This is a genomic window from Microcoleus sp. Aus8_D2 (assembly GCF_036702665.1).
Taxonomy (GTDB): Bacteria; Cyanobacteriota; Cyanobacteriia; order Cyanobacteriales; family Microcoleaceae; genus Microcoleus.
The window spans coordinates 1-57671 of the sequence record NZ_JAUBUN010000029.1 but is presented as its reverse complement, the minus strand read 5'-3'; the positions used below and the strand labels follow the sequence as shown (position 1 = coordinate 57671).

General features: G+C 45.9%; 46 protein-coding genes and 1 pseudogene (1 of these 47 running past the window's edge). 33 read left to right on the top strand and 14 right to left on the bottom strand.

Going from position 1 to position 57671, the window contains the following annotated elements; all coding sequences use genetic code 11:
- Positions 1–117, top strand: the 3' end of a protein-coding gene (locus QUB64_RS21495; RefSeq protein WP_333266692.1) for an amylo-alpha-1,6-glucosidase. Its footprint begins 2055 nt before the window's first position; only the last 117 of its 2172 coding nucleotides appear in the window; the start codon falls outside the window, past its left edge; its stop codon occupies positions 115–117.
- Positions 118–152: 35 nt separating this feature from the next.
- Entirely contained in the window at positions 153–1193 is a 1041-nt protein-coding gene (locus tag QUB64_RS21490) for a glucokinase (RefSeq protein ID WP_333266690.1), read from the top strand.
- Positions 1194–1313: 120 nt separating this feature from the next.
- Here QUB64_RS21490 and QUB64_RS21485 read toward each other — a convergent pair whose 3' ends face one another.
- The 3 genes and pseudogenes from QUB64_RS21485 to QUB64_RS21475 all read right to left on the bottom strand — a co-directional run bounded on the left by QUB64_RS21485 (position 1314) and on the right by QUB64_RS21475 (position 4973).
- Positions 1314–1763, bottom strand: coding sequence for an EVE domain-containing protein (locus QUB64_RS21485; RefSeq protein WP_333266688.1), 450 nt, complete (start codon positions 1761–1763; stop codon positions 1314–1316).
- Between the two features lie 5 nt (positions 1764–1768).
- Positions 1769–2251, bottom strand: a pseudogene (locus tag QUB64_RS21480) (SRPBCC family protein).
- Positions 2252–2612: 361 nt separating this feature from the next.
- Positions 2613–4973 (bottom strand): FHA domain-containing protein, encoded by a 2361-nt coding sequence (locus tag QUB64_RS21475; RefSeq protein ID WP_333266686.1) that lies wholly within the window; start codon positions 4971–4973, stop codon positions 2613–2615.
- 116 nt (positions 4974–5089) lie between these two features.
- Between QUB64_RS21475 and QUB64_RS21470 the strand changes: the two genes are divergently transcribed.
- Positions 5090–5221 (top strand): hypothetical protein, encoded by a 132-nt coding sequence (locus QUB64_RS21470; RefSeq protein ID WP_333266683.1) that lies wholly within the window; start codon positions 5090–5092, stop codon positions 5219–5221.
- A gap of 236 nt (positions 5222–5457) precedes the next feature.
- On the opposite strand, the gene QUB64_RS21465 is transcribed toward QUB64_RS21470, so the two are convergent.
- The 3 genes from QUB64_RS21465 to QUB64_RS21455 all read right to left on the bottom strand — a co-directional run bounded on the left by QUB64_RS21465 (position 5458) and on the right by QUB64_RS21455 (position 9370).
- Positions 5458–7293: an ABC-ATPase domain-containing protein gene (locus tag QUB64_RS21465; RefSeq protein ID WP_333266681.1), complete on the bottom strand. Its 1836-nt coding sequence runs from the start codon at positions 7291–7293 to the stop codon at positions 5458–5460.
- Between the two features lie 97 nt (positions 7294–7390).
- Complete coding sequence (locus QUB64_RS21460; RefSeq protein ID WP_333266679.1) at positions 7391–8428, bottom strand: M20/M25/M40 family metallo-hydrolase; 1038 nt, start codon at positions 8426–8428, stop codon at positions 7391–7393.
- 363 nt (positions 8429–8791) lie between these two features.
- A complete protein-coding gene (locus QUB64_RS21455; protein ID WP_333266677.1) occupies positions 8792–9370 on the bottom strand; it encodes a hypothetical protein in 579 nt (192 codons plus the stop codon).
- A 343-nt stretch (positions 9371–9713) separates the two neighbouring features.
- Here QUB64_RS21455 and QUB64_RS21450 point away from each other — a divergent pair, with 343 nt between their 5' ends.
- Complete coding sequence (locus tag QUB64_RS21450; RefSeq protein WP_333266675.1) at positions 9714–13061, top strand: EAL domain-containing protein; 3348 nt, start codon at positions 9714–9716, stop codon at positions 13059–13061.
- A gap of 409 nt (positions 13062–13470) precedes the next feature.
- A complete protein-coding gene (glgP, locus tag QUB64_RS21445; RefSeq protein WP_333266924.1) occupies positions 13471–16029 on the top strand; it encodes an alpha-glucan family phosphorylase in 2559 nt (852 codons plus the stop codon).
- A 109-nt stretch (positions 16030–16138) separates the two neighbouring features.
- Here the strand turns inward: glgP and QUB64_RS21440 are convergent, their stop codons facing one another.
- Complete coding sequence (locus QUB64_RS21440; protein WP_333266673.1) at positions 16139–16903, bottom strand: DUF429 domain-containing protein; 765 nt, start codon at positions 16901–16903, stop codon at positions 16139–16141.
- A gap of 262 nt (positions 16904–17165) precedes the next feature.
- Between QUB64_RS21440 and QUB64_RS21435 the strand changes: the two genes are divergently transcribed.
- A complete protein-coding gene (locus QUB64_RS21435) occupies positions 17166–17753 on the top strand; it encodes a Uma2 family endonuclease (RefSeq protein WP_333266671.1) in 588 nt (195 codons plus the stop codon).
- A 487-nt stretch (positions 17754–18240) separates the two neighbouring features.
- Here QUB64_RS21435 and QUB64_RS21430 read toward each other — a convergent pair whose 3' ends face one another.
- Positions 18241–18426: a ribbon-helix-helix domain-containing protein gene (locus tag QUB64_RS21430; protein ID WP_333266669.1), complete on the bottom strand. Its 186-nt coding sequence runs from the start codon at positions 18424–18426 to the stop codon at positions 18241–18243.
- Between the two features lie 195 nt (positions 18427–18621).
- Here QUB64_RS21430 and QUB64_RS21425 point away from each other — a divergent pair, with 195 nt between their 5' ends.
- From QUB64_RS21425 to QUB64_RS21415, 3 genes are all read left to right on the top strand, one after another.
- Positions 18622–19044 (top strand): hypothetical protein, encoded by a 423-nt coding sequence (locus QUB64_RS21425; protein WP_333266667.1) that lies wholly within the window; start codon positions 18622–18624, stop codon positions 19042–19044.
- A 270-nt stretch (positions 19045–19314) separates the two neighbouring features.
- Positions 19315–19686 carry a tetratricopeptide repeat protein gene (locus QUB64_RS21420; RefSeq protein WP_333266665.1) on the top strand — a complete coding sequence of 124 codons (372 nt, stop codon included), beginning with the start codon at positions 19315–19317 and terminating at the stop codon, positions 19684–19686.
- Positions 19683–19892, top strand: coding sequence for a tetratricopeptide repeat protein (locus tag QUB64_RS21415; RefSeq protein ID WP_333266663.1), 210 nt, complete (start codon positions 19683–19685; stop codon positions 19890–19892). The genes QUB64_RS21420 and QUB64_RS21415 overlap by 4 nt, the downstream gene beginning before the upstream one ends.
- A 97-nt stretch (positions 19893–19989) precedes the next feature.
- On the opposite strand, the gene QUB64_RS21410 is transcribed toward QUB64_RS21415, so the two are convergent.
- On the bottom strand, positions 19990–20577 hold the full coding sequence (locus QUB64_RS21410) for a hypothetical protein (protein WP_333266661.1): 588 nt from the start codon (positions 20575–20577) through the stop codon (positions 19990–19992).
- Positions 20578–20990: 413 nt separating this feature from the next.
- Between QUB64_RS21410 and QUB64_RS21405 the strand changes: the two genes are divergently transcribed.
- The 6 genes from QUB64_RS21405 (at position 20991) to QUB64_RS21380 (ending at position 25912) form a co-directional block, all read left to right on the top strand.
- Positions 20991–22553, top strand: coding sequence for a phytoene desaturase family protein (locus QUB64_RS21405; RefSeq protein ID WP_333266922.1), 1563 nt, complete (start codon positions 20991–20993; stop codon positions 22551–22553).
- A gap of 430 nt (positions 22554–22983) precedes the next feature.
- Entirely contained in the window at positions 22984–23301 is a 318-nt protein-coding gene (locus QUB64_RS21400) for a hypothetical protein (protein WP_333266659.1), read from the top strand.
- A gap of 466 nt (positions 23302–23767) precedes the next feature.
- On the top strand, positions 23768–24055 hold the full coding sequence (locus QUB64_RS21395) for a hexameric tyrosine-coordinated heme protein (RefSeq protein WP_333266657.1): 288 nt from the start codon (positions 23768–23770) through the stop codon (positions 24053–24055).
- Positions 24056–24202: 147 nt separating this feature from the next.
- Entirely contained in the window at positions 24203–24421 is a 219-nt protein-coding gene (locus QUB64_RS21390; RefSeq protein WP_333266655.1) for an alternative oxidase, read from the top strand.
- Positions 24373–24825, top strand: coding sequence for an alternative oxidase (locus QUB64_RS21385; RefSeq protein ID WP_333266653.1), 453 nt, complete (start codon positions 24373–24375; stop codon positions 24823–24825). Before QUB64_RS21390 ends, QUB64_RS21385 begins: the two co-directional genes overlap by 49 nt.
- Before the next feature lie 709 nt (positions 24826–25534).
- Positions 25535–25912, top strand: a complete 378-nt coding sequence (locus tag QUB64_RS21380; RefSeq protein ID WP_333266651.1) for a hypothetical protein — start codon at positions 25535–25537, stop codon at positions 25910–25912.
- A 418-nt stretch (positions 25913–26330) separates the two neighbouring features.
- Here the strand turns inward: QUB64_RS21380 and QUB64_RS21375 are convergent, their stop codons facing one another.
- On the bottom strand, positions 26331–26726 hold the full coding sequence (locus QUB64_RS21375) for a hypothetical protein (protein WP_333266649.1): 396 nt from the start codon (positions 26724–26726) through the stop codon (positions 26331–26333).
- A 1034-nt stretch (positions 26727–27760) separates the two neighbouring features.
- On the opposite strand from QUB64_RS21375, the gene QUB64_RS21370 reads away from it, so the two are divergent.
- The 6 genes from QUB64_RS21370 (at position 27761) to QUB64_RS21345 (ending at position 40424) form a co-directional block, all read left to right on the top strand.
- Positions 27761–29590: an Rqc2 family fibronectin-binding protein gene (locus QUB64_RS21370; RefSeq protein WP_333266647.1), complete on the top strand. Its 1830-nt coding sequence runs from the start codon at positions 27761–27763 to the stop codon at positions 29588–29590.
- A 1015-nt stretch (positions 29591–30605) separates the two neighbouring features.
- Positions 30606–32519 (top strand): response regulator, encoded by a 1914-nt coding sequence (locus tag QUB64_RS21365; RefSeq protein WP_333266645.1) that lies wholly within the window; start codon positions 30606–30608, stop codon positions 32517–32519.
- Positions 32520–32624: 105 nt separating this feature from the next.
- The gene (locus tag QUB64_RS21360) at positions 32625–38735 is read left to right on the top strand and encodes a PAS domain S-box protein (RefSeq protein WP_333266643.1); all 6111 of its coding nucleotides are present in this window, start codon (positions 32625–32627) and stop codon (positions 38733–38735) included.
- Positions 38736–39011: 276 nt separating this feature from the next.
- Positions 39012–39398 (top strand): response regulator, encoded by a 387-nt coding sequence (locus QUB64_RS21355; RefSeq protein WP_333266641.1) that lies wholly within the window; start codon positions 39012–39014, stop codon positions 39396–39398.
- A 109-nt stretch (positions 39399–39507) separates the two neighbouring features.
- The gene (locus QUB64_RS21350; RefSeq protein WP_333266639.1) at positions 39508–39951 is read left to right on the top strand and encodes an Hsp20/alpha crystallin family protein; all 444 of its coding nucleotides are present in this window, start codon (positions 39508–39510) and stop codon (positions 39949–39951) included.
- 59 nt (positions 39952–40010) lie between these two features.
- The gene (locus tag QUB64_RS21345; RefSeq protein ID WP_333266637.1) at positions 40011–40424 is read left to right on the top strand and encodes a response regulator; all 414 of its coding nucleotides are present in this window, start codon (positions 40011–40013) and stop codon (positions 40422–40424) included.
- A gap of 649 nt (positions 40425–41073) precedes the next feature.
- Here the strand turns inward: QUB64_RS21345 and QUB64_RS21340 are convergent.
- Positions 41074–43143, bottom strand: a complete 2070-nt coding sequence (locus tag QUB64_RS21340; protein ID WP_442921689.1) for an iron uptake porin — start codon at positions 43141–43143, stop codon at positions 41074–41076.
- Positions 43144–43441: 298 nt separating this feature from the next.
- Between QUB64_RS21340 and QUB64_RS21335 the strand changes: the two genes are divergently transcribed.
- The 9 genes from QUB64_RS21335 to QUB64_RS21295 all read left to right on the top strand — a co-directional run bounded on the left by QUB64_RS21335 (position 43442) and on the right by QUB64_RS21295 (position 51581).
- Positions 43442–44605: a glycosyltransferase gene (locus tag QUB64_RS21335; RefSeq protein ID WP_333266919.1), complete on the top strand. Its 1164-nt coding sequence runs from the start codon at positions 43442–43444 to the stop codon at positions 44603–44605.
- Positions 44606–45134: 529 nt separating this feature from the next.
- A complete protein-coding gene (locus tag QUB64_RS21330) occupies positions 45135–45866 on the top strand; it encodes a sugar transferase (RefSeq protein ID WP_333266634.1) in 732 nt (243 codons plus the stop codon).
- A 227-nt stretch (positions 45867–46093) separates the two neighbouring features.
- The gene (gene gmd / locus QUB64_RS21325; RefSeq protein WP_333266632.1) at positions 46094–47125 is read left to right on the top strand and encodes a GDP-mannose 4,6-dehydratase; all 1032 of its coding nucleotides are present in this window, start codon (positions 46094–46096) and stop codon (positions 47123–47125) included.
- A 541-nt stretch (positions 47126–47666) separates the two neighbouring features.
- Entirely contained in the window at positions 47667–48611 is a 945-nt protein-coding gene (locus tag QUB64_RS21320) for a GDP-L-fucose synthase family protein (protein ID WP_333266629.1), read from the top strand.
- A 351-nt stretch (positions 48612–48962) separates the two neighbouring features.
- The gene (locus tag QUB64_RS21315) at positions 48963–49457 is read left to right on the top strand and encodes a DUF4365 domain-containing protein (protein WP_333266628.1); all 495 of its coding nucleotides are present in this window, start codon (positions 48963–48965) and stop codon (positions 49455–49457) included.
- Entirely contained in the window at positions 49454–49996 is a 543-nt protein-coding gene (locus QUB64_RS21310; RefSeq protein ID WP_333266626.1) for a hypothetical protein, read from the top strand. The genes QUB64_RS21315 and QUB64_RS21310 overlap by 4 nt, the downstream gene beginning before the upstream one ends.
- A 73-nt stretch (positions 49997–50069) precedes the next feature.
- The gene (locus tag QUB64_RS21305) at positions 50070–50894 is read left to right on the top strand and encodes a peptidoglycan-binding protein (RefSeq protein ID WP_333266624.1); all 825 of its coding nucleotides are present in this window, start codon (positions 50070–50072) and stop codon (positions 50892–50894) included.
- 107 nt (positions 50895–51001) lie between these two features.
- Complete coding sequence (locus QUB64_RS21300; protein ID WP_333266622.1) at positions 51002–51364, top strand: DUF6972 family protein; 363 nt, start codon at positions 51002–51004, stop codon at positions 51362–51364.
- A complete protein-coding gene (locus tag QUB64_RS21295; protein WP_333266620.1) occupies positions 51324–51581 on the top strand; it encodes a hypothetical protein in 258 nt (85 codons plus the stop codon). Before QUB64_RS21300 ends, QUB64_RS21295 begins: the two co-directional genes overlap by 41 nt.
- Before the next feature lie 210 nt (positions 51582–51791).
- On the opposite strand, the gene QUB64_RS21290 is transcribed toward QUB64_RS21295, so the two are convergent.
- Both QUB64_RS21290 and QUB64_RS21285 read right to left on the bottom strand, forming a co-directional pair.
- Positions 51792–52109, bottom strand: a complete 318-nt coding sequence (locus QUB64_RS21290; protein ID WP_333266618.1) for a hypothetical protein — start codon at positions 52107–52109, stop codon at positions 51792–51794.
- Between the two features lie 134 nt (positions 52110–52243).
- Entirely contained in the window at positions 52244–52852 is a 609-nt protein-coding gene (locus QUB64_RS21285) for a hypothetical protein (protein WP_333266616.1), read from the bottom strand.
- Positions 52853–53283: 431 nt separating this feature from the next.
- Here QUB64_RS21285 and QUB64_RS21280 point away from each other — a divergent pair, with 431 nt between their 5' ends.
- The 3 genes from QUB64_RS21280 to QUB64_RS21270 all read left to right on the top strand — a co-directional run bounded on the left by QUB64_RS21280 (position 53284) and on the right by QUB64_RS21270 (position 56751).
- Positions 53284–54741, top strand: a complete 1458-nt coding sequence (locus QUB64_RS21280; protein ID WP_333266614.1) for an NB-ARC domain-containing protein — start codon at positions 53284–53286, stop codon at positions 54739–54741.
- Positions 54742–55138: 397 nt separating this feature from the next.
- On the top strand, positions 55139–55738 hold the full coding sequence (locus QUB64_RS21275; protein WP_333266612.1) for a 5-formyltetrahydrofolate cyclo-ligase: 600 nt from the start codon (positions 55139–55141) through the stop codon (positions 55736–55738).
- A gap of 239 nt (positions 55739–55977) precedes the next feature.
- Positions 55978–56751: a fumarylacetoacetate hydrolase family protein gene (locus QUB64_RS21270; RefSeq protein ID WP_333266610.1), complete on the top strand. Its 774-nt coding sequence runs from the start codon at positions 55978–55980 to the stop codon at positions 56749–56751.
- A gap of 209 nt (positions 56752–56960) precedes the next feature.
- On the opposite strand, the gene QUB64_RS21265 is transcribed toward QUB64_RS21270, so the two are convergent.
- Positions 56961–57434: a Tic20 family protein gene (locus tag QUB64_RS21265; RefSeq protein ID WP_333266609.1), complete on the bottom strand. Its 474-nt coding sequence runs from the start codon at positions 57432–57434 to the stop codon at positions 56961–56963.
- Positions 57435–57671: the final 237 nt, after the last annotated feature.

Genomic DNA, 57671 nt, shown 5'->3' with positions numbered 1-57671 from the left:
TTGGGCGAAATTTTTGAGGGCGACGCCCCCCACTGGCCCCGGGGCTGCACGGCTCAAGCTTGGACTGTGGCTGAGGTGCTCCGGGCTTGGTTGGCAATTAATAATGTGGGTGTTTAAATGGGGAATGCTATCTTTAGTTCAAGAAGAGGTTTATGGCATTATTATTAGCGGGCGATATTGGGGGAACTAAGACAATTTTGCGCTTGGTAGAAAGGACTGCTGATGGTGCAATGAATGCTCTTTACGAGTTTCGCTATCCGAGCGGGGAGTTTCCCGATTTAGTGCCGATTGTGCGGCAGTTTTTGACGGAAGCTGCTACAAAACTGGAGTTGGCGCCGCAGCCTGAAAAAGCTTGTTTTGCGATCGCCGGGCCGGTAGTCAACAACCGCGCCAAACTGACTAATTTGCCTTGGTTGCTCGAAGCGAAGCGTCTGGAACAAGAATTAGGAATATCCCGCGTCAGTTTAATTAATGATTTTGTCGCGGTAGGCTACGGTGTGTGGGGTTTGGAGGCCAATGATTTGCACACTTTGCAAGTCGGAAAACCCAACCAGCACGATCCAATTGCTGTGATTGGTGCAGGTACTGGTTTGGGACATTGTTTTGCAATTCCTGAAGCAAATGGGATCAGGGTTTTTTCTTCCGAAGGCGGACACGGTGACTTTGCTCCTCGCTCGGAGTTGGAGTTTGATTTGCTCAAATATTTGTTAGCAAAACATGACATTCAAAGAATATCGATCGAGCGTGTAGTTTCCGGCCAGGGGATTGTCTCAATTTACCAGTTTTTGCGCGATCGCAAGTTTGCTCCTGAATCGCCCCAGGTGGGGGAAGCGATCGCTCAATGGGAGTCGGAAATCGGTAAAAGCGAGAAGACAGTCGATCCGGGTGCGATAATTGCAGCGGCTGCACTCCAAAAGTGCGATCGGCTTTCCGAACAAACAATGCAAATGTTTGTAGAAGCTTACGGCGCTGTAGCCGGAAATATGGCTGTGTCACTTCTACCTTACGGCGGTTTTTACATAGCCGGCGGCATCGCTGCAAAGATTTTGCCACTGATTCTAGAAGGCAATTTTATGCGAGCTTTTACGCACAAAGGTCGGATGGATTCACTGTTAGAAATGATGCCCGTTCATCTGGTTTTGAATGACAATGTCGGGTTAATTGGAGCGGCGGTTTGTGCGGCAGGCCTTTAGGGTATTGTAGGGGCGGTGCCCCCGTGCCCGCCCCAGTTAATAATTGTAGGGTGCGCCAGCTTTAATCTGCTCGATTTTTGCTAAAATGGCGATCGGCTGACGCACCCTACTAATCTATAATTACCTCACCTTCAAAATCTTCTGCGCCGCACTTTCAGATATCGGCATCACCGACAACCGATTACCTTTCCTCACCACCAAAAGCTCATCAGCACTAAACTTTGACTTCAGTTCATCCAAAGATATTAAATTAGCAAACTCCTCAACAAACTCAACTCTCACAGTTGGCCAGCGAGGCGCATCAAGCTGCGATTTAGCATCATAATACTCGCTATTCACATCAAACTGACTCGGATCGGCAATATTAATTTCAACGACACGCATCAAGCCAGCAATTCCCGGTATTTTAGTATTAGAATGGTAAAAAAATACTAAATCTCCCATACTCATTTCTCGCATAAAATTGCGAGCTTGATAATTGCGAACGCCATCCCAAATCGAAAATCTATCCTGTTTCAAATCCGCAATACTATAAACATCCGGTTCCGATTTCATCAGCCAATAATTCATATAATCTAGTTGCTTTGGCTCTCCAAATATTCTTGAATACGATCTAAACATTGCTGCATTGCTGTTTGCATAAAAACCTGAACCAACAATAATCCAACAGGATAGAATAGCGGAGAAGTCAGCGTAAAATAAAACTCCCAATCAATCCGAGTTCCCTTTGCTGTAGCAGTGAACCTCCAATCTCCGCCACCCGACTCAATCAGTAGAGAAATCGGAAACTTAAACCCTCTAACCAATCGATAAGTTTGTCTTTATGGCTTTTTGGAAGTAATTATTTCTTCATCAATCACCGACCCATCGGAATGTTCGATCCGCCGCACACCGCCTTCACGCATCTCTCCACCATCAGCCATTTCAGCTTTAATAATTGCTGGAATTGGACCAAATCCGCGAAAGGATTTTGGCACATTCGATAGTGATGCCACAAAATCAAACACTACTTCCGGTGATGCAGCAATTTCTACTGACGCGTTGGTTTTAACTAACATTTAATCCTCATTTTTTTGCATGAATTAAGTGCAGATCCCTAATTATATAATACTTACGCAAAGCCTATAGCGGTTCTCAAAAAAGTGAGGTATGCCCACGGAGGCCACGGAGGCCACGGAGGCCATGAGTACCTCATCTTTTTGAGAAAGGCTATATGTGTCCTATTGTTGATTTTAGGCAATTATTGTCGGCGAGGATAGATCCTTGTAAGGTGCGTCGCTGTGAGATTTTTCACTTTTCCAAGTAGATGATTGATAGCGACGCACCCTACGGTATTGACTCTTTAACTGTCAACTGTCAACTGTCAACTGTCAACTGTCAACTGTCAACTGTCAACTGTCAACTGTCAACTGTCAACTGCTATAAAATATCCTTCCGCTTTTGCAACCACAGAGTCAACATCAAATACACGAAAATATGCACGCACAAAATCCCCCAATTTAAACTCAGATTGTGCCACGTTGGATCGTAAACAGGAGTAGGCTCAAACGGCTGAGGAAGTGTGCTTCCGTCCGGCAATCTAGTAGGCGCGGGAACCATCGCGTTTACATTAACTAAAGAGCCGTAAGCGCCCACAGACCAGCGACTTAACATCAACCAAGAAAACTTGCTCGCCACACCTTCCATCCTAAACAAAACTCCCGAGAAAATAATCTGAGGTAGCAATATTAGAGGTAAAGCACTGTTAGCTTGAGAGCCATTTTTGACAATTGCCGAAACCAGCAATCCGAGACTTATGCAGCTCATCAAGGTCAGAAATGTAGTAATAGCTGCTCCCATTGGCCAGGAAATTAAACTCGGTTCCGGGGATTTGAAAGCAATCAGAATAACTCCTACCATCAACAGCGTTTGCAATACGGCTAAGCCGGAAAGTATGAAAACCTTTGAGCCCAAATAAGCAAACAATCCTAAATTAACTAAACGTTCGCGCAAATAAATAGCCGATTCCTTAACAATTTCTTGCAGGGAAGTTGCCAGTCCTACCCAAATAGCCGCGCAGGTAAATACAAACAAAACTCGCATCGCTAAAGGTGCTAAAGTTGGCTCTGGCGCGCCAATAAACGGGTCTTTATCCCTGACGGCAAGCCGCAGCAAACTAATCCCGATCGGAGCCGTTAACAGAGCTAAACTTAAGTTAACTAAATCGCGTAAAATTAGTTGAAAATAGCGCTGAGATAGCAAAACAAGTTGCTTGAAAAAAGATACAGATTTTGGCTTCGGAGGCGCAGCATATTTTTGCCCGTTGGCGTTACCGGTGCTGAAGTGATTGACAATATACTGCTGATAGTATGGAGATTGTCTAAATTTTTCTGCCCAGCTTTGAACGTTAGTTTCTCCTGTTTCTAGTTCGTTGTAAATGTCGGCAAAATCTCCGGTTTTGACATCGAAAAAATCGAGGGCTTCCGCAGGCTGGCCGAAGTAACAAAGCCGTCCGCCGCGACCCATAAACACAATACGATCGCACATCGTGATATTTGCCGTCGCGTGAGTCACCAGAATCACCGTCCGGCCTTGACTTGCCAACTTTCGCAGCAGTTGCATCATCTTCTTGTCCAAACCCGGATCTAGCCCCGAAGTTGGTTCGTCTAAAAAGAAAAGTTTCGGATCTGCTAACAGTTCAACTCCGATGCTAACTCGTTTCCGCTGTCCGCCGCTAAGTTCTTTGACAAAAGCAGTGCGGCGGTGAGTCATTTCAATATCTTCTAAAGTTTTGGTGACTACTTGTTGAACATCTGTATCGGGAGGTAAGCGCAATTTCGCAGCATAACTCAATACTTCTTCTACTCTCAAATCTGCGTGAATAATATCATCTTGAGGTACGTAACCAATTTGATTGCGATAGATATTAAAGTTATCCCGCAGATTATCGCCGTTGAGAAACACAGCGCCTTCAGTAGTTTTCTCAATGCCTAAAAGTGTCCGCATTAAAGTAGATTTTCCCGCACCGCTACCGCCAACTAAGGCTACAAACTGCCCAGGTTCGATCGCTAAAGTAATCCGATCCAAACGCTTGGGAATCACCAGACTGTCAGCATCCAAGCGAATTTGATTGCCTCGGTCTTGCACCTCTAACGTATGATTGCGGTAAGTTAGAGTAAACGGGCCGATCCGAATTGCATCTCCCTCGGACAACTGTACAGAATTTGTCACTCGCTGACCGTTGACAAAAACGCCATTAACACTGTGATCTCGTAAAATATAATTACCGCGACTGTCAGCGTCAATTGTCGCGTGTCGCCTCGAAACCAGCGGCGCATCTAATTGCAGCGAAGCATTTGGATCGCGGCCCAACAAAACCGATCGATTGCTGAGGGGAATTGACTGTTTGCTGGGGGGAAAGATTTGACTCGCCAGCGGATTAAAATAAGTCACCAAAACTTGATTTTTGGGATCGAGACCGATTTTAATTTCTGTGCCGTTTTTGAGACAATAACCGTCATTGGGAGTGATGCGAGTGCGATCGACAAATAAGCCATTAGTGCTGGGCCGCTGTCCGTCACCGTCGTAAATCCAGTAACTATCGCCCTTTTGGCGCAACACAGCGTGACAGCCGGAAACGGAGCGCCACGCTTCAGGAAGGACTAAATCAGCACGAGTGCGATCGCGCCCCAGTACGTGCTGCGCCTGTTTTAACTCTAACTGTATGCTTTGATCTTGACACGTTAATACTAAATAAGGGCGATCGCTGACAGCAGTCGGTTGTCCTATATTACCTATCATATTTAAATCACATTTTTTGCACTCACTTTTGTCAGCATATCAAAAGTAAGGCAACAATCCACTTATTTATTTAATAACTTATGCAAAATGTATAACCTTTCTCAAAAAGATGAGGTATGTCTCGTAATTGGGAATGGGGAATGGGGAATGGGGAATGGGGAATGGGGAATGGGGAATTAGCCAAACAGGGAATTGGCCAAACAGGGAATTGGTGGTTCCTCTCTTCTGATCGAGGTTTCTCCAGGTAAAAATAATCGCCCGCAGTGTGTCTTCTCCTTGATGCTTGTAGGACAATTTGCCATACTTCATCTTTCCCTTGAACCGCTATATATACTATCTTTTTCCGCGCACGTTACGCCTATATTACTTCTTCCCAATGCCCTATGCCCAATGCCCAATGCCCAATGCCCAATGCCCTATTCCCAATGCCCAATGCCCCATGCCCCATGCCCCATGCCCCATGCCCTATGCCCTATTCATTCTGTCAACTGACAACCGACAAACTGCGCAGCCGATTAATAGCCGCCGCCAATTCAAAGCGGCGAAACATAGCAAAATCCCCCTCAGGAAAAGAGGATAAAATATCCATCCCCTGCGCGTCAATATCTGCCATCACCAAATCGATAATTTCCGACAAAGTGCGCTTCCCGTCCATGTACTGCCCCTTTGCATAAACCATTGCCGAGGCGATCGCCCGCAACTGTCCCCTGTCCACAATTTGCTCAACAGCACCCAAATCAATATCCTCAGTTCCGAAAGCCAATTCATCAACATCCCGCACCTTCACCCGCACATCTCGCCGTCCCCGACTCGGATCTAAACTAGCAGGAACCGGGACTCTTTGAGTAATCTCACCAAAACTTTCTCCCCCTTCAGCAGCGCGACTGGTTGAGTAATTATTTGCTATTTGTTTAGCTTTTTTAGTCACATCATATGCTTCAAAATTATCCATTGAAATCACAGTATCCGCCACATCAAAATAATCCCCACTTCCCCCCATCACTAAAATAGTCGATACGCCATAATCTGCGTACAACTGTTTCACTTTATCGATAAACGGCGTAATCGGTTCCTTCTCCTTAGCGATCAGTTCCTGCATTCTGCGATCGCGAATCATAAAATTAGTCGCCGCCGTATCCTCATCCACCAACAAGAGGGGGAGGGGCGGACTTCCCTCGTTCCTAGGCTCTGCCTGGGAACGCATACCCAGAGGCTCTGCCTCTCTGACAACCAATGTATCTAACGGATATTTTATACCACCTAAACCTACTTCCAAAGCCTCAATAATATTAGCAGCTTGCGACGTGCTGCCGCTCGCATTTTCAGTAGAAAATTGCTTAGTATCTCTACCTTGCGGCAAATGATTGATAAAAGGCGAAATATCCACACCCACAACACTTCTGCCATCTTCCGCCCGAATTTTCACCGCCGCCGGACTTGTCACCACAAATTCCCTACCATCACCCGGAATTTGGTTGTAAACTCCCAACTCGATCGCCCTGAGTAAAGTTGATTTGCCGTGATAGCCACCCCCCACAATCAAAGTAATCCCAGCGGGAATTCCCATACCGGAAATCAAACCGCGATTCGGACAATTAAACTCAACCTTTAACGACGGCGGCGACACAAAAGCCACAGCATCATTTAACAGAGAACGGTTGTCAACACCGCTGCGGCGGGGTAAAATAGAACCGTCAGCAACAAACGCAACTAATCCGTTTTCAGCTAACTGCTGCCGCAGCCAATCAGCATCTTCTACAGTTTCCACATGACGGCGACATTCCGCAGCATTTAAGTTAGAATATTTCAGAGATTGGCTGACAATTCGCGGGATATCTTCGCACAGCATTTCAGCAGCTTGTCTCCCTAAAATACTGCGCCCGCCCGCCGGAAGTCCGACGGAAAACCGGATTTCAACTCCTCCGAAATCTCCGATATCAGATGCAGTTGAGTCAAGGATAAATGCGGAAGTTCGTTCTAAAACTTCTTGTCCGAAGCGAGTCACTGCAATTAAACCGCTTTTGCCCGTGCCGCGCTTGCTGCTGGTGCTGTGGGCTGCTTTGTCAAACTGGCGAGTCAGGTAATCTCGCAGGGCTATTTCTCGACTGCGAGATTTAAAAACTTCGCGGGGAATTCGAGCAATGTTTGGCGGAACTTTGACTCTAAATTTACTGGGAGATGCAAAGGGATCTCCCTGCACGTAATCAACGATTAATGTAAATTCATCAAAGTTATAGCTGCCTTGAATGTCTTTGTACGCTTTGTAGTTTCGATTGTCGAGTTGCAGTAAATGCTGTCGCAGGCTGTCTTTGTTGGTCATTAAAAATAAGGAATAGTTGACAGTTGAAAGTCAATGACTAATGACAAATGACTAATGACAAATGACTAATGACTAATGACAAATGACTAATTACCAATTACCGAATGTCCAATAGTTTAGCTGCGGCATTGACCACAATTTGAGCAGAACCGGTGAAAAAAGGTCGATCGATAGTTGCGAGAGTATCCGTAGATTGGTGATAATGGGGCGATCGCAAATTAGCCGTATCAGTCACCAACACCGCACCAACTCCCTTATACCAAAAAGGTGCATGATCGCTGCGTAAAACATCGGGAGTCAGCACCCCTTTCAGAGGAACCGGCAATGCCACAACCGCAGGTAAATTAGTTGTTCCCGACTCCGCGAAAGTTCCCAATAGCAGCGGATGTTCCGCATCGCCAACCACTGCAATAAACTCACCTTTGTCGGGAGAAGTCACCCCCGCTGCTTCTAGAAAAGGTTGCGCCGTCAATCCTTCGGGATATCGCTGACATCCGGGCGTATGACAGGCATAACCGATCATATCCAGGACGATCGCACCCTGCAAATTTTTTAGCCGCGCCGGACTACCAGCGAATGCTAAACTGCCTAAAAGTCCGATTTCTTCCCGGTCGAAAAATGCCACTTGCAATGTCCGAGCAGTCCCACGAGAACCCAGCAACCTTGCTACTTCTAAAACTGCTGCAACTCCCGTCGCATTATCGTCAGCACCGGGCGAATATTGTACAGTATCGTAGTGTGCGGCAACGAGAATTGCACCAGCGTTTGAGTCGCTACCTTTTCTCTCGGCGAATATGTTGATTCCGCGATCGAACTGCTGCAATTCTGGGGAAAATCCTAAACTTTTCAGTTGTTGCGAAATGTAGTCTCTCGTGAAAGAGCGAGCTCGTTCTCCCTCGCGTTCTCCTGCTAAAGTTTCGACGTGTTTCCACAACCGGGACGGGTCAATTTGGGGCCCCTCGACTGCATTTTTTTCAGCAGTCAGCGGCGAGGGTGACGGGTTTTGGGAAATGTTGATTTTGCGATCGATCGCAACTTCCGGTACAGCCGAAAACCGCTGCCACGAGTCAGAACCCCAACCCGCAACTGCCACCGCAACCAGAATAAATAGCGCTATCCAAATCAATTGTTTCATCAGTAAGTCTATTTGATATTTTAGACTGTTAGATTTTAAATTTTACCTTGACACCAGAGTGAAAAATAAACCTGTTTCAAAAAATGAAACTCAAAGCTCTTAACATTAGGTTTGTCATCGGACGCTGAACTCAGAAACCCGGTTTCTTTTTATATTTCTTGTTCCTGCTCGCAAAACTCGTAGAAACCGGGTTTCTAGCCCCCGATGCGAACCTTAGCGCCGTCAATACCCGTTGGTGATTTTTTTACCTAAAAACTCCGGTAAAAACCTTTAAATGTCGCCCTCGAATGTGTCTTGCTTATTGGGCCATTCAACGGCGACATTATACCCTACTAATTTACGTTCCAAATTCACAACTCACAACTACTTTTTATCCCAATCAATCTCCTTATTTCCCAAGATCAACCCGCTGCTGCCTCCGACAGCGTAAGGAATAGTTTTAGCAGAAAATTCAACAATTTGAGTTGGTTGTTGAAACCACTCGGAATAACTGGGATTGAGTTGGTCGTACAGTGCTTTTAAAGCTTGGAGTTCTGCCTCTAGCTGCGCTGCTGCTTGATTGATTCTGCGAGCTTGTGCTTGCAAGCGCTTTTCCCCGGTTTGAACGTCGTTTTCTACTTGTTGCCAGTGCACTCCTGCTAGCAATTTGTCTAGTTCGCCTTGTTTGTAATCGAGTACCGCCTGTTTTTGTTCCAGTTGCTTTTCAATAATTTGAGTTTCTCGGTCAATTTCCTGGATTTGCTGCAACCATTGCTCGCCAAAAGCAGCATTTTGCTGGTGGAACTCGGCAATGGCCGTTTGAGTATTATTCTTGGGAAAACTGACTGTCACTCGGCACTCTGAGCGCTGTACGCAAAGTTTTTCCCGCGCCTCTTGCAGAGTGGCAACTTCTGCTTGCAGCACGCGGACTTCTGTTTGGAGTTCTGGGATCGTCTGACTCATTGGTTCCATTCGTGAATCTCTGCATCGATTTTAAGCTAATTGTTTATTTTTATAACAAATCCCGGCCGCCTATTTGCTGGAATTATCTAATTTTAGCGCGATCCCAGCTTCTGTCTAGGCATAATGGCGGATAATTTGTGGCACAATGGCTGATGACATATTTAAAATTCAGATTAAAATTATAATTAGTTACGATGCTAAATTCTTACTTTTGGGGAAACTTAATTTACCAAATTAACATAAATCAAGGGTAGATATGTTTTCATAGTGCCTCAAATTCCGATATTTTTTTTCGGATTAATGACCAGGGAAAGCATCTCTTTAAAATTAGGAATTCGAGCTAATGAAAATTACAGATCGATTAATTCTGGGATATTTAACTGCTGCTATTTTTGGTGTAGAATGTTGCTTTAATGCAAAAATATTGCCGGCAAGTGTAGGGGATGGAGACGGCACTCGCGCTGTAGAAGCAATTTTGGTAGCGCCGGAGAAAGTTAGGTATTTGCGATCGGCATCTCGCCCCGCTACTTCGGCAGGTGCCGACTTATTTGTGGAGCAATTATCCAAAATAGAACCCGTAAATCCACCGACATACAATTTTATACAAGCTCAGGAAAATCCTGAAAAAGAGCGTACTTTTAGTTTAAAAACAATCGGTTATTATATGGCTTTTATTTCTGTAGTAATCTCATTATTAATGAGGACGAATAGGGTAAGTATCTTATCCAAGGCGAGCGGGTCAGTCAAACCAAAGTCTGAAACAGAGAAGGAGAAGCTACCAGAAGGAGAAAAAGTGTTGCCTCCAAAAAAAGAACAGGATATCCGGGATACTATTGCCAAAATGACCCAAAATTTGCAGCAAACTGCCGAATACGCCCTCGATATTTGCGAGGAGATGAGCGTCTCGATAATTGCTACAACTCCCGGCGGTCATATCCTGTCGTCAAACCAAGCTACCTGTCAACTTTTAGGATACTCTAAAAAAGAGTTGTTAGGCAAACAAATAGCTGGACTTTTTAAACAAACTGAATCACCGAATACCGGGTGGGAATTGGCAAATTTAACAACCGAAGGTTCTGTCCGCAACGTGGAAAAAGTCTACCTTTCCAAACAAGGGAAAAAAATAATTGTACTGCTTTCTATTTCAACTATTCGCGACGGCACAGGTGAAGTGAGTGGCAAGTTGTATGTAGCACAAGATATTACCGATAGCAAGCGAGCTGAAAGAGATTTGCGACGGAGTGAGAAAAAGTTTCGGCAATTGGTGGAAACTGTTAATGCTGCTGCATTTATCTATCAGCGCCGCCAGTTGCGCTATGTCAATTCTCAGACAGAAGCTTTAACTGGATATACTCGCGAAGAATTGCTAGGGTTGGATTTATACGATTTTATTCATCCAGATTTTAGATCGACAGTTAAACAATGGGGTAAATCCCGCCAGCCTCTAGATAGTGCCGGCTCCAAATATGAAGTTAAAATCCTTACAAAAACCGGAGAAACACGCTGGATAGAAGCCACTGTTGACATCATCAAATTTGAGAGAAAAGCATCAATATTAGTCACAGCTTTTGACATCAGCGATCGCAAATTAGCAGAGTTAGAACTAGAAACATCTCTTTCCTTGCTTCAAGCAACCATTGAATCTACTGCTGACGGCATTCTGGCGGTTGACGGTGGCGGAAAAGTTGTCAGCTTTAACCGCAAGTTTGCCCAAATGTGGCAGTTGCCAGATTTTCTGCTGGATTCGAGAGATAGCAACCAAATTTTGGGGTTCGGAATCAACCAGTTAAGATACCCAGAAATCTTTCTCAACCGTGCTAAAGAATTGTCCGATATCCCCGGAGCAGAAAGTTTTGATATCATCGAGTTTAAAGATGGCAGAATTGTCGAACGCTATTCGCTACCGCAGCAGACTGGAGGCAAAATTACTGGTCGAGTATTCAGCTTTCGGGATGTAACGGAACGCTGGCAATCTGAAGAAAAACTCCGCAAAAGCGAAGAACGCTTTCACCTGCTGACGCGGGCGACAAATGATGCAGTTTGGGATTTTAATGTGTCAAGAAATGAGTATTGGTTGAGCGAAGAGTTTGAAAAAGTTTTTGGATACAAACTCAACGAAACTCAGACGATAGAATTAGAATCGTGGTGGCTGAATGTTCATCCCGAAGAACGGGAAAGAGTGAAGTCAAGTTTCAACGAAACAATGAACTCAGACGCTCAATATTGGTCGGAGGAATACAGCTTTCGCCGCGCAGACGGGGGATATGTTTTTGTGCTCGATCGCGGTTACATCATCCGCAATGCCAGCGGCAAAGCAGTGCGGGCGATTGGCACGATGATGGACATCACTCAGCGCAAGCAAGCTGAAGAAATTATTCGCTATCAAGCTGTTTACGACCAACTCACTGGTTTACCGAACCGGATACTTTTTAACGATCGGCTGCTGGCGTCATTAAGACAAGCTAAAAAAACCCAAAAAATGCTCGCTGTGATGTTTTTAGACTTGGACAGGTTCAAAAAGATTAATGATACACTAGGTCACGCTGCGGGCGATCGCCTGTTAGAAGGTTTTGCCGCACGCATCAGCGAGACATTGCGATCGACAGATACGGTAGCCCGCTGGGGAGGCGACGAATTTACTGTGCTGCTTCCCGACATCAATTCCTTAGAAGATGCAGTTAAAACAGCTCAAAGAATACTCGATAATTTAAAGCCAGCATTTAAAGTAGAAGAACAGCCGTTGCACGTCAGCAGCAGCATCGGCGTTGCCGTTTATCCACACGACGGAGAAGATGCCGAAACTTTAGTCAAAAATGCCGATGCCGCCTTGTACCGCGCTAAGGAAAGGGGAAGAAATAATTATCAGTTATATACTTCAACAATTAATCCCCAAGGCAGTCAGTTGCTGAATATAGAAAACAGGTTGCACGAGGCTCTTGAACAGGGAGAATTTGAGATTTTTTACCAGCCAAAAGTCAACATCACTACTTGGAAAATCCAGGGGATGGAAGCTCTGCTGCGCTGGCAACATCCAGAATTAGGTTTAGTTTCTCCCGCGACATTTGTTCCGATCGCCGAAGAGAACGGATTAATTGTCCCTATTGGCGAATGGGTGCTGGAAACTGCCTGCACTCAAAATAAAGCTTGGCAAGATGCTTTGCAACCAGATTTGCGGGTAGCAGTCAATTTTTCGGCGCGGCAGTTCCAGCAATTTAATTTAGTGCAAATGGTGGCGAACTGTTTGGAAAAAACAGGTTTAGCACCGAAGTATTTAGAGTTAGAAATTACCGAGACTACAGCTATGCAAGATGTGGATTATACCACAAAAGTTTTGAGGGAGTTGCAGAATATGGGAGTGCAGATTGCCCTGGACGATTTCGGCACGGGTTACTGTTCTCTAAATTATCTCAAAAAGTTTCCCTTGAATATCTTGAAAATAGACAAATCTTTTGTCAGCGAACTGACGACAGATCCCTGCGAACGCGCGATCGCCAATGCTGTAGCGACTCTGGGGCGAGATTTGAACTTGAGCGTGGTAGCAGAGGGAGTAGAAACTAAAGAGCAGTTGGATTGTTTGCGATCGCTCCACTGTCAAGAAATTCAGGGTTACTATTTTAGCAAGGCGCTCTCGGCTAGTGATGCGAGCAAACTTTTGGTAAATTCTCTGTTGAGGAAAGTGAAAATTGCTTGATAGTTGGCAGTTGTCAGTTGTCAGTTGACTGTTGACTGTTGACTGTTGACTGTTGTCAGTTGACTGTTGACAGTTGTCAGTTGACAGTTGACACTTGACAGTTGTCACTTGACAGTTGACAGTTGTCAGGAAAAAGACGGCGGTTGAAACCAGGTTTATACAAACGATGTCCGCGCCTTCGCCGACGAAGAAAAGAGAAAGACGGCGGTTGAGACGGCGGTTGAGACCGCCGTGTCTTCTTCAACCCACGGAGGTGCGTGAGTGTTTGTATCGACGCGGTTTCAACCGCCGTGTCTTCTACTTCGATCGATCGCCCGCGCACATTAAAACTTAAAATAGTGTGCAGAATAACGGATTTGTGCCAAAAGACAGAGGAAAATATCGCTACCCCAACATAAATGCTTTGTCTATGCAGCCAATTCGCACATTTAACGTTTCCCCGTCCCTACCGGCAATTCTCGAACCCCTGCGCAAGCTTGCCTACAACTTGCACTGGGATTGGAACGTTGATACCAAAGACCTATTCCGCCGACTCGATCGAGACCTCTGGGACTCCAGCAATCAAAACCCGGTGCTGATGCTCGGAACCATTTCTCAAGAGCGACTGCAAGAAATGGCAGAAGACGAAGGCTTCATTGCTCAAATGAACCGAGCAGCCCAGCAGTTAGACGATTATCTCAATAATCGCGCCTGGTACCGCAAACAGCGCGGTACTGAGCGGAAAGAATGCTACGCTTACTTTTCGATGGAATTCGGCTTAGTCAAAGCCCTACCCATCTATTCCGGCGGTTTGGGCGTGCTCGCGGGCGACCACCTCAAATCTGCTAGCGACTTGGGCTTGCCCTTGGCTGGCGTAGGCTTGCTGTATCAAGAAGGCTATTTTTCGCAGTATCTCAACGCCGACGGCTGGCAGCAAGAACGCTATCCGCTCAACGATTTCTACAATATGCCGCTCCACCTAGAACGCAATCCCGACGGTTCGGAATTGCGGATTGAGGTGGACTATCCCGGCCGTAAGGTATACGCCCGGATTTGGCGGGTACAGGTGGGCACGGTGCCTCTGTACCTAATGGATACAAATATTGAACCTAACAGCCGCTACGACCAAGATATTACCGACCAACTGTACGGCGGTGATAAAACTCTGCGGATGCACCAAGAAATCATGCTGGGCATCGGCGGCGTGAAAATGCTCAAGGCCCTGGGCTTGACAGTTACTGCTTATCACATGAATGAAGGTCACGCGGCTTTCATGGCTTTGGAACGCATCCGAATGCTGATGGAGGAACATCACCTGAGTTTCTTGGAAGCGGAACAGGTGGTGATTTCGAGCAGTATGTTTACAACTCACACGCCTGTGCCTGCTGGGTTTGACTTGTTTGAGCCGGATATGGTGATGCACTATCTGGGTCAGTATCCCAAGATGTTTGGTTTGTCGCAAAATGATTTCCTGGGATTGGGCCGGGAGAATACTAGCGATTTGTCCGCACCTCTGAATATGGCAATTTTGGCAATTAAAATGTCGAGTTTTGTCAACGGGGTGGCGGCTTTGCACGGTGTGGTGTCGCGCCCGATGTTCCAGGGGTTGTGGCCGGGTTTACCGATGGAAGAAGTGCCGATTACTTCGATTACCAACGGGGTTCACGCTCGCAGTTGTGTGGCGAAGTCTACTCAGGAACTGTACGATCGCTATCTTGGCCCGGATTGGGAAATGACTCGCAAGGACGATCGACTGTGGGATCGGATGTCATCGATTCCCGATGAGGAATTGTGGCGGAATCACGAGCGCTGTCGATCGGAATTGGTAGTGTTTGCACGGGAATGGTTGCAAAAGACTCTACGCGAGCGCGGTGCGGCTCAAACGGAAATTGAGCACGCGCGGGAAGCTCTCGATCCGAAGGTGCTGACGATCGGGTTTGCACGCCGTTTTGCTACTTACAAGCGGGCGACACTATTTTTGCGCGATGTCGATCGCATTATGCGGATCATGCGCGACAAAAACCGTCCGGTGCAGTTTGTGATTGCTGGGAAAGCTCACCCGATGGATATTCCCGGTAAGGAATTGATTCGGGATATTGTTCACTTCATCCGCGAGCACGAAACTATCAATTCGATGGTGTTTCTGCCGAACTATGACATTAACGTGGCTCGGATGATGGTGTCCGGCTGCGATGTGTGGCTGAATACGCCGCGCCGCCCCCGTGAGGCTTCGGGTACTTCGGGGATGAAAGCTTCGATGAATGGTTTGCCAAACCTCAGTATTCTTGACGGTTGGTGGGATGAAGCGGACTATGTTCGTACCGGTTGGCCGATCGGACATGGCGAGTTTTACGAAGATACTAAGTATCAGGATGAGGTTGAGGCGAATGCTTTGTACGACTTGATGGAAAAAGAAGTTGTACCGCTGTTTTATAACCGAGATTCCGATGGAATTCCTCGCGGTTGGACGGCGAAAATGAAGGATTCTATTGCTTTGAACTGTCCTTTCTTCAATACGGCTCGGATGGTGAAGGATTACGCGCGGCGGGCTTATTTCCCGGTGAGCGATCGCTACCACACCATGACGAACGACGGGTGCGCTCCGGCTAAGGAGTTGTCTCAATGGAAGAAGCACGTCCTCGGAAAGTGGCACAATATTAAGATTGAGGCTGTTGATATTTCCCAGGATAAGGAAGTTAAGGTCAATCAGTCGATCGCTGTTAAATCTCGCATCAATCTCATGGGATTAACACCTGCGGATGTGCAAGTCGAACTTTATCAAGGTTCGGTTGATGCTAACGGTGATATTGTCGGCGGCGTGCCGGTGGTAATGGAGTATTTGGGAGAAGATCCTCACAATGCTAGCCTTTATACGGCTGACATTACTTATACTTCTAGCGGTTTGCAAGGTTTGTCGCTGCGGGTTTTGCCGAAGCACGATAATCTCAGCAGTCCTTATGAAGTTGGTGTGATTCTATGGGCACATTAGTCAGTTGACAGTTGACAGTTGACGGTTGACAGTTGGCAGTTAACGGTTGACAGTTGACAGTTGATAGTTGTCATGGTCAATGCGCGATTGTGCTATTCTCCCACTCTTCTTATTGAAGTTGGGGAATGACTATGTAGCCTGTGGTGCGATCGCCCAATACCAAATTCCGCTCGATTCCCCAGTACCACCAGTGGGCGCCGATATAAGCGCACAGCAAGGCATCTAGCTGGTCTTCTAAGGCTTTGAGAGTTGCAACACTGGTGGGGATTTCGCTCACAGGCAAGATGCCTGTGCCACCGTTCAGAGGCATCTTTCCTGTCATACAAGACAGATTTAGAGAGGGTTCAAGGCTCGGTAAAATATCTACAATATACTGGCAGAGTTTCATCAATTCTAGTTGACGTTCTGCCAGTTTTCCTTTTTTGTATTTGATGATTCTATCTAATTTAAATAGATTTATTGTGGCTGGATGGGGAAAGACTTCTATTTGATATCTGCCTAGTTTCTTAGCTTCAATAGTTGGTGCGTGGACAAATCCTCGGGCTTCTAAACTGAGGCCGAATTCTACAGTTTTTTGGGCGAAGGGGCGGGAAAGATTGGCGGGATAGCAGCCTGCGTGGTAGCGCCCGAAGTGTTTGTGGGTGAGTTTGTCGGCGAGGCGCATTCCCGTTGGATTGGCGATGATTGTGGGGGCGTCTACGGCGATGATGGCTGGTTCGGTTGGGGAGATTTGCCGATCGATCCAGGTGAGGATGTCGTTGGTTGCTAATTTGCGATCGCACTCGATGAATTGTAATTGGTTATTTTCCCAATTTAAGCAGCACAAACCGCTGGCCCCTGAACTCCAACCTAAATCGATGCCGATAAATTTCATAATATTTTTAAATTAGTCCTGGACGCGCGCTGAGATTAGAAACCCGGTTGACTCGTATATTTCTCGTTCCTGTCCGCAAAATCTCGTAGAAACTGGGTTTCTGACCCCCATGTGTCAGCCGTGATAATTATACATAAAAATGTAGCTGCGGATTAGGATACGGCAGTGCCGTTTTCCTACAGATGCTTGTGTGCGAGAGATAATTGCACCATCAAAAATATGATACAATGATAGATATAAAATTGGATAGGAGAAATATAGTATGTTGGCAGAAACAGAAAAACGCTACTATACTCCCGAAGAATATTTAGCTTTAGAGGAAGCTGCGGAATACAAAAGCGAATATCTAGATGGAGAGATATTACCGATGACTGGTGGAACAGCTAATCACAATAAAATTGCTGGGAATTTCTACAAAAGATTTCCTTTGACTGTGAACGCGCAAAATTACGAGATTTTTATCAATGATATGCGGTTGTGGATACCGCGTTATCGTCTCTACACTTATCCAGATGTGATGGTGATTCAGGGTGAACCGGTTTATCACGGAAGTAACACCACTACTGTGACAAATCCGTTGCTAATTGTTGAGGTTTTGTCGAAATCTACTAAAGATTATGACAGAGGGGAGAAGTTTCTTTATTATCGATCGATTCCTGAACTTCGGGAATATATTTTAATTGACCAATACAAATATCATGTCGAACAATTGGCTAAGACGGCTGATGATAAATGGCTCTTTACTGAGTATGAGTCTGAAGATTCTGTATTAGCAATGGAGTCGGTTGAGTTCCAAATTAGTTTGACGGATATTTACGATCGCATAAATTTTGAAGTCGCAGCAGAATAGACTTGTTGCACAATCGTTTGGCAGCAAGGACTTCAGCCCTCAGTCTCTTTGATTCGGGCGATCGCACAAACTTCAATTAACTTTTCTCCTGCTTTTCATCGGATGGCGGGGGCTGTTTTTGCTTTTGGCGCTCTCTCACAGCTTGTTCTAACAAGAATGCTGATAAGCCGCTGATTGAGCGCCGCTCTTCATTGGCCACTCTTGGAGTAGCTCATAGATTCCTTCTGCTATGGAGGTTGATATGCGTTTTGCCATTAGAGGTTAATTATTTCTTATTTAAGCCGATCGCCAGTTTCCAGTATTTTAGGCAATCTTGTCGATAGTGCTGCAATGCGCTCACTATGTATAGTCAGAGAATGTCACAAGCCAGTGCCGAACTTTCCGATGGCTCGCGCTGGCTTCCAAATACAAAGGGGACTATCGAAAGAAAAGGAGATAAGAGTATGGTACAACCTCCGAGCAGCGGGAGCGATCGCCCAAACTGCACTTAATTTTTCTCCTGCTTTTCATCCGCAGGCGGGGGCTGTTGTTTCGCTTCCTTTTGATGTTCTCTAGCAGCTTGTTCCAATACGAATGCTGCCAAGCTGCTGATTGAACGGCGTTCCTGATCTGCCCACTCTTCCAGGATGTCATAGATTCCATCGGCTAAATAGGTCGCTAAGCGTTTGGTCATAAAATATTCACTATTTTTTAGTTTAAGCCGATCGTCATTGTGCTGTATCTAGACCGTTTTGTCGAATATAGCTCATATAAAGCATTTAAATATGCTATATCCATGCTATATTCTGAATAAGTCAAAAGCCAGCGCGATCCCTAGGAAAGTTCTTCGCTGGCTGATGGCCCCCAAATAAGCAAGGAGACAATCTCTATGGTAAGGCCTGGAAGCGACGAGAGCGAATATACTCGGGGCTATCAACAAGCTGTGGATGACTTTGGCGTGACGCAACTGCTGTCAAGCATCCGCTGCTACTCGGATGACGATTTTGATGTCGATCGCGCGCAGTTGACTCAGCAAGAGCTCGAAAGCTTGGTAGCGATGGTGATTGAGCGCGTGGCGGCGAATATTAAGGGTAGTGCGATCGCCCGTTATCTCAACATTCTCAGAAATGCCAATTCTCCGATTGTGGGTGGCGATCGCAATTCTTGGGCGATCGTGCGGATTTTACCGAATGCTCAGCATTACACGATTGCTCGTTTTTTCAACCGCCAAGATGCGGACGATCGTTTGAGGGCTTTGTGTCGGTTTGTTCCTGATGGAGTGTTTGAGGTTGTGTGGGTGTCGGCTGTTTAAAGATACAAAGGCGGGCTAACCGAATTAAGTCCGTCGGGGGTTTAAACCTCTGGCGGACTATTGCAACAGGTGCAAGATATCAGTTCCAATGAACTTTTGCTAAAAGTGCGATCGCTTAAATATCGCTTATACTATAATTAAAGCTTCTAAAAAAATTTTTTTTGGTCTGAATATTACTTGCCGCTCGCACAAGCAATAGTGGAAGGGATACCGATATTAAGTAAAGATTCTGCGTTTGATGCCTATTCTATTAACCGAATCTGGTGACTCATGAAAAATAGGAAACGAATTATCAGCAGTGTTTTGATTTTGGGTGCGTGTTTGAGTCCTCTGACTGTGCCGGTGATGGTGCAACCTAGTTGGGCGCAAAGTCAAGGTGCAGGGAGGCAAGAATTACAGAGACTTACACAGCAAGCAAGCCAACAGGGACAGCAAGGAAAACACAAACAGGCGATCGAAACATGGCAGCAAGTTCTAGCCCTTGTACGACAACTTAAAGATATAAAACTCGAAGCCAGGGCACTCAATGGCATTGGTTTTAACTACAGCAGTATTTCTCAACCGCAAGAAGCATTGAAATACTATAACCAAGCTTTACCTATGAGGCGGGAAGTGGGATATCGCGCGTTGCTAATACTTTGAATAATATCGGTGCAGTTTACCGCAGCATTTCTCAACCGCAAGAAGCTTTGAAATACTATAACCAAGCTTTACCTATGAGGCGGGAAGTGGGATATCGCTCTGGGGAAGCTGCTACTTTTATTAATATTGGTGCAGTCTACGGCAGCATTTCTCAGCCACAAGAAGCATTGAAATACTATAACCAAGCTTTGGCGAGCGCGCGATAAATAGGCGATCGCACACTGGAAGCTACTATTTCGGATTAGATCAAAGCAATGAACAAAACCAATTAAAAGTATAACCTGCTCATTTATGAGTCACAGCTTACACTCTCCCCCACAAAGCCAATCCGCCGCCCCTTCCCCTCGCAGCAATTATCCCATCTTCTACCAGAAAATATGCAAAAAATGCCTGCTTCCCCACACTCAAACTAAAAAATTCCGCCTCCCGCGATTCACCACCGCGAATAAATCCTTGATACACAGTTTTACCCAACAATTTCACCGTAATTATGGTAAAATCAAATGCTAAAATATTCTGATTACCCAAAAACTTGGTCGGCCCGGAAAGAGTTAGCTCGATCGCCCCAACGAGCACCGAATTCTCCACTCTGCCCATTTCACTAGGCTTTTCGCCTTCAGCAACAGGTTGAACTGAGTAAGCAATTTGAATTTTCGCCACCCATTCAGGGATGTAACGTCCCGCGCCTAACACAATCCCCGCTTTTTGTCGAGTCTTTTTCGTGCCGGTGATAAAGCACAAGCGCCAATTGCCGGTTAGTTGCTCGAAGGAATAGCGAATTTTAGTTTTTTTCGCGTTTTTCTCAGCTTCTAGGAGGGCTGCGACTACGGCGGCAGAAGATGGTTTAGGATTGGATTTGGCGGCTTGCTCTAGAATTGATATGTTTTCCATTTAACTAACAGTATAGTAGAAGGAAGTTTGATCGTTCGGAATGCAAGTCCTTAAACTGAAACTAGAGGCGAAGAAGGACTTGCATTCCGAACGATCAAACCAGTTTTATTATGGGTAACAAGGAAGTTCGCAGCATCGGAATGCAAGTCCTTAAACAGAAACTAAGCTGTTACGCATTTAAAATAGTATTGTAGGGTGCCACGGGCCGCAGCGTTTTCCTTAGCCTTTGGGGCGATCGAGCTGACGCACCCGGAGGGCCTCGTTAGTGGTTTAAATGCGTAACAGCTTATAGGCGAAGAAGGACTTGCATTCCGATGCTGCGAACCAGCGAAGAAGGACTTGCATTCCGAACGATCAAACCAGTTTTATTATGGGTAACAGAGATAATATTAGCGGATGTAGCGGAGAAAAACATGGTGACGATCGCCCCCACAGACACAGAAATCATCATCATCGGTAGCGGTATCGGTGGGTTGACTTGCGGCGCAATGCTTGCCAGCTATGGCTTTGACGTGATTGTCTGCGAAAGTCATTCGCTCGCGGGCGGGGCAGCCCACGGATTCAAACGCGACGGATTTACCTTCGATTCCGGGCCATCTTTGTACTCAGGATTATCCTACAGCCCCTCTGCGAATCCGCTGCGACAAGTTCTCGATACGATCGGCGAAAAACTCCCCTGCATCACCTACGATACTTGGGGTTGCTGTTTGCCTGAAGGCGATTTCGACACATCCGTAGGCGCGAGTCAATTTGGCGAAGTGCTCGCCAAACTGCGCGGAAGCGAAGCAGCAGCCGAATGGCAAAACCTCCAGCGGGTGATGGAACCCTACGCCAAAGCTGCCACAGCCTTGCCCTCACTGGCTTTGCGCTTCGATTGGGGCGCGGCGTTCACCCTGGGCCAATTTGCACCGGCTTTCCTGCAAAGTGCTGGCGATGCGATCGCCCTTGCAGGCCCTTTCAGCCGAATTATGGACGCAAATGTCAAAGATCCGTTTGTGAAAAATTGGCTGAACCTGTTGTGTTTCCTGCTGTCTGGACTTCCCGCCGACGGCACGATCGCAGCCGAAGTCGCTTTCATGTTTGCCGACTGGTATCGGCCCGCCGCCGTTTTGGACTATCCGATCGGCGGTAGTGCAGCCCTTGTCGGTGCCCTGGTACGCGGTTTAGAGCGCCACGGAGGGCAGTTGCTGCTGAATTCCCACGTTGCAGAGGTTTTGGTCGAAAACAACCGGGCGGCGGGCGTGCGACTGCGATCGGGCAAAGTTATTCGATCGCGCAAAGCCGTCGTTTCTAACGCCTCGGTTTGGGATACGCTCAAACTTTTGCCGGAAAACTCTATCCCCAAACGGTTTCGCCAACAGCGACAGGCGACTCCCGAATGCGACAGTTTCATGCACTTACATCTGGGAATTGATGCTGCTGGAGTGCGATCGGACTTAGCTTGTCACTACATCTTCGTCAAGGACTGGGAAATGGGAGTTTGGGCGCCTCAAAACGTCGTTCTCATCTCGATTCCCTCCCTCCTCGACCCCCACCTAGCGCCTCCGGGAAAACACGTCATTCACGCCTACACGCCCGGTAACGAGCCCTACGATTTGTGGCAAAAGCAAGCGCGCACCAGCGAAGAATACAAGCAGCAAAAGCAAGCGCGCGCCGAGGTGATGTGGTTCGCTTTAGAGAGAATTATCCCCGATATTCGATCGCGCTGCGAAGTCACATTAGTTGGAACACCCCTCACCCACGAACGGTTTTTGCGGAGAAATCGGGGCTCCTACGGGCCGGGAATTCGCGCCGGTACCGGCTTGTTTCCAGGGCCGGGAACCCCTTTGAATGGTCTGTTTTGCTGCGGAGATTCCACGTTTCCGGGTATCGGTTTGCCCGCTGTTGCTGCTAGCGGGGCGATCGCAGCCAATACGATCGCACCTCTACACAAACATTTAGAAATGCTGCGGAATATCGCAATTGTTAATTCCTAGGGATTTTTTCTAATTATTGTCACAACCAACGATGCTCTCTTAGAGCGGACTCACACTACCGTTCGTAGTGCGAACGAACCTTTTTTGTCATGGTAATCGACCCGACATCATATATAGCCTTTCTCAGAAAGATGAGGTACTTGACGGCCAAACCGGGCTATGGGCATAGGGCATAGGGCATAGGCCAAACCGGACATAGGGCATAGGGCTATGGACATACCTCACTTTTTTGAGAACCGCTATAAGTCCTAAATTTAACTTCGATCGGGCTAACGCCATGAATTGCTTAGAAAGATTTCTAATCAGGGAGAAGTAAAGATGAAGATTGCTCAATATGGAACAACTCTAGTAGTTATTCATGCGATCGCCCATGGACTGCATGGCTTAGCAGCAAATCCCAATTCCCCTTTCTCTCTTTCAAACTGTATTTGTGGGTATTGTGATTCTGCTGGCTCCCATCATTGCCGCCGTTTTACTCTGGACGCAGTTCGATCGCATCGGTAGCTGGCTATTGCTCATTTCAATGGCGGCCACCATCCTGTTTGGAATCTACAATCATTACATTGTCCTGAGCCCCGACCATGTTTCTCACGTTTCCTTTATAGGCTGGGGTTTGCTTTTCCAAGTTACGGCCATCCTCACATTAATTGTGGATGGATTAGCGTGTTGGATTAGCATATCTGCATTGAAAAAGGGTGGGCCCGACACCCCACAAACTTGTGTAAATTATTTAATTCGCGATCCTTAGTTGAAATCAACGGACAACCTGGCACGCTCCAGTATTTGAATGGAAACATTCACAGCGTGACAACGTTTGAGGTGATCGGTGATTGTATCCAATCCATTTACAGCGTGCGGAATCGGTGAAAAGCTAGAGCGGATTTGCCGATCTATGTCTTTAGATAGGTAGTCGAGAGCGATCCTTTCTGTACAGTCATTTCATCAATGTATTCACATAGAAAGATTCAATCAAGATTTGTTAAGCAATATTAGAATCAAAAAAAGTGATTGTATCGAAAAATACAGCGTCAACCAACTACCGGGTACATTTCGTCCGATCTGTGGATAGCTCACAGGTTTTAACAGGAGGTTCACAGCCGATCGCGATCGATAAATCATTTCAAATATGAGCTAGCTCATACAAGCAATGGGAATCCTATTGCAGAATCAAAGTAGACGAACAGTCCAATCTCTACCAACACATCACAGGATATATGGATATCAATAGCACCACAGTTTCCAGCGATTCACCCGCAGCACCACCGCCTGAAATCACGCTGATTCCAAATAATTCGCTGTTAACCGAAACGCCGGAAGAGGGACGGCAATTAGCCGTAAAAATGGCGCGTCTGATTATCAAAATGACTCAGCAGGATGACGCGAAACGGTTACAAATGCGAGAAGTTTATGGCAATGATGCCATGATGCTGATTGCTGTTGGACAGACAGTTGCGACAGAGTTTGCCACGCTCGCCGCAGCTAACAATTACTGGCGCAAATAACCACAATCCCAGAGTAATTAAACAAGTCTGGGTACTCAAAAAATCCTTGTGGAGGAATGAATAATGAAAGTTTTGATTCGATTGATTGTCAGTTTTTTCTGATTCATTATTGATGTCGTTTACGGAAATCGTTCCTACAGGTTTTATATGCTAGAAACGATCGCCCGCGTGCCCTACTTTTCCTATCTATCGGTGCTGCATCTTTACGAAACCTTGGGTTACTGGCGCAAAGCAGACTTGTTGAAAGTTCACTTAGCTGAAACCTGGAACGAATTACATCATTTGTTGATTATGGAAGAATTGGGGGGCGATCGCCTGTGGATCGCTTCATCGCTCAACACCTGGCCGTCGCTTACTACTGGGTAGTCGTGCCGCTCTACATGATATTTCCCCAGTACGCCTATTACCTGATGGAACTGATTGAAGGTCATGCTTACCACACCTATGACGAATACTTGAAGAAAAATGAAGAGGAACTAAAAGCTCAAGCTGCACCCGAAGTCGCAATCAACTTTGATCGCGATGGCGATCTCTATATGTTTGAGGAAGTTCAGACGACATCAAATCGTGAATTTCGCCGTCCCAAAGTGGATAATCTATACGACGTGTTCGTAAATATCCGCGACGACGAAGACGAACACGTAAAAACAATGGTGGCACTCCAAAAACCCGAAGCGCGGCAAACCTTTCACAGTCCTCACATGGTTTTCGTTACGACAACAGCTTTACCAGCGATGGGAACAGAAACCGACACCATTGAACTAAGTTAAACTCTTGTGGCTCCATCCTGTTCAGAGGATTCTCAATAAATATCTGAACAACTCCTTTTTAGACAGCATTGTTTACTCGGTTTAGCGGTTGGCTATTCCGACCAGGATTTTCCGACTAATCATCTGCATACAAGCCGCGATTCTATCAAGGAAAATGTCTCATTTTTTAGTAAGTGAAAAAGCGTGTATTTCCTGGGATTTTTGTCAACTACATAGGTTAATTGACCCCAATAATTAAGGTTCGTTCGTAGTGCGCCCGAAAGTCCGCAGCCGTATAGCGGACTTTCGGGCGCACTACAAACCACTTTTGTTATTGCAATTTGACAAAAAATTGCTACAAAATAAATGTTTTGTTTGTTTGCAATGACCCCGATCGGAAGGTGCGTCGCTTTTAAATCGTCGATATTTTTGAGGTATTGTTGATAGCGACACACCCTACTTACCGCCTTTATGATTTCACCCTCGTAGGGTGTGTCGCCACGAAAAATCATCGCTGTAGCTCGAAATTAAACGAGCGACGCACCATGTAATTTATACTGGGATGAATAACTCAGATTTGGGATACGGTATAAGTCGCCAGGAAAAATCATCGCTGTATATCGAGATTAAACGAGCGACGCACCATGTAATTTATAGCAGGATTAATAACTCAGAGTTGGTATACGGTATAATTTGGAAAAGAGTAACAACTCTCACCCTAAGGACAACCATGAAAAAACTACTTGCAAAGTCCGCGTTACTTCTGGCTTTGCCAATCTGTGTATTAGCTAATTTTTCCTTAAAAGCCTCTGCTGATTCTACTGCCGATCTCATCCTCAGTACAAAATGTCAAGGCGGTTATAACATCAATATTTGGCAGAATAAAACTTCCCGCGAACTGCTCTATCGCGCGACCAGCTCCAACGGTAATTTAAATTTGGGTAAAGGAACTGTCAAAGCGACAGAAGGTGTGAAAGTGTATAAGTTCCGGAAGGACAATTATGAATATTGGGTGTGGGATGGCACGTTGGATAGCCCGAAGTCTGGAACTTTAGAGGTGTATAAAAACAACCGTATCTCGATCCAAAAATCTTGTAATAAAAGTTGAATCTTCTAGAGGGTATTAAGCATTTTTGTGAAGCCCTGTGAGGGCAAATATCTTGAGTTGCGATCGCTCAAACTCTCTTAGGTATCCAGTCTTTTTTGAAGTTCACAATACCCTCTAGACATCGTACATAAATTGTCAAACCTTTTTAGCCGCATCAAGGAAAAGGAGTTTGAGAGAATGATTGCGCTATATACTGCACCATCCTTCCAGGAACTACCTAGTATCAGCCCACCCTGTCTAGAGCTTGAAACTTGGCTCCGTATGGCAAAGCTGCCCTACAAAAAAGTCATCGTGACAGCTCGATTCCCGTTCAATCCTGACTGCATTCATCCCTTACAAACAACAGAGAAGGAGAACGTATCGCATTCATCCCACGTGGATTGAGTACAATACAAACGTGGGATTGATGCTGCTTAAACTAAAAAACGCCAATCACGATCGCACCTGTCAACAGGGTGACAAGCAGCATCAGCAAGCCCAGCGTTACCGACAAACCAGATAGCATAGTTGGATGGTCATGGGTGCCAAATTTTGGATCGTCCACTTCTTCGTGCAGTCGCATTTGCCGAATCACATCAGAAATTTCTTTAGCATCTCGAACATGGTGTAGCGCCTTCTTTTCACCATTGGGATAGTCAACCACAAAGTAAGTCGGCACTACAACTCGATCGCCTGTAATATCAGGCGCATCTACCGCAATTTGCTGCGATTTTTCCTCAAGCGTCTGATTCGATTTAACGATGTCACCTGGATTGACGGTGCGGAAAGTCAAGCGAGGTTGAGCAGTCATCCCTGAGAAGTAAGATTCAACCATGATTTTTTCTCCTTGGTGTTTCATTCGTTTTCTGTGGAGTTAAGCTCTTTGCTTAACTGTGCAGATCGTAGAGATTTCACTCACCTAAAACATCTGAAAAACGTCTTGATTTATCCAGTTACAAAAGAGAATAGTCTTTGCTAAATTTCGTTAATGCGTTAAGCACAAATGCTTAAGTCTTTTGTTGAAGTCGGCTTACGCAGCTTTTAGCCCTTTTAACTTCCCTTTCTGATAGTTGGCAAGCACGCGAGGAATATGCTCTCGACCTCCTAATACGGTGTCCGAGCTGAGTTAGATCCAACTCTGGCACAAACTCTGACTGCCTGATTAGCGCTTAAACCACTCTTTTTCCGCAAGTTTTGATATACAAAGCTTTGAATGGTGGTTTTACTGGTTGTTCCAGGTTTGATTTGCCTGGTGGCATAGTTACACGCTAAAGCCAAAGCATTTAGTAAGTCATCTATTTGGGCGACTTGCTCAAGGCTTGTGGTTGCAGTTTGTAACCTCTGGTCAAAGTCTGTTTCATTTCCTAATTATATCACACTATTATCACATTGTGCAAGAGGTAAGTAGGTAAGCGGGAGCAAAAAATATGTAACAGTATGTAAACATCGATCGGTCAGCCACGCTTAGGGTATTTGGATATTTTACGAGAGTTTACATATAGCGGTTATCATAAAGATGAGGGATGCCAAATTCTGCTACGGCCAGGGATAACAGACACACAGAAGAAGAGCATCTTTACTCCCATAAACCTCAGAAAGCTTATCGGAACTATCGATTACCTTTTTCCCAATTACCTTTTTCCCAATTACCTTTTTCCCAATTATCAATTACCCATTACCAGACATACCTCATCTTTCCGATCGAGGCTATACATACCTTTGTTTAATGTGAATTGAGCGGGTGGTAATAGCAGAGCTCTGCTTGCCATTTTTTCAATCTAGTTTCAAAACTTTGATATAATTGAGCGAATACGACCAATATCTGTCAGCATAGATATAGATAGCTCGATCGATCGCAAAGAGGCCACCGTGCAACCAGTAGACTTTACAACTTTAACCGCAGCTTGCAGCGAACTGCGAGCCCAATGGCTGCCAGCGCGCTTAGAACAAGTCTACCAGCGCGATCGATTCACCGTGTCCCTGGCCCTCCGCACCATGAAAGGGCGCGGCTGGATAGACATTTCATCCCATCCAGCAGCCGCCCGCATCTGCGTCGGCGACTCTCCCCCCCGAATTCCCGACACCTTCACCTTCAGCGAACAACTGCGGCACCAACTCAGCGGTTTAGCCTTAGTTTCCATCGCCCCCGTGTCCCCTTGGGAAAGAGTCATCGACTTGCAATTCGCCAAACGTCCGGGCGAACCCGCCCTCTGGCATCTCTACGCCGAAATCATGGGTAAATACAGCAACGTCATCCTCACCGCCCAAGACAATCTGGTTGTCACCTGCGCCCACCAAGTCAGCGCCAAACAGTCCAGCGTCCGCCCCATCCAAACCGGACAACCCTACGAATTACCCCCGTCTTTGACCGATGCAGTGCCAAGCGCGATCGAATCTCTCGATCGCTGGCAAGAACGAATTAGCCTGGTTCCCGGGCAAATCAAGACCAATCTGCTGAAGAATTACCGAGGGTTAAGTAAGGTCTTAGTAGTGTCCATGATTCGATCGGCAAATCTCGACCCCGAACAATCCACCGACAGCCTAAATCCCGACGAATGGAAACAACTATTTCAGCGCTGGTTGTACTGGCTGCAATGCCTAGAAAACTCCAAATTTCAACCAAGTTTCACCCCCGAAGGCTACAGCGTCATCGACTGGCCAAAACCCGACGAAAAACAGGTCGAACCGACAAATGAATCTAACTCCTCTCTTCCTTCTTCCTTTTTACCGCCACATCCATCCGTTACATCCGTTACAAAATCCGCTGCCGAACTTCCTTCTTCCGTCTCTTCTATTCAAGAATTACTCAACACTTACTATACAGGCGAAATCAACCAACAACTATTCGCGCAACTGCGGCATCAACTCACCCAAAAACTCAACAACCTCCTAGCAAAACTGCGCCTCAAAGCCAACACATTTAAAGAACGGTTGCAGCAATCAGCAGGCGCAGACACCCACAAATCCCAAGCCGACTTGCTGATGGCAAACTTGCAGCATTGGGAACCGGGAATGAAATCGATTTCCCTCCCAGACTTTGAAACCGAAAAACCAGTGATAATTCCGCTAAACGTCGAAAAAAACGCCGTTCAAAACGCTCAAGCAATCTACAAAAAACACCAAAAACTTAAAAGAGCTCGCATTGCAGTAGAACCTTTGTTAGCCGCCGTACAAGAAGAAATCGACTATTTAGAACAAGTCGAAGCCGCACTTTCGGTATTGGAAACCTACCGCAACACCCAAGATTTGCAAACCCTCGCCGAAATCCGCGAAGAACTGATCCAGCAAAAATATCTCGATGTACCAGATTACCGCAGTACCGACAAAAATGCTGCGATCGAATTTCACCGCTACCAAACCCCCAGCGGCTTTGAACTCTTAATCGGGCGCAACAACCGCCAAAACGACCAACTCACCTTTCGCACCGCCAACGACTACGATTTGTGGTTTCACACCCTAGAGATTCCCGGAAGTCACGCTTTATTGCGTCTCACACCCGGTAAAGTTGCTGAAGAAACCGATTTGCAATTTGCCGCTGACATGACTGCATACTACAGTCGCGCCCGCCACAGCGAACAAGTCCCGGTGGTTTATACCGAACCCAAATATGTGTACAAGCCGAAGGGTGCAAAGCCTGGTATGGTTGTGTACAAGCAAGAGCGAATTGTCTGGGGGAGACCGCAGCAAGCCCCGGCATGATATCGAACCAGGTTCGTAGTGAGGACTTCAGTCCGCATTCATGAAGGATTCGCATTTCCCACTACCAAGCCGGTTCGTAGTGAGGACTTCAGTCCGCAACAAGAAGGACTGAAGTCCTCACTACAAACCCAAAAATCAGTCCGCAACAAGAAGGACTGAAGTCCTCACTACAAACCTAAAAATCTGTCTCCGATGTAACGTTTTATTACAAAAAATTAATTTTTGTTGTGAAAATACCCCTGAAGAGGGATGATAAGTCTCTTAGAACCCGCTGCAAAGAAACGTGCAACTTGGGTTTCCTCACTGTGAGAAAAACACTGTGGGAAAAACAACGGATTTAACTATTTTTGCAGACCAGCTTTTGCTAAAGCTGGTCGTTTCTGTTTCAACATGAAACTCAAGCTCGCATTGTACGAATTTTATGTAATATCATATCCGATCGATCGACCGTAATTGTTGTAGGGGCGGGTTCGCCAAGATCTGTAATAAAAATGAGATATCTCGTAAACCCGCCCCGGCCGATATCTGACGAGCGATCGACCGGACTCGATCTAATTTATCGTCGTTTTTCCTGGTTAATCGCTGCTGCATTTCTTGCCGCCGATGGTAGCTCAAGTACATTAGTGCGATCGAGCTTTTTGTTCAAAAATTCGCCTTAATATTGATGTATTGCCTATTGACTTTGCTAGACTTTCGGGGTATATTTTAGATAATGGGAGTGGTGACATTGATTTAAATTTTGCAAATATTCCCATTATCTAAAATATACTTGAAAAAAGTGCTGTAGTCAAGCTTTTATCCCCAAAAAAACAGGCATTTTTTTAATAGTATGAGATAAAAATTAATCGATTCCATGACTAATTCTGCTCAGTCGTGAATAACTTGTCAAGGCGCCCGCTAACAAAGACGATCGCCCGAATATTCTAAAATTAAAACCAACGATCGAATGAGAAGAAAGGCTTATGCCCTACAGCACTAGCGTTGAGCGCATCAGAATTGCATCCCCACAACCACAATGAACAAGTCTCCGATCAAAATTCTGCTAGTAGATGATGATAGATTGCTGAGTGTGGCACTAGCGAAGGTGTTGGAAGCAAATGACTACACGATCGATACGGCGATCGACGGACAAGCAGGCTTAGACTTAGCAACATTAATTGAGTATGACCTGATTTTGCTCGACGTGCAGGTGCCAAAACTAGATGGCATTAGTCTGTGCCGACAACTGCGATCGCAAAACTACCGCAAACCGATCCTGCTACTGACAGCAAAGGATTCAGATGCCGATGTGGTAGCAGGATTCGACGCCGGGGCGGATGATTACATCAGCAAACCCTACGCCACCGAAGTATTGCTGGCAAGAATCCGTACATTATTGCGACGCTCTAAAGCAGTTTCTCCTGGAAGTTTTGCTAAAGACTCATCCACTACATTGAGTTGGGGCAATCTTTGTTTAGACATGAATTCAGGGCGAGTAACCTGTGACGAACAAGTTATTTCACTGACAGCAAAAGAATACAATCTACTAGAATTATTTCTGCGAAATCCCGATCGCATCTTCAGTCGCAGCGCCATTCTCGATCGCCTGTGGGGATTTGACGACGCACCAACCGATCGCGCCATTAACACTCATATTAAGGATATCCGAAAAAAGCTGAAAGCAGGCGGCTTAACCGCAGAAATTATCGAAACAGTTTATGGTATGGGCTACCGACTCAAGCCGCGCCCCCAAGCTGCCCCGATCCTTTCAAACAATTCTGACACCGACAGCACGCGCAAACAGAAATCGCGCGCTGGAGATCCATCGGCGATCGACAAAGTTCTAGAACGGTTTCGGGGAGTATTTAAGCAACAAATTGCCGTGTTGTCAAGCGCACAAACTGCTATCTTGGCAGAAAAATTAGAGATAGAACTATATCAAGCTGCCAAGAATGAAGCACATAAATTGGCAGGTTCTATGGCATCTTTTGGTTATCCTGAAGGCTCGAAATTGGCGCGATCGGCAGAGCATTTACTAATCTCGATTAGCCAAGTCAATTCCTGTCACCTGCTGCGCCCGTTCACTGCTGAAGAAATTACTCAATTTTCGGCATTGGTGACAGGATTAGAGCAGGAATTAGCAAGGCCAGCAGCTAACTCAACAACTTCTGTAGCGCCTACTTTTGCATCTCATCGGGTGCTAGTCGTAGACGATGATGTTGCTTTGACAGAGTGCTTAAAAGCAGAATCCGACGATCGGGGATTTCGGATCAAAATTGCTCCGAATGTTGCTGCCGCCCGATCGCGTTTGGCGATGTCAATGCCCGATCTGATTTTAATAGATTTAAGCTTTCCAGACACAGAAGAAGATGGATTGACGCTGCTGCGAGAGCTCAAAGAGCGATCGCCCAACCTACCTGTAATTGTATTTACTGGAAGGGACAGTCTTGCCGATCGCCTAGCAGTATCCCGCCTAGGTGCCAAACAATTTTTACACAAACCTGCCACCACCGACCAAATTTTTCAAGCCATATCCCGCATCTTAACTAAAACTGAAGCCCTGCAAGCCAAAGTCTTAATTGTTGACGACGATCCGGCGGTGTTAGCTCACCTATCGGCATTGCTAACACCTTGGGGTTTGGAAGTAATAACTTTAACCGAACCCCAAGGATTTTGGGAGATGCTGCTGACAACTTCGCCCAATTTAGTCATATTCGATGTCGAGATGCCACAGGTTAGCGGGCTGGAGTTGTGCCAAGTAGTGCGACAGGATAGCCAGTGGGCAGATTTACCGATCTTAGTTGTGACTGCTCACACCGATGCAGACTCCCTGAGCCAAGCCTTTGTCGCCGGAGCCGATGATTTCATCACTAAACCCGTGTTGGGGCCAGAATTGGTGACGCGGGTACTCAGCCGGATTGAGCGCAATCGATCGCGCAGCGCACCGTAGCCGATCGCCCAAAACAAACCAAGTTGCCCAATAACATAGTAAAGTGGTTGTGACAAGAGCCTAGAGAGAGAAAATCTCACCATCTCACTTTTGTAAAAAACGCTTATGCCATCAGTCATTCGCAATCGAAAATCAAAAATCGAAAATCGAAAATCGAAAATCGTATTACCCTACATAGTTGCTATTGGCTCGACGGCGATCGCCATTATCCTCTCTCTCTGGCTAGAACCGTTTCTATCTCGCACGATCGGCGCATTTTTCTACATCGCGATCGTTGTCAGTGCTTGGTACGGAGGCTTTCGATCGGGAGTCGTTGCCATTATTTTTTCAACGTTAGCAATAAATTACTTCTTTCTTCCTCCATATTATCAATTTTTTATAGACTTACAAGTAGATGTATTGCGGCTAGGTATTTTTTTGTTTGTGAGCTTAGTAATTAATACAATAACCAGCAATCTTCAACAAAGTAAAATCAAAATAGAGCAGCTGAATCGGCAATTAATTAAAGAAAAAGCAGAACAACTGCGAATCGCTTTATCAGCGGCGCGGATGGGGATGTGGGATTGGAATATAGTAACAGGAGAAATCAAATGGTCGCCGGAACATTCGCTGTTATTTGGGTTAAATCCTGATGCTTTTGATGGCAGATATGAAACCTTTGACGATCGTCTCCATCCAGACGATCGCCAAGGCTTAAATCAAGCAATACAACAAGCGTTGCAAACACAGAGTATCTACCAGAATGAATTTCGCGTAATTTGGCCAGATGGCAGCATTCACTGGGTGGAGGGACGGGGACACGGCTTTTATGACGAAACCGGTCAAGCCCTGCGAATGACCGGCACAATTATGAATATTGACGATCGCAAGCAAACAGAAATTTTGCTGCACCAGCAATTTGAGCAACAACGGCTGTTAATGGAAATAACTCAGCGCATCCGCCAATCGCTGAACTTACAAGACATACTCCAAACTACTGTGGAGGAAGTGCGACAATTTCTGCAATGCGATCGCGCCCTGATGTTCAAAATCGATTCCGACTACAGCGGAACAGTTGTAGTAGAGTCTGTAAATCCAGCCTGGAAGGCTATCTCAGGCAACCGTACCTACGATCCTTGTATTGCCAAAGAGTATATCGATCCATTTAAGCAAGGCTTAGTCACTGCTAAATCAGATATCTACACTGCCGAAATCGCCCCATGTCATCTGGAAATGTTGGCAGGTTTCCAAGTTAGAGCAAATCTAGTTGTGCCGATTCTCCAAGCAGAAAATCTTTGGGGTTTGTTGGTTGTTCATCACTGTGCAGGGCCGCGCGAGTGGCAAGTTTCAGAAATAGAATTGCTGCGGCAGTTGTCTGCACAAGTTAGTATTGCTCTCCAACAAGCTGATTTATTTGAGCAACTACAAACGGAACTCAAAGAGCGCCAACAAGCAGAACTAGCCTTACAAGAGACTCAAGAAAAACTGCAATTGTTCGTCAAATATGCTCCCGCCAGTATTGTGATGTTCGATCGCGAAATGCACTACCTGGCCGCCAGCCAGCGATGGGTTGATGAATATCGGCTCAACGACATAGAATCGATAATTGGGCGATCGCACTACGAGCTGTTTCCCGATCTTCCAGAGGCGTTGAAACAGAGCCACCAGCGAGGTTTAGCAGGTTTCGTTGAAAAATGCGATGAAGATGTGTTTGTACACTCTGATGGCTCTGGGGAATGGTACCGGTGGGAAGTTCACCCTTGGTATCGCAGCAATAGCGATGTTGGTGGGCTCGTGGTCTTCACTGAAGATATTACCGATCGCAAACAAGCAGAACTAGCCTTACAGGAGACTCAAGAAAAACTGCAATTGTTCATCAAATATGCTCCCGCCAGTATTGTCATGTTCGATCGCGACCTGCGCTACCTGGCCGCCAGCCAGCGATGGGTTGATGACTATCAGCTCGAGGACATAGAATCGATAATTGGGCGATCGCACTACGAGGTTTTTCCGAATATTCCCGACGAGTGGAAGCACGTCCATCAGCGCAGTTTGGCAGGTTTCATTGAAAAATGCGACGAAGATCGGTTTGTAAGTTTAGATGGCTTGCAGCAATGGTTGCGGTGGGAAATTCACCCCTGGTACAGCAGTAATGGTGATGTTGGTGGTATCATTCTTTTCACTGAAGATATTACCGCTCGCAAACAAGCAGAACAAGCGTTACAAGAGACTCAAGAAAAACTGCAATTGTTCATCAAATATGCTCCCGCCAGTATTGTGATGTTCGATCGCGACCTGCGCTACCTGGCCGCCAGCCAGCGATGGGTTGATGAATATCGGCTCGAGGACATAGAATCGATAATTGGGCGATCGCACTACGAGCTTTTTCCCGATCTTCCCGACGAGTGGAAGCACTTCCACCAGCGCGGTTTAGCAGGTTTCATTGAAAAATGCGATGAAGATGTGTTTGTACACTCTGATGGCTCTGTGCAATGGTTGCGGTGGGAAATTCACCCCTGGTATCGCAGCAATGGCGCTGTGGGCGGGATCATTATTTTCGCTGAAGATATTACCGAGCGCAAACAAGCACAAATTGCCCTCCAACAACTCAATACCCAACTCGAACAACGGGTAGCAGAACGAACTGTCGAACTCACCGCAGTCAACGATCGCCTGTTAGTTACCTTAGCAGAAAAAGAACACGCCTATCAACTGGTACAAGAACAAGCACAACTGCTAGATCTCGCCCACGATAGTATTATCACCTGGGATTTAAACTCCGCCATCACCTTTTGGAATCAGGGAGCCGAGGCTATGTATGGCTGGACAAAAGCCGAAGCATTAGGGCAAGAATCGCACATTTTCTTAAAAACCCAATTTCCTCAGCCCTTGGCAGAAATTAAAGCAGAACTGTTTGAAACAGGTTACTGGGAAACAGAACTAATTCATTACACTCGGGACGATCGCCCGATTACTGTATCTAGCCGTTGGGTTATCCAAAAAGATGATGCGGGTAGACCAATTAAGATCCTAGAAATTAACAATGATGTTACCCAGCGAAAAGAAGCCGAATTAGTCTTGCAGCAATATATCCATGAAGTAGAAGACCTCTACAATAATGCTCCCTGCGGCTATCACTCCCTAGACGCAGAAGGGACAATGGTGCGGATTAACGATACAGAACTAAAGTGGTTGGGCTATACCCGCGATGAAATCCTCTATAAAATTAAGTTTTTGGATCTGCTCTCACCTGATGGAAAACAAGTTTTTTACGAGAACTTTCCCAAGTTTAAACAACAAGGATGGGTCGAGAATCTGGAATTTGAGATGTTTCATAAAGACGGCTCCAGCCGTTGGTTTAACCTGAATGCTACCGCCATCAAAGATGCAGCCGGCAACTTTTTGATGACTCGCTCAAGCTTATTCGATATCAGCGATCGCAAGCAAATCGAAAGAGAGCGAGAAAAAGCTGAATTAGCCCTGCGAGAGAGCGAAGAACAACGCCGATTAGCTCTAGACTTGACACACATCGGCTTTTGGGATTTAGACTTGCTCGCGGGAAAGCTCGTTTGGAATGACAATCACTTCACTTTACTCGGGTTAGTTCCCGATCGCCTGGAACCCAGCTATGAACTCTGGCGAGATGGATTGCATCCTGAAGACAGAGATCGAGTTGAAAGACAGTTTAGCGATGCTCTCCAATCTCGCCTCGATTACGAATCAGAATATCGAGTTGTGCATCCCGATGGCTCCGTTCATTGGCTAATGGGGCGCGGCAAAACCATTTATGACAAATCCGGACAACCCGTGCGATCGCTCGGCGTGATGCTCGATATCAGCGATCGCAAACGTGCCGAAGAAAGCCTCCGAAAATACGAGCGCATTGTATCCAATACCAAAGATGGGATTGCGCTGGTGAATCGCAACTATATTTATCTGATCGCTAATCCAGGTTATCTGTCTTGGTGCAATAAATCGGAAAGCGAAGTTGTCGGAAATTCATCCAGAAATATCTTGGGTCAGGAATTGTTCGATAACTTCATCAAATCTCGCTTAGATCTCTGCTTGACTGGAGAAACAATTCAATATGAAAAGTGGTTTGATTCTCCCAATTTAGTCCGGCAATTTTTGAGCGTTACCTATACGCCTTTCCGCGATGCAGGCGAAAATATTTTAGGGGTTATCGTTAGTCTGCGGGATCTAACCAAACTCAAACAGGCAGAACAAATGCTAGAGCTTCAGGCCGTGATTACCCGCAACATGGCGGAGGGCGTTTGCTTGGTGAGAGCCGATAATGCAATCATTGTTTATGCTAATCCTAAATTTGAGCAGATGTTTGGCTATGACTTCAATGAACTCAACGGTAAAGACGTTTCGATTCTCAACTATGCCAGCGAAGCGCTAAATCCTGAAGATGTATATCAAGCCATTCGATCTGTCGTTTTACAAGGTGGTGAATTCAGCTATGAAATCCATAATGTTAAAAAAGATGGTACTCCATTTTGGTGCAGTGCAACTTGCTCTGTATTTCAGCATCCCGAATACGGCGATGTGCTAGTTGCAGTTCAACAAGATATCACCGATCGCAAACAAGCCCAAGCAGCATTGCTACAGAAATCCCGACAGGAAAATTTGCTCTGGACTATTACTCAAGCGATTCGTCAATCTTTAGATCTCAATGCGATTTTGAATACTGCTGTCACTGAAGTCAAGCAAACATTACAAGTCGATCGCGCTGCTATTTATCGTTTCACTCCCGATTGGAGTGGAGATTTTGTAGTTGAGTCAGTCGATCCGCAGTGGGTGAAATTGGTAGGATGCAATATGCAAAAAGCTTGTGAAGATGTCTACCTCCAAGAAACTCAAGGGGGGCGCTTCCGCAATCATGAAACCTTTGCGATCGCAGATATTGACGAAGCTGGCCTGCATCCCTGTCACGTCCAACTCTTACAACAATTTCAAGCCAAAGCATATATGGCCGTCCCGATATTTGCGGGAGAACTCCTTTGGGGATTGTTAATCATCTACCAAAATACAGCACCTCGTAATTGGCCATCTTGGGAAATCGAATTACTCGAACAGATTAGCAGCCAATTGGCGATCGCCATTCAGCAATCTCAACTCTACACCCAACTTGAGATCGAATTGCAAGAACGCCAGCAAGCCACCGCCGTCATCCGAGAAGCTGAACGCCGTTGGCGATCGCTTTTGGATAACGTGCAGTTAATTGTAGTCGGACTCGATTGGTCGGGAAATATCAACTACGTCAATCCATTTTTTGTCTGTCTCACAGGCTATACTAACGAAGAAGTTTTAGGCAATAACTGGTTTGAAAACTTCTTACCTAGCTCCAAGAAACAATCAACTGAAATCGATTTTTTGGAACTGTTGACTCACAATGCTCATCCCTATTATCGAAATATTATCCTGACGAAATCCGGTGAGGAACGATGCATTGCTTGGAACAATACAACACTGCAAGATTCAGATGGAACCATCATCGGCAGTATCAGCATTGGAGAAGATATCACCGAACGCAACAGAATTGAACAAATTAAAGATGAATTCATCGGCATTGTCAGCCACGAACTGCGGACGCCTTTGACAGGAATTCAAATGTCACTGGGACTATTAAAAACTGGGATTTACGATAAAAAACCCGAAAAGTCCCGACGCATGATCGAAATCGCCCTACTTGATACCAATCGTTTGGTCAACCTGGTTAATGATATTTTAGATTTAGAACGGCTGGAGTCCGGGCGGGCATTTCTGGACAAAACCGTTTGCAAGGCCGCAGATTTGATGCAGCAAACAGTAGATGGCATCCAGGCGATCGCCACTCAACACCAGATCTCATTGATCGTTGCACCCACCGATGCAGAAATCTGGGCCGCAGCAGATGCCATCCTCCAAACCTTGACAAATTTACTGAGTAATGCTATTAAATTCTCGCCTGCGGGTGCCGCAATTCATCTGAGTGCTACAAACCAGACAGACTGCGTGCTGTTCCAAGTTTGCGATCGCGGGCGGGGCATTCCAGCCGACAAGCTAGAACTGGTTTTTGGGCGATTTCAGCAAGTCGATGCCTCGGACTCCCGCGAAAAAGGAGGAACCGGGTTAGGATTGCCCATCTGTCGCAGTATTATTGAGCGGCACGGTGGAAAAATCTGGGTTGAAAGTATCTTCGGTGAAGGCAGCACATTTTTCTTTACATTGCCGTTACCTGCGATCGAATAACCGTCAGATTCATGTTTTATACGCAGTCACAGACTATTGTTTAATCATGAGATTCAGATCCCCCCTAGCCCCCCTTTTTAAGGGGGGAACCGGAATTGCTCTCAAATTCCCCCTTCTGAAAAAGGAGGAACCGAAATTGCTCTTAAAGTCCCCCTTCGATCGGGGGATGCGAGGGGGATCTAAACTTGGTGTAAAAACGAGATTTCTCATAAGATTGCTCAAAGGTTTTACTCTTAAGTTGACATTAACAATCCCAAATCCCAAATCTAAAATCCCATGACTGACAGACTAATTCTAGTAGTTGACGATCAAGAACACCTCCGAGAACTCGTGCAAGCGTGCTTAGAAGATCTAGGCGGATGGGAAACGCTAGTAGCAGGATCGGGAGAGGAATGTTTGCAAATACTGCAAACAGAACAACCTGATGCCATTTTGCTCGATGTGTCTATGCCGGGAATGGACGGGATTGCTGTCTACGATCGCCTCCAGTCCGATCCCAAGACGCGATCGATTCCGGTGATTCTGCTGACAGCCAAAGTCCTGCCCAGCGATCGGGCTAAATTCGCCGAAATGGGCGTTACCGGGGTAATTTCCAAACCCATCCAACCCACCAGCCTGACGGTAGAAGTTGCAGAGATATTGGGCTGGAAGGAAGAAATTTAAGAGTCTTTGTGAAGTTTTGTAACGAGATCTGAATCTTTACCAATTCCTTACCGTTACTACCTAGCCTTCTACTATCGAACCAAAAACTTGTGGTAGAGGAGGACGGTGAATGAATGCTTTTCAAGCATCGAAGGATCTGAGCCAGTATCTGGAGGGTTCATTTTCTAGTTTGCTCAAGGGTGGTCAGCAATTAACACTTTGGATGCGCAATACAGGAAAAACGCCGATCGCAGCCATTACGATTCACGAAAGCGAGACAACACTGATGCTGAAAGTTCACATTTTGGGCATTCATCTAGTCAAGCTGGATCTCCAAATCACTCCAGAAACTCTTCTAATTCAAGGTCAACCGACGGAAGCGACTCTAGTTGAAGGTTATTTTCGTCCTAGTAGATTTGAAAGTCTCATCGCGTTACCCCACCCCGTAGAACCTGAAACCTGTCGCACCCAGATCCAACCCGATGGTGTGAAAATTCAGCTTGCTAAGCAGTCGATCGCTCAGCAATCCAAACTTTGCATTGAACTCCCAACTGCAAATTCGATCTTTGGCTGAAAAAGTGTAGCTTGCAGTCAATTGGAAACCGAACCATTAATTTTTCAACAGTTAAATAAATGAAGGCTTTGGAAGTGGTTTATATGGCCACCAAAACAATTTTACTGATTCACAAAGAACCAAATATGCGGGAGCTAGTACAAGCTTGTTTAACCGATTTGGCAGGTTGGAACGTGCGAGTTGCCAATTCCACTTTAGAAGGCTTGCGACAAGCGAAACTACATCAGCCCGATAGCATTATTTTGGATATTTCTGCCGGAGAAATGGAGGAATTCCTATTTCTCAAAGAACTAAGAACACAACCCGAAACCCAATCAATTCCAGTTGTGCTGCTAACTCTCAAAGCGAAATGGGTTGATTTGCAACGGAACTTATTCCCCCAAGATCAAATAGCAGCAGTGATTGTGAATCCCCTCGCTCCAGCTATGCTGTCCGTTCAGATTGCTCAGGTGTTGGGCTGGGATTTAGATTAGATTCTCACATCGATACAAACTCAGAGACTGGGTGTCAGAAACCGGGTTTTTTTACGCAAATCCTGCATGGGAGCGACGAGAGTAAATAAAAAACCCGGTTTCTTTGGCGTGGTGCGTGCAACACAGACTGCGATCGTTGGAAATAGGCATAAGTGCTCTGCGACACCACTATTGTTACGAAATATTTTAAATTTACTCAATTTATTAACAAACATATATTTTTTACAAAATCTTTACTTTTCACTTTTAGAGTGATGTCGTTGGTGAATCAACCCAACTTACAGCGCTTGGCAACAAAAGTGAAACACATCTGAGGTAAAAAAGAGGTTTTTATGATAGACGACTCCGGCAGCTCAAATCAAATCGTCGATCGCGTTAGCCAAAATACAGATTGCCCGTGCTGCTCGAATCGAATGCTCCGTCACTTTCGCCAGCAAGAGGTGTACTGGTTTTGTCGGGAATGTTGGCAAGAAATGCCTGTTTACAACCTTAATAGATGTAGTTTATTGCCATCTAGAGCAAGTCTCAATAAAGCAGTCGTGCAAAAAAGTTATAGTTTGTCAACCGATTTGAGAGTCGCGGTTGTCGGGGTTTGAGATTTGAGATTAAAAGTAAAAATCCCAAATCCCAAATCCCCAAAGGGTTGAGACTAGAAAGTAAACGTAGTTCTCACCACCCCAATCACCAAATCAGAATTATTCTTATTGTGGTCGGGAGCAGTCAGCCAAATCAGACCAGGAGTGATCGAAATATTGTCGCTCAACTTAAACTGATAGAACCCTTCAATGTGCAGGGAAGTATCCTTATCTTCCGGCAAAGTCCGATTAGTAGAACTCGTGACTCGCGGCTCCATCCCTACCAGAAAGCCCGCTACATTTCCCTCTGTCAGCAAATCGGGAAAAGCCACAGTAACGGCCCAGTTCCAGATTTTTTGGTCTCCGCGCTGTACAGAACCCGTAGGAGTAACCAAATTAGATAAAATGCGCTGGTTAGTGTAACCCGCCCAACCGCCAATTGCCAAGCCAGGCCGCACTCTCCACGAAGCTTGCGCGCCGTAGGAATTGCTAGAAGTCTTGAGGTTATCTTCAGTATCTAGCCCAAAAGAAGCGAGACGAACTGGGAAATTAGAAGCATTGCTACCCGTACCGGTCACAAAGTTGTAGGAATTAACGTAAGTTAAACCTAAAGCCATAGTGCTTGTCGGTTTAAAAGTCAACTGAGCCAAAGCACCGTAGGAACCGTTGAACAAGCCGTTACCCCGCGTCGGGCTCGCAGCGTTGCCGGCCAAATATCCCAAACTCAGCTCTAGTTTTTCTCCAAACTGCTGCCGCAGAGCGATACCAGAACCGGCAGTCAAATAGTAAATTGGGTTGCGAGTACCGAAATTAGAAAGAGCACCGCTGCCACCATCTCCGTCAAAGTAAGGATTCACAGTATTAGTGAAATCGTCAGCAGCGCCGGCATTGGCTTCGAGAATTACAGTAGTGCTTTTGCCTAGGGGGAATTGGTAAAGTAGCGCATCTAAAGCTACAGTATTGCTAGCAGTAGCGAAAGGCCCGGCATTAAACCGCAATTCCCCTTCAGCAGTTTTGGTATTGTTAGTAGAAAACGAACCCAAATTTAAAACTTGCAGTCGAGTTCTGAGCAAATCTTGACCAGAAAAACTCGTGTCAAAATTCAGACGAACCCTGCTGCCAAAAGCCGTCGTTCTATCGGCGTCGCGGCCGTTAGCGTCTTCTCCCCTGGCGATACCAGTCAAAGCAAATATCACTTCGCCATTGAGTTTAGTGGTAGTCGAAAACTGATTTGCTTCTAATTCAGCCGTGCGCGCTTCCAAAGCATCGACGCGGCCGCGCAAAGTTGCCAATTCCGCGGCAAACTCTTCTTGTAACTTTTGCACAGCAGCCAAATCTTCTTTGGTTGCGAGAGTTCTGCCACCGCCTTTAATCAGCTCGTTCACCTTATCCAAACAGGCATTTAAACCCGCTGCAAACTCGTAGCGAGTCATCGCCCGGTTGCCGCGGTAAGTGCCGTCTGGATAGCCAGCTATACAACCGTAGCGCTCTACTAGGGATTGCAAAGCTTGGAATGCCCAATCGGTGGGCCGAACGTCAGAAAGTTGCGAAACTGAGGTTACTTGGCCGATAGTATCTTCGCTGCCGCCTTCTGCGCTGTATTGGTTGATTTGTTCTAAAACATTTGAGGGCGGTTGAGGTTGCGCAATTGGAGGAGTTGATTGGGAAATCTGCTCGGGTTGTGCGGCCGCTTTTTCGGCGCTGAAATTAGTCGGTGCGGCGGCGGGTTCCGTTTCGCTGAAGTTTGCGGGCGCGACTGCGGAGATTTTCTCCGCGACAGGTGGTTCGGTACTTAAGTTGGCGGGCGCGACTGCGGGTTTGGTTTCGCTTAAGTCTGCTGCTGCAACTGCGTTGTTTTCCGCTGATGCGGCTGGTTCGGCAACTGGGGCTATTTTCGCTTCAAGACTTTCTTTCTCAATAGTTGGAACAGTCAAGTTGCTAGTTAGTGACGTTGGTTCGGCCGTCACTGCTGCTATTTCAGGCTGTGCTGCTTCGGTTGCAGCACCTGCTAATTCCAATTGATTGGCTTGAGCAGTGGCAATTTCTACAGGTTGCTCTGCTGCTAGGGCTGTCGAAGATACGACTAAACTTGCTGCTAGTACAGCGGGACTGATTAAGAGTCCTTTCCACAAAATTCTTGACATTTTTACCTCACACCACGTTAATTCGATCGCCCGTTCCGCATATTTGGGCGATCGCAAATCACCTACAGTATTCCGCCTAATAGTATTTTTTGTCAACAATCGGCGGTAATTTTCCCGCAGAGTGTGGTTTTGCTGTCCCTGATTTCACAAAAACCGCGTTTATTCCCAAAATCCTGGGTTTGAGCTAAATACCTACGTAAAAACCCGCTAGATGGTTCGATATTGCGTAAGCGATCCCTCGGTAAGACTAATATTGACAGAATTGGCGCTAACAAATCGTTCGATCGACTACATACAAGTGAAAAAACTCAAATACGCCCTAGTTCATGAATGGTTGACGCCCTTAGCTACGGGCGGTTCAGAACTCGTAGTGCAGGAAATCCTCAAATACATAGACGCTGATATCTATGCCCTCATCGACTTTGAATCGGCGAATCCCGAAAGCTATCTGTTTCAAAGACAGATTGGCACGACATTTTTGCAGCATTTCCCTAAGGCCCGCAGCGGCGTGCAAAAATATTTGCCATTCCTGCCGATCGCGATCGAACAACTAGATCTGCGAGAATACGACATCATCCTTTCATCATCCCACGCCGTCGCCAAAGGCATCCTCAGCAGTCCCCAGCAACTGCACGTCTGCTATTGCCACACGCCCATGCGCTACGCTTGGGACTTAACTTTTGACTATTTGCGCAGCAGCAAAGCCGGACGGGGCATCCCGGGCTTGCTGACGCGATATTTGTTGCACCGACTGCGGCAGTGGGACGTACTTTCGGCCAACCGCGTCGATTATTTCATCGCCAACTCCCAACACACGGCGCGCCGAATTTGGCGGTGCTACCGACGGCGCGCTGAGGTGATTTATCCGCCGGTAAATATCGAGAGATTTTCCTTGATGCGGCAAAAACAAGACTTTTACGTCACAGTGTGCCGGTTGGTAAGCTACAAAAATGTAAGTGCGATCGTCCAAGCATTCAATCAACTCGGGCGCACTCTAATTGTCATCGGCACCGGGCCCGAATTAGAAATGATTCGGCAAATCGCCAAACCCAACGTGCAACTACTCGGCTGGCAGCCCGCCTCCGTAGTGGAAAAGTACATGGCAGAGGCGAAAGCCTTTGTCTATGCAGCTTGCGAAGATTTTGGCATCGCTTTAGTAGAAGCTCAAGCTTGCGGGACACCAGTAATTGCCTATGCGGCAGGCGGCGCTTTGGAGACAGTGCTCGACATTCGCCAACACCCAGAAACTGGCACAGGTTTATTTTTCCCCTCCCAAACCGCAGCAGCAATAGTCGAAGCCGTCGAAGAATTTGAGCAGTTGGAAGGCAAATTTGCGCCAGAAATGGCACGGTTGCGCGCCTCCGAGTTTGCCCCGGAAGTTTTTGAGCAGCGCTATCTAGCTTTTGTGGAACATTGCTATCAGGAATTTCTCTCAGGCGATTTTACCAAGTCTGGAACTTGAGAGGGTCCGATGGGGATCGGGAGAGAGGGAGAAAATCTTCCTTTCGCCTTCACAAGCCCTCTGGATAAGCGCACTGTTCCTTCTGAAGGCTTCATAAGCGCTCAAAGCCTCTCTGTATAAGTGCTTTGTCCATTCTTCCTGATTCCGACTTCACGCTTGACTTCTGAAGGCTTCAGAAGCGCTCAAAGCCTCTCTGTATAAGTGCCTTGTCCATTCTTCCTGATTCCTGATTCCTGATTCCGGATTCCTGATTGCTTCTGCCTTCAGAAGCCCTCTAAACCTCTCTGTATCAGTGCCTTGTCCATTCTTCTTGATTCGTGATTCCTGATTGCTTCTGCCTTCAGAAGCGCTCAAAACCTCTCTGCATAAGTGCCTTGTCCATTCTTCCGACTTCCTTCAGCCTGATTGCGACTTCACGCTTGACGAATTCCGAAGGCAGAAAATTGAGTATTTGAAACATAATTCAGAGAACAAAGCGTCTTGAGGCTTTATGATCATGACTGTGTGTGGTGTGAAGTGAAGGAGTAAGATGACTGCCGACAGCCAACTAATCTCCGGCAAGGTAATTCGAGCGATCGCGAGACGCGGTTTTGGGCCAGTCCTGCAAGGAGACAGACGCATAAGTCGTTCTCTACAGAGCCTCGACGGAGAATTTTTCAAGCGGTTATTTGACATCCTGTTTTCCTTATCGGTTCTGATCCTGTTTGCTCCGGTTTACCTGCTTTTGGCTCTCTCAATCGCCTTAAGCTCGTCCGGGCCTATCTTTTACGTACAGGAACGAGTAGGCAAAAACCGTAAAATGTTTTATTGCCTTAAATTCAGAACGATGGTGGAAAATGCGGATGACATATTGCTGGAAATCATGGAAAAATCTCCGCATTTGCGTCAAGAGTTTGAGGACAATTTCAAGCTGAAACAAGACCCTCGAATTACCTGGATTGGAAGATTTTTACGAATGACCAGTTTAGACGAGTTCCCCCAGTTTTGGAATGTTTTAAAAGGAGATATGAGCGTCGTCGGGCCGAGACCTTTAGTTGAAGAAGAACTGCCGAGATACGGCCGTCACATCAACAAAATTCTCACCATCAGACCTGGGATTACAGGCTTGTGGCAAGTGTCAGGTCGCAACGACATTCCCTATCCCCGGCGAGTCCAAATCGACCTCTATTACGCCAATGACAAAAACCTTTGGATGGATTTGTGGATTGTTTTCAAAACAATTGGAGTGGTGATTTTCCCCAAAAATAACGGCGCATATTAATTATTGTCCGCAGTCAGCAATCGGTAGTTAGTTTTGTTTTTTACTGACCACTGATGCTGACTACTGACAGCAAGCGGCAAACTCTTTGTCAAAAAATTCACAGTTCCTTGATGCCGATCGAAGCATTGTGAGTTAAGGTAGAGCTTGAGCATACGACCGGCAGGCCACAACAGCCTCTGCCCGGAAAGTCCGAAGAGAATTAACACAGCCTGTCAAAGGAAAATCAGATGACCCAACGCAAGCGAGCGCTAATAACAGGTATTACAGGTCAAGACGGCTCCTACTTGAGCGAATTACTGTTAGAGAAAGGATATGAAGTTCACGGCATTATCCGGCGCAGTTCCAGTTTCAATACCGATCGCATTGACCACATCTATGTAGATCCTCACAGCGAGGGCGCACAGTTGTTTCTGCACTACGGCGACTTAACCGACGGCACTACTCTGCGTCGGATATTGGAAGAAGTTCAGCCTGTAGAAATTTATAACTTAGGCGCTCAATCTCACGTTCGAGTCAGTTTTGACTCGCCGGAATATACGGTTGATGCCGTAGGGATGGGAGTGTTGCGCCTGCTTGAAGCAGTTCGGGACTACCAGAGTCGCACAGGCATAGAAGTGCGGTTTTATCAAGCAGGTTCTTCAGAAATGTTCGGTTTGGTGCAGGAAGTTCCGCAGAAGGAAACAACTCCTTTTTATCCCAGAAGTCCTTACGCCTGCGCCAAAGTTTACGGTCACTGGCAAACAATAAATTATCGCGAATCCTACGGACTTTTTGCCTCCAACGGCATCTTGTTCAATCACGAATCTCCGCGCCGGGGCGAAACTTTTGTCACCCGCAAAATTACTCGCGCTGTTGCCAGAATTGTCGCCGGCAAGCAGAAAAAACTTTATTTGGGCAATCTCGATTCCAAGCGGGACTGGGGCTATGCTAAAGACTACGTGCGGGCGATGTGGCTAATTCTGCAACAAGACAAGCCTGACGATTTTGTCATTGCTACCAATGAGACCCATTCCATTAAGGAATTTCTCGATTTGGCATTTACTTACGTCAATTTAGATTGGCAAAAATATGTGGAGTTTGACGAACGCTACTTGCGTCCGGCAGAAGTCGAACTGTTGATTGGTGATTCGACTAAGGCGCGCCAGCAATTAAATTGGGAACCTTCTGTAACTTTTCAGGAGTTAGTACATTTAATGGTAGATGCTGACATGAAAGCTCTCGAAAAGCAGGAGCGAGGTTCTGGTAACGGATTTGATTAAGCCGCAAAACTAAGCCGTCAGTGGATTTTCCATTTTTCGATTATAGATTTGGGATTTACTCCACAGATGAATCTGAAAGCTTAAACTAGGGTCTAAAAGTTTTGACTCTCCCCGACTCCTGTCGGGGGCTGGTATCCGTTTTTGGGCGGGTCACTGCTAACAATTTGTAGGGGTAGTGCCCCTGTCTGCCCCGATTGGCGAAATGCGCGTACCGGGGCATTACCCCTACACGCAGTTTACAACTGAATGAGAGGATTGTTGCAGCTATTAGTGCGTAGGGCGATCGACATTCAGACAACCAGCTTAACTGATCGCCAAACTTTCGGCTGCGCGGGCCAACAAAAACATTAAAATCACGGTTGAGCAGTCGCAGCCGATAAATCTCTGGCTCAGATACGCACGGCAATTTGTCCCGATCTGGGACTGCTAAAACAGATTTGTTGGCAAGCCCGTGCTGTAGCGGAAAGCTTTTTTGCTAAAGTAACAATTTTAGAGTGGAAATTGTCGATCGACCCTTATTCAAAATTCTGAGGATAAAATTATGACCAGCTTGGATTTAAGCAGCAAGCGCATTTTAGTCACGGGCGGCGCCGGTTTCCTCGGCCGTCAGGTAATCGACCAATTAGTCAAAGCAGGCGCCGATGCTGATAAAATTTCAGTTAGTCGATCGCGCGACTGCGACCTGCGCGTCATGGAAAACTGCAAGCGTGCCGCCGACCAACAAGACATCATCATACACTTAGCAGCCCACGTCGGAGGCATCGGTTTAAACTTAATCAAACCGGCAGAACTATTTTACGACAATTTGATGATGGGCGCGCAACTAATCCACGCAGCCTACGAAGCAGGAGTCGAAAAATTCGTCTGCGTCGGCACAATTTGCGCCTATCCCAACTTAACACCAGTTCCCTTCAAAGAAGACGACCTCTGGAACGGCTATCCAGAAGTAACCAACGCACCTTACGGAATAGCAAAGAAAGCCCTATTAGTGCAACTGCAATCCTACCGCCAGCAGTACGGATTCAACGGTATCTATTTGTTACCAGTGAATTTGTACGGGCCCGAAGATAACTTTGACCCGAAAAGTTCCCACGTCATCCCCGCATTAATTCGCAAAGTCCACGAAGCCCAAGAAAGAGGAGACAAAACGCTGCCAGTTTGGGGCGACGGCAGCCCCAGCCGCGAGTTTTTATATTCCACAGATGCCGCACGCGGAATTGTGATGGCAGCTCAATCTTACAACGAATCTGACCCGGTTAATTTGGGAACCAATAGCGAAGTTAAAATTCGCGATTTAGTGGAAACAATTTGCGAATTGATGGGATATCAGGGAGAAATTGTTTGGGAAACAGACAAGCCGAACGGTCAGCCGCGCCGCTGTTTGGATACGGAAAGGGCTAAGGAAAGGTTTGGTTTTGTAGCTGAGGTGGAGTTTAAGGAAGGGTTGAGAAATACGATTGATTGGTATCGAAAACACGCAGTTTAAGTGTGAAAAAATCCCCGGTTTATTCAATAAATCGGGGATTTTTTTTGATGATAGACGGCGGTTGAAACCGCGGAGTTTACGGGCACACAAACGATGTCCGCGCCTTCGCCGACTAAGAAATTATATCAGATCGTGTCCGTTCGATGAGCGTCACAAAAACCGTTCGTAGTGTGGACTTTAGTCCGCTTTATATTGCGGACTCAAGTCCACACTACGAACCAATCTTATATCTGTCAATCGAGCGGACACGATATCAATCGATCGCCTCTCGGGGAGGGTTATCCTACAATAATTACTTGGGGAACATCTTTATTGTAAAATAAATTATTTTCACAAAATGTTTATTTGGGAATGGAACTAAACCAGCAGAAAGAACTTTTTAGCAAAGCTTATGTACGTGCCGTTGCAGCCGTGGCAGGTTTCTCGATCGATCTGTTAGAATTAGACTTGAACAGCATCGACCTACAAATCACGGCTGGCAGTGGTGAGGGAAGCGTTTATTTTCCCGAGTTGAAGTTACAATTGAAATGTACTTCAAGAGACTTGATAGACGGCGACTGCATCCGATATCCGCTCAAAGTCAAAAACTACAACGATTTGAGAAAGAATGCCCTAGTACCTCGAATCTTAGTTGTAGTTTTAGTACCGGAAAATCTAGAAGACTGGTTGCAGCAGTCAGAATCGGAACTCTGCATGAAAAATTGTGCCTACTGGATGTCATTGCGGGGACAGCCAGAAACACAAAATATAGGAAATGTGACTGTTTCTTTACCCCCCAGCAATCAGTTTACAGTAGAAGCTCTTAAGTCAATGATACAACGCATTAGTGAGGGAAGTTTGCCATGAAAGTAACTGTAAGAGATAGTCACATCCTGAAAACAATTGAGCCAAATGTGTTAGAGAAATACTTACAGATAAATGGCTGGCATAAAGCTCGTCAATTTTATGAGGGATTCATTTGGAGCAAGAAAAATTCTGTGAGTCAGGAGGGGGAAGTATTGGTTTCGCCTCACCAAGATTTTGATGATTTTGCAGAGGTGATGTGTCGGAACTTAAAAGCATTAGAAGTGGTGGAAAATCGTTCTCAGCTAGATATTCTCAGCGATTTAATCACGGCTTTACCTAATGTTGCAATTTCGGGATGGATTAATAAAGTACACGAGGCAGAATCTGCTGCCCAAATTATATTAATGGGATTTGTGGTGGGGAAGCTGAGAAAAATTAATCTGAAATTGAGCGGCTCTGATTATCAGTTAGCCCTCAAGGCTTATGAAACGCGATCGCCCGTAACCTGTTTTGGCGATTTAATTAAAGAAAATGACGGTTTCGTGCTAAACAATCCGCGCGATTTTGCCCTGCTGACTGAGGCTGAATTAATTAAATAATTCGGGAAATCCTGGTTGTGGTACAATATCAAGCAAAAATTATTGTGCCGATCGCATTACAGGAAAACAGGTTGTGCAAACTCTAAAATTAGGTGCATCGGGTTCCGATGTTGTGAAACTGCAAAAACGCTTGCTGGAGTTAGGTTTGAATCCAGGCACTGCTGACGGTAAGTTTGGGCCGAAAACAGAAGCCTCCCTCAAACAGTTTCAAACCAATCAAAAATTTTTGGCAAACGGCATAGCGGGCCCGGAAACCCTCGCTGCTTTGTTCCCTGGGGAACCTTTGGGGTCGTCACTTTTATCATACAGGGCGATCGAGCTAATCTTAGAATTTGAGGTTGGCGGCGGGCGGCAATATTACGAAAAGCTGTTGCAGCGCCCAACTTGGCCGGAAGGAGCATCGGGAATTACGATCGGCATCGGCTACGATCTAGGTTACAACACAGTAGAAGTTTTCAACCAAGATTGGCAGAAATTAGGGGATGTCGAGCGCCAGCGTTTGAGTGATTGCTGCGAGTTGACAGGAGAAGCCGCGAACAATCGTTTAGATAGTGTTCGAGACATAATTGTGGCTTGGGAATTAGCATGGGACGTTTTTAATGTTGTCACCGTGCCGAAATTTTACAATCAGACAAAAGAAGCATTTCCCGGTTTAGAAGAATTACCACCAGATGTTCAGGGAGGATTGGTAAGTTTGGTGTTCAATCGCGGCCCGAGTATGGAGGGAAACCGCCGCCGGGAAATGCGCGCTATCCGGGATTTAGTGCCGAAAAAAGATGTGCAGGGAATTGCCGATCAAATCCGGGAAATGAAGCGGATTTGGGAGGGAACGAGCATTGCAAAAGGTATCGGGAGACGGCGGGATGCGGAAGCAGATTTAATTGAGGGAAGTGCTTAAAGATCGCTCGGGATTTTATTATAAAAGCCCGAGCGTTAATTCAATTCAGGACGCTTTTGATATAAGGTTATGATAGGATGAATTGCAAGGAGCTATATAATTAGTTAATGAGTGGCATTAACCGCGAACTAACACCAGACCCAAGAACCAGTTTATTTGACAAACATCTTCCCGAAACGCCACAGGTACAAAGACTGCTGAGAAAAGAAGAAAAAGCTCATGTGTTTAATGACAGAGCCACAAGGGATTTAGTGATACAAGCTATTATAGATAGAGGAGAGCCTACAGGAATTGATGATGAAACCGATGACTACGATCGCTACGGGCTATACTTTGATTATCCTATAGGTCATCAAATCAGAGCCGACGGCAGTCGCATTCCGCTGTATTACGCAGAAATTAAAATAATCAAAGGAACCGATAATTACCATGTTATCCCCCGCACAAAACCTCGTCGAACAAGTCAATGATTGGGAATTTATCGAGTTGTGGGTAGATCCGATTGTTTTCCCGCCTCGGATTCTGATGTTAGTCGGTGGCAAAAATAGTAAGTGTGGTATTTACGAACCATCGCCGAATTATAAACTGCTGTTTTTAGGTTCAAGTTACGATGAGGCTCACTCGTGGCTACTCGAAGATGATTATGAGAGAGTTGATGGGAGGCTTTTAGCCTCGGAAGTAGTTTGAGTGAATAAAAATAAGGGCGATCGCCCTTTAGCGCAAAAAGGGCGATCGCTTTTGATATAAGGTTATGGTAAACTCAATCGCAAGTTTCTTGTCTAATGAGTTGATGAGTGTCATTAACCGTGAAAGGAAGCGAGAATTATCGTGTTATCCCCCCACAAAACCTCACCACACAAATCATGGTTAATTCCTTGAAAAGCTGGGGGAATCAATTTAAAATGCCAGCATCAAACCGGCGATAATTTGTAATATGTGGATGAGAGCCTCAATAGACAATCCCAGTGAACTCGCCAAGGCCCCCATCGCCGACGCTATTTCAGGAAGAGCTGCACCTGAACTGATTAAAGCTACGAACTGGCTTATTATTTCAATAACAGCGGGTACGTTAGCAGCCAAGCCAAACACAGCCGCAACAGAAACTGCTCCAACCTTGAGAGCTTCGAGTAGTATCGTTAGCTGTTCGATCGCGTCTGGGCCTTGGGTGTGAATGTAATCTAAAATTTGTGCAATTGCTGCTACCAGTGCGTCCATACTTTTTTCCTTTTAGGGTAAAATGCCTACGATAAATCAATACTGTCAGTCAACTAACTGAAAAAGCATTTCAAAAAATAGTCGGATTATTTCCAGCCAACTCAACTCATTTCTCATCTTGCTTCGTACATTATTTAGCTTTTCAATATGTTAGATAAAATCAAGATTTTAAATAACCAGCCACTCAAAAGTAACATGACTGAAACTGCCAAAGCAGCAGCATTTTCGGGAATTCCTGAAATTTTGTGACAGCCCGTGTAAATCATTAAAATTATGTAGGTTATAGCCACCACCGTAACTATAGCAACAATTTCAGCATTCGGAATTCCTAAAATACTACTGATTAATAGCAATAAAGAGGCAGGAACTAAAGCGACACCAGCAATGAATATATCCCCTTGAAAGCTTCCATATCCCCGAAATAGTTTGCGTGTCAAAAAACTAGCCCCTGCTATACTCAAAAAATTAGCAGCGCTGGCAACTATTAAATTAAATAATGAACTGCCAGAGTTGTCTGGGAAAAATTTGTGGCACGCGAATACAAAGCAAACTACATATACTATTCCAAAAGCAATTCCAACTCCTAAAGCACGTTCCTTACCTAATCCTTGAAAAAAAACTGGAAGACCGCCAACAGGATTAATTAGAAAAATCTTTAATCCTTGAATAGCGTCATTAAGAGTTGATTTAACTTTGCTGGCGACTTCAGTAGCCATTTCATTTTGATTTTGGTTGTCATTCATGATTATTTTTTTAGATAATTATTTTGGTTGTTGGCAAACTCAAAAAAAACCTAGTTATTTTTTCTTGCTCTTACATTAATGCTATGCAAAAACAGTTGATCCATTAGCCATTGCCACTAAACTTTTTGACAACTTTTATATGTATATCAAAGACATTGGCAACATCTTTAACCGTCTCCTTTTGTTCTTGCGACAGCGGGCATTTCAGCTTTGATTCTTTTTTGGGTTTATTAGTCATGACTTTATATTTTAATGTTTGGCTACAGGGTACTAACAGTGACGGACAGCTTATATTTGAAAATTACACCATCCTCATAATGAAGTCAAGTCATAAAACATCAGAAAATATCACAAATTTAATATTTCTTAATGTCATTGAATGTCAGATGCGAGCGGGATGTCAGAAAATGTCAGAAAAAGTCTGATACAATATGAGCATTCCCCTACCTACCCGACCGATGGACGTGAAAGAACTCTTGAGGTTAGCTGACAACCTAGTTTTTGCCAAGACGGGAGAACACTTGGACGATCTGCAAAAAGCTATCCTGCTGGGTGTATGGGAAGGTCAAAAATACTCTCAAATCGCAGAAGCATCATATTGTAGCGAAGGTCACATCAGGAATATCGCCTCAAAATTATGGAAGCGTTTATCAAATGTCTTAGGTGAAGAAGTTACTCAATCAAATTTACGCTCTGCACTTGAAAGACAACAATTATATATCGTTTCATCAAATTTTGGAAATGATTTTCTACATATTGGTAACGTCAATGTTTGTACCGATACCCAATCTCCTGAAGTTCCAAAAGATCGATCGCCCTCAACTCCCACCCCAGACACCTCAAAACCCCAAACCCGACTAGACTTAGCAGATGCACCTCATATTTCATTGTTGTGCGATTCGCCTGATGGCGATAGCTTCGCCGCGCGTACATCCGAACTCGCCACCCTCGAAAAATGGATTGTCCAAGACAAGTGCAACCTCGCAGCCATATCAGGACTCAGCGGCATCGGCAAAACCGCACTTTCCCTCCACCTCATCCCACAAATTCAGCATCACTTTGACTGCGTAATTTGGCGAAATCTCCGCACCTCCCCACCCCTCGGAACCACCCTAAAAAACCTGATTCAATTTATCGCCAATCAACCGGAAACCGAATTATCAGTCAGCATTGGCGATCGACTTTCCCTGTTAATGGAATATCTGCGAAAAAACCGCTGTCTCATCATCCTCGACGACGTGCAAACTCTCCTCAGCAGCGGACAACTCGCAGGAAATTACCGCCCAGACTGCGAAAATTACAGCATCCTCTTCCGACAAATCGGAGAAACAACCCACAACAGTTGTTTCATCCTCCACACTTGGGAAAACCCCAGAGAAATTACCGCATTAACAGGCGAAAACTCACCAGTTCGTACTTTACAACTCAAAGGTATAGGTACAGATGCTACCGAAATTTTCCGACAAAAAAGTTTACTTAACCCCGAAAAATGGGAATACCTAATTAATGCCTACCGAGGCAATCCATTGTGGTTAAAAATAGTCGCCACCACCATTCAAGAAATATTTCGAGGCAGGGTTTCAGATTTTTTGAAATATGATATACTATTTGTCGGGGAAGAATTGGCAGCAGCATTGCACCCGCAGATAAATCGCTTGTCAGAATTAGAGAAAAAGCTCATCTGCCGCCTCAGCCGCGAAGCGAATTCAGTTTCAATAGAGCAATTGCTACAAGATGCCGATTTATCGCCCTCGGAGTTATTCAACGGGCTGCAATCTTTGGGGAGGCGATCGTTGGTTGAAATAGAGGAAATGGATAATGAAACGCGATTCAGTGTTTGTCCTGTGGTGAGACAATATGTGTTATCTAATTCGGTTAATTGCTCGTGATATTTGTAGGGACTGAGGCAGTGTCTAAGACGTGTCAACTTAAAGTCTGAAACCTCTGACAAATCTCGCTTATAGCCGAGTCTAGATCCCCCCTAGCCCCCCTTAAGAAGGGGGGGGCAAGAAGGACTATTTCGTCCCCATTTTTTAGGGGGGAAGCGTCCATTTCTCAAAGTCCCCGCAACGATTCGGGGGGAAGCGTCCATTTCTCAAAGTCCCCGCAACAATTCGGGGGGAACCGTCCATTTCTCAAAGTCCCCCTTCTTAAGGGGGATTTAGGGGGATCTGGCCTCGGCAACAAACAAGAGATACAAAGGACTTTAGCGTTAAGTTGACACTAATTGGCAGTGCGGTGTCCCTACCCTTTTTCGCGTTCATTTAAACTGATTGAATATGAAATATGCACTCTCCTCAACCTTCATTAACTAAAACACAATTAAGACGATCGCTCCTGAACACCCGCAAATCCCTAGGAGCCCAAGAATGGAGCCAAAAGAGCGAGATACTTTGCAATCATTTGCAAAACTCGCCCCTATTTACCGAAGTAAAAACAATCCTCGCCTACTTTAGCTTTCGCCAAGAACCAGATTTAAGTCCTCTATTCGCAACTTCCCGCACGTGGGGATTTCCCCGCTGTGTTGGTAAAGACTTATCCTGGCACATCTGGCAGCCCGGAGATGCTTTACATACTGGAGCTTACGGCATCCTAGAACCGCTGCCTGATGCCCCGAAAATCGACCGCTCAGAAGTAGATTTAATCCTCGTACCCGCCGTAGGTTGCGATGTTCGCGGCTATCGCTTGGGCTACGGTGGCGGCTATTACGATCGCCTGCTCAGTTTACCTGAGTGGGAATCAAAAATTGCGATCGCCACAATCTTTGAATTTGCCTTGCTAGCCCAGCTACCCGATGACTCCTGGGATAAACCGCTGCACGGAATTTGCACCGAAAACGGGTTAAAAATGATACACCAACAATCCAGAAGGTCGATCGAGCAGTAAATGTTAGCTAATTATGCTTAGATCCATGTTTATATGTATTATGACTCACACACTCCCAACAAAGACACCGGGTTTTTCAACCGAGATTGAGGGTTTTAAGCAAATATTTTGGCTAAAAAATCCGGTTTCTAGGCATCTGTGCGTCAGTCCTCTGTATTCTACAGAAAGTCCTATTCCCGCGATCGGGAAACGGTCAGTCTGTTTTAATCTAAGATCTAAAATCCCAAATCTAAAATAGTATGGCTCAACGCTACGTTCGAGTTAAAACAACACAAGGACACATCCATTACGGTTTGCTGCAACTCAGCCGCAGCATTCAAGTATTTGATGCACCACCTTGGTTAAAAGGACAACCAACTGATTTGGAACTTTCACCAGATACTTACCAAATTCTCGCCCCGTGCTCTCCCTCAAAAATCGTAGCCGTCGGCAAAAACTATGTCGATCACGCCGCCGAGATGGGAACTCCAGTACCCGCTGAACCCTTGCTGTTTTTCAAGCCTCCCAGCGCTGTCATCCCCGCAGGTGGAGCGATTCGCTATCCGCAGCAGTCGGAAAGGGTAGACTACGAAGGAGAATTGGCCTTGGTAATTGGCGAACATTGTACCAACTGCACTCCCGAACAAGCACACAGCAAAATTTGGGGCTATACGATCGCCAACGACGTAACAGCCAGAGATTTGCAAAAGCGAGACAACCAGTGGGCGAGGGCGAAAGGGTTTGATACATTTTGTCCGTTGGGGCCTTGGATTGTGCGCGAATTGAGTCCGGCTGCACAGTTGCAGACTTTTGTCAATGGGAGCGATCGACCGGTGCAATCATCTCAGATCGATCGCATGGTATTTTCCCCAGACTTTATCGTCTCCTACATCAGTCAAGTCATGACTCTGATTCCCGGCGATGTGATACTGACTGGAACGCCGCAAGGGGTAGGGCCGCTGCAAATAGGCGATCGAGTCCGCATTGAAATAGAAGGCATTGGCAGTCTTGAAAATACAGTCATTGGTCAGTAGTCAGTAGTCAGTAGTCAGTAGTCAGTAGTCATTAGTGGGGAGAGCGCGTGCGTGAAATGGTTTACTCGTTCAGGGGCGAGAATCATCGCTAAACCAGCCCTAAAAATCCCTAGAAGAAATTGTTTTTTTTGGACTTACTAATTAAGAGCTGATGACCAATGACCGATGACCAATGACCGATGACCAATGACTAATGACTAATGACTAATTTATCGTACCTGCATATAAACAGCATCGGAAAGCGGAGGAATTTCTGCATAGCGTCCCAGCGCCGACTGCACGACTGCATAGAAAAATGCAGCCAAAACGCCCAAAAATACCATGTTATACAGAGTTTCTGCAATAAATGCGACTTGGAAGCCTTTACCTAAAATCGGCAAAACCAGACCGCACAGCATCAAAACAATGTCTAAAAGAATGGCCTGCATCGCATTAAAACGAATGAAGTGACTGATGTTTTCGTTTCTAACTACTCCTAAATAAAGGGCAAAGAAAATAATCAAGCTAGCGAAGGGCAAACTATAAATCTGAAGCAAGGGAGCTAGCGGTAAAACAAACAGTTTCAGGACAGGAAACTGTGAAAACAGATACCCGCCGAACTTCAGCCCGTCAATGAGCGGGAGCAAATAAGGCAAACAAGCAAAAATCCGGTCTGGAACAGTCGTAGATCCGCGCCAAGTCATAATGAACTCTCCTGAGTCGATCGATAAACTATCAATTCCCGTTAAACTCAGGATAACGCAGCAGGCTCAGTTCCGACTCGCCCGGAAGTTTCCCACACTCGATCGCCGAGTAGATTCAGGGGTACTTAGATCGACTCGGGTTCAATAGTCACCATGCCCGATGCCCGATGCCCCATGCCCCATGCCCCATGCCCCATGCCCCATGCCCCATGCCCCATGCCCCATGCCCCATGCCCC

Coding starts and splice junctions, on each gene's coding strand:
- QUB64_RS21465 (WP_333266681.1), bottom strand. CDS start 7,293: ATGACCAACAAAGACAGCCTGCGACAGCATTTACTGCAACTCGACAAT.
- QUB64_RS21475 (WP_333266686.1), bottom strand. CDS start 4,973: ATGATAGGTAATATAGGACAACCGACTGCTGTCAGCGATCGCCCTTAT.
- QUB64_RS21280 (WP_333266614.1), top strand. CDS start 53,284: ATGAGCATTCCCCTACCTACCCGACCGATGGACGTGAAAGAACTCTTG.
- QUB64_RS21275 (WP_333266612.1), top strand. CDS start 55,139: ATGCACTCTCCTCAACCTTCATTAACTAAAACACAATTAAGACGATCG.
- QUB64_RS21330 (WP_333266634.1), top strand. CDS start 45,135: ATGACTGCCGACAGCCAACTAATCTCCGGCAAGGTAATTCGAGCGATC.
- QUB64_RS21350 (WP_333266639.1), top strand. CDS start 39,508: ATGAATGCTTTTCAAGCATCGAAGGATCTGAGCCAGTATCTGGAGGGT.
- QUB64_RS21295 (WP_333266620.1), top strand. CDS start 51,324: ATGTTATCCCCCGCACAAAACCTCGTCGAACAAGTCAATGATTGGGAA.
- QUB64_RS21375 (WP_333266649.1), bottom strand. CDS start 26,726: ATGGTTGAATCTTACTTCTCAGGGATGACTGCTCAACCTCGCTTGACT.
- QUB64_RS21380 (WP_333266651.1), top strand. CDS start 25,535: ATGAAAAAACTACTTGCAAAGTCCGCGTTACTTCTGGCTTTGCCAATC.
- QUB64_RS21270 (WP_333266610.1), top strand. CDS start 55,978: ATGGCTCAACGCTACGTTCGAGTTAAAACAACACAAGGACACATCCAT.
- QUB64_RS21300 (WP_333266622.1), top strand. CDS start 51,002: ATGAGTGGCATTAACCGCGAACTAACACCAGACCCAAGAACCAGTTTA.
- QUB64_RS21485 (WP_333266688.1), bottom strand. CDS start 1,763: ATGAATTATTGGCTGATGAAATCGGAACCGGATGTTTATAGTATTGCG.
- QUB64_RS21470 (WP_333266683.1), top strand. CDS start 5,090: ATGTCTCGTAATTGGGAATGGGGAATGGGGAATGGGGAATGGGGAATG.
- QUB64_RS21410 (WP_333266661.1), bottom strand. CDS start 20,577: ATGGAAAACATATCAATTCTAGAGCAAGCCGCCAAATCCAATCCTAAA.
- QUB64_RS21320 (WP_333266629.1), top strand. CDS start 47,667: ATGACCAGCTTGGATTTAAGCAGCAAGCGCATTTTAGTCACGGGCGGC.
- QUB64_RS21315 (WP_333266628.1), top strand. CDS start 48,963: ATGGAACTAAACCAGCAGAAAGAACTTTTTAGCAAAGCTTATGTACGT.
- glgP (WP_333266924.1), top strand. CDS start 13,471: ATGCAGCCAATTCGCACATTTAACGTTTCCCCGTCCCTACCGGCAATT.
- gmd (WP_333266632.1), top strand. CDS start 46,094: ATGACCCAACGCAAGCGAGCGCTAATAACAGGTATTACAGGTCAAGAC.
- QUB64_RS21395 (WP_333266657.1), top strand. CDS start 23,768: ATGGATATCAATAGCACCACAGTTTCCAGCGATTCACCCGCAGCACCA.
- QUB64_RS21365 (WP_333266645.1), top strand. CDS start 30,606: ATGAACAAGTCTCCGATCAAAATTCTGCTAGTAGATGATGATAGATTG.
- QUB64_RS21490 (WP_333266690.1), top strand. CDS start 153: ATGGCATTATTATTAGCGGGCGATATTGGGGGAACTAAGACAATTTTG.
- QUB64_RS21265 (WP_333266609.1), bottom strand. CDS start 57,434: ATGACTTGGCGCGGATCTACGACTGTTCCAGACCGGATTTTTGCTTGT.
- QUB64_RS21340 (WP_442921689.1), bottom strand. CDS start 43,143: ATGTCAAGAATTTTGTGGAAAGGACTCTTAATCAGTCCCGCTGTACTA.
- QUB64_RS21460 (WP_333266679.1), bottom strand. CDS start 8,428: ATGAAACAATTGATTTGGATAGCGCTATTTATTCTGGTTGCGGTGGCA.
- QUB64_RS21360 (WP_333266643.1), top strand. CDS start 32,625: ATGCCATCAGTCATTCGCAATCGAAAATCAAAAATCGAAAATCGAAAA.
- QUB64_RS21435 (WP_333266671.1), top strand. CDS start 17,166: ATGTTGGCAGAAACAGAAAAACGCTACTATACTCCCGAAGAATATTTA.
- QUB64_RS21285 (WP_333266616.1), bottom strand. CDS start 52,852: ATGAATGACAACCAAAATCAAAATGAAATGGCTACTGAAGTCGCCAGC.
- QUB64_RS21420 (WP_333266665.1), top strand. CDS start 19,315: ATGAAAAATAGGAAACGAATTATCAGCAGTGTTTTGATTTTGGGTGCG.
- QUB64_RS21455 (WP_333266677.1), bottom strand. CDS start 9,370: ATGAGTCAGACGATCCCAGAACTCCAAACAGAAGTCCGCGTGCTGCAA.
- QUB64_RS21310 (WP_333266626.1), top strand. CDS start 49,454: ATGAAAGTAACTGTAAGAGATAGTCACATCCTGAAAACAATTGAGCCA.
- QUB64_RS21425 (WP_333266667.1), top strand. CDS start 18,622: ATGGTAAGGCCTGGAAGCGACGAGAGCGAATATACTCGGGGCTATCAA.
- QUB64_RS21440 (WP_333266673.1), bottom strand. CDS start 16,903: ATGAAATTTATCGGCATCGATTTAGGTTGGAGTTCAGGGGCCAGCGGT.
- QUB64_RS21355 (WP_333266641.1), top strand. CDS start 39,012: ATGACTGACAGACTAATTCTAGTAGTTGACGATCAAGAACACCTCCGA.
- QUB64_RS21405 (WP_333266922.1), top strand. CDS start 20,991: ATGGTGACGATCGCCCCCACAGACACAGAAATCATCATCATCGGTAGC.
- QUB64_RS21390 (WP_333266655.1), top strand. CDS start 24,203: ATGCTAGAAACGATCGCCCGCGTGCCCTACTTTTCCTATCTATCGGTG.
- QUB64_RS21450 (WP_333266675.1), top strand. CDS start 9,714: ATGAAAATTACAGATCGATTAATTCTGGGATATTTAACTGCTGCTATT.
- QUB64_RS21345 (WP_333266637.1), top strand. CDS start 40,011: ATGAAGGCTTTGGAAGTGGTTTATATGGCCACCAAAACAATTTTACTG.
- QUB64_RS21430 (WP_333266669.1), bottom strand. CDS start 18,426: ATGACCAAACGCTTAGCGACCTATTTAGCCGATGGAATCTATGACATC.
- QUB64_RS21290 (WP_333266618.1), bottom strand. CDS start 52,109: ATGGACGCACTGGTAGCAGCAATTGCACAAATTTTAGATTACATTCAC.